Here is a 56,083-nt window from a genome sequence, read left to right as displayed (position 1 = left end):
TGCTTAGGTCGTCACTGCTGGTTTCGGGCGGCTCGGTTCTCGTGCGCGGATTCGGCTGGGCCGCTGCCCCACGCGAGGATGGGCCACATGTGTTTGACGAGTGGGTTGATGCGATGCGCCGAGGACGGCCTGGTGCGGCCGTGTGGCCGTACCGGGGAGGCGACGACACGATGAGTACGCCGCTGTACCAACTGAAGGCCGAGTTCTTCAAGACGCTCGGCCACCCGGCGCGCATCCGGGTCCTGGAGCTGCTGAGCGAGCGCGAGCACGCGGTCGCGGAGATGCTCCCGGAGGTAGGGATCGAAGCAGCGCATCTGTCGCAGCAGCTCGCGGTGCTGCGCCGGGCGAACCTGGTGGTGACCCGCAGGGAGGGGTCGACCGTGTACTACTCGCTGACGAGCCCGCACATCGCCGAGCTGCTCAGGGTCGCCCGCACGATCCTGTCCGGCGTGCTCACCGGACAGGCCGAACTCCTCGCCGATCTGCAGGCCGCCCGGCCCCAGGCGAAACCGCCTTCGTAACGGCGGCCCTCAACCGGCGGCCGCTTCCCGGGACTGACAGCGCTCTGTGGTAGCGGGAGGCGGCCGCTTCACCCCCGAGTGACGTATGTCCGGTCGCAGGTGGCCTGTCGGGCACCTGCCGACAAGTCCTCACTGTGCCAGGGAGGGTTCATGGGCCTGCTGCGCAAGATCCGGGACACCGGGCGGGTGGCCGAGCCGGCTCCGCCGCGCCCGGAGGGCGTCCTGCCGCAGGCGCGGGAGTTCGGCGGCTCGGTGCAGGTGAGGTGCGTCGCCGCCGGTTCCTGCAACGGGTGCGAGATCGAGATCGCGGCGGCCTTCAACCCGGTGTACGACGCGGAGCGGTATGGCGCCCGGCTGGTGGCCTCGCCCCGGCACGCGGACGTGGCGCTGGTGACCGGGCCGGTGACGCGGAACATGGCCGAGCCGCTGCGCCGCACAGTCGCTGCGATGCCCGAGCCGCGGCTGGTGGTGGCGGTCGGTGACTGTGCGATCAACTGCGGGGAGTTCGCGGGCGGGTACGGCGTCGAGGGCGCCGTCTCCGACGTCGTTCCGGTGGATCTTCAAGTGCCCGGGTGCCCGCCGGAGCCAGGTGAGATTGTGGCGGCGCTGAGGAGAGTCACCGGACGGTGAGCCTGATTCCGGCCGCCCTCGCGACGGCCACCGCGTTGGGCGTGGCGGGCGCGCCGGCCGGGCTGGTCCTGCCGCAGCGGGTGCGCGGCTGGGCAGTGGGTGTGCTGACGGCGGGCGTGGGGATGGCCGGTGACGCGTCGGGTGTGGCAGCACTGGGCGGAAGCCGCTGGTCGGCCGAGATCCCCGGGCTGCTCCCGCTGGCCGGGACGCATCTGGCCGTGGACGCGCTGTCCGGACTGTTCATGGCGGTGGCCGGGGCCGTGGTGGCGGCGGTGGCGGTCTACGGCATCGGTTACGTGGCCGGGCATGTGCCGTACGGCCTCGGCTCGCGGGGCGCGCAGGCAGTGCTCCCGCTGTTCGCGCTGACCCTGCTGCTGGTGCCCGCGGCGGCCTCGGTGTCGACGTTCCTCCTGTCCTGGCCGAGCACCGCGCCCGGCCCGCCGTGCGGGAGGCCGCGGTCTGGTACGCGGTGATGACCCGCCGTCATGACGACTTCTCCCTGAGCCCCGGCACACGCTCGGCACCGTCCGGCCACAACACCTCGACGCCGATTCCGTGGCTGCGCGCATAAGCCACCAAGTGAGCGGTGGCGTCATGGCCATTGGACGCGGTGCCGTCCCAGATCGCCACCATCCGGGCACAGGAACGCAACAGCCGCTCGTCCGCGCGGACGCAGGCATCCCGGTCCGCCGGGTCGTACTCCAGCAGCCGCACCTGCTGCGACAGCAGCAGCAACTCCCCGGCCGCCAGCCAATCCCGCTCCCGCAGCAGCGCGGGAACCCGGTTCAGCGTGGGCACCACGGCCACCAGCGCCAGCCCAGCCTTCTTCGCGGCCCGCCCGAACGCCACCGGCAGCCCCTGCCCGACCCGGACCAGGCCCGTTCGGCCGGCCTCGGCACACTGGGCCAGCCGCACGCGAAGCTCCTCCTCCAGCAGCGCCAGGGTCCAGGGCGCGAGATCCGCGTGCCCCACTACAGCGATCAACCTCCGCAGTCCTTTCTCCCCGTCCACCCCGGTCACGGCCACCAGCCAACCGAAGAGGTCTTCAGCTGTGTTTCAGGGCAGTGCGCGGGGTGGGAGACAGGGGTGGCCGCGTGCGAGGAGAACGGCCGCCCGCCGGCTCCTTCGATCCACAGCTTCACTGCTGGACCGGTGTTCCCATAGGGTCGACCGGCCCCAAGGCGAGGCCGGTCGGCCCTGGTCCGTGGGGAACGCGACCTCTCTGCTTCCTGGTTACTTGTGCGCGTGCTCGCCCAGGTAGAAGAGCAGCCACACGAACCCGGCGAACAGATGGGTGCCGAAGATGTAGAAGCCCGCCCGGATCGCGACACCGCGCTCGATCTGCCACTCCCTGTTCTTGGCCTTCCGCTCGCGCCGCTTGCTCTCCGGCCGCTCGGTCGCCTCAGCATCATCACTCACAGTGTCGTCTCCCTGCTTCCCGCGATCTCCACGTTGATACGGCCTACGACGGCATGCGGAACCGGACGAGGACCACCTTGCCGTCATGGTCGGCGGCCGGTTCCGCGCTGACGTCGCCGTCGTACTCGGCGGCCAGCTCGGCCACCAGCTGCAGCCCTGCGCCCGTCGCGCCCGGTTCAAGCTCGGGCAGATGCGGCTCGGCGTCGGCGACACTGACGACCAGCCGCCCCGCCCCGACCGTCATGCCCACGTCCGCGACCGGGGACCGTGGTGCATGGCGCAGCACGTTCACGATCAGCTCACTGACCACCAGCACCACCGCGTCGGCGAACGCGGAGCCCGGTGCGACGCCGACCCCGCCGAAGCGCCCGGTCACCGCCTCACGGGCCTGCCGCACCGCGTCCGGTCCTACCGGTACGGAGACGAAGTGGCGTCGCATCTGCGCCGGCACATGCTCTATTGCTGCTGCGGGCCGGCTTCGGCGCCACGGCCGGAACGAGCGTCCGCCCATCACTGCGCCGACTCCGTGACACGCAGCTCGTCCAGCAGCTCCCGCCGGCTCGCCGCCAGTACGGACAGGATCCGGCGCGCCGCGGCCAGCAGCTCGGCCACGTCCCCGCCCGCCAGCTCGTACATCACGGTGGAGCCGGTACGGGTGGCGGTGACGATCCCGGAGCGGCGCAGCACCGCCAGCTGCTGCGAGAGGTTCGACGGCTCGACCTCGATCGCCGTCAGCAGGTCACGCACCGGCTTCGCCCCGTCCTGCAGCAGCTCCAGCACCCTGATCCGTACCGGATGCCCGAGCATCCGGAAGAACTCCGCCTTCGCCTCGTACAGCGGCACCTGCATGCCCGTCACCCCTCGTCTGCCCCTGCGGCCTCGACGTCGAGCCCGAGCCCGTGGGCCAGCCGCACCGCGTCGTCCAGCTCGTCCTGCGCCACCGCCACGGCGTACACGTCCTCGGCCGCCACGGCATCCGCCAGCTGGGCCCGGGCCGCCCGCACCCGCGCCAACAGCGCCTCGGTGACTGTGTCCACCCCGACCTCCACATCATGCAATTAACGAATTGAAGAACTCTTCAATTGTAGATCCTGCGAAGCACGAAAGTCGCGCCGTCCCGCCCTGGCCCGGTAGCTGGGCCTGGAACGTGTTGAGCGGGAGGGGTGAACGGGCGCAAAACCCTGCATCAGACGACTGCGGTACCGCCGGATCCGGCGGTACCGCAGTGTCTTACCGGGTGGCGTCCCGCCCGGCACGTCTGTGGCGGCCGGTGTCACCCGGTGGGCTGGCCTTCCCCGACTTGGCGCTGTCCGGACCGGTGTCGGCGTCTACGTTCGGTGCACGCGTACATGGGCACACGCTGGGGGAGCGAGATGAGGAACTGGGAGAGGGCACTGTCGGTGCTGGAGGCGCTGCGTGAGCGCGGGCAGGCGCCGACTTCCAGCAGACGGACGGGCCCAAGCTCACCGACGCCGGCGCCAAGTTCGGCACGGCACCGCAGCTGTAGCGCGCGGACTCACTCTGCCGGGCCCGGCCGTGCCGCTATGCGCCGGGCAATACACTTCAATTCCTGCCGCGGAGACCGCCCTTCACCTGCCAGAGAGGCGATCTAGCCCCTACCGTGGGCGATGTGTCCTCCGCACCTGCGCCCCCGCCCGGCGGGCCCCCGCCACCGGGCCGACGGCAGCGGCTGCGAGCACGCTGGGCCGACCGGCATGCCCTGCCCCGGTTCGGCTACTGGCTGCTCAGCCGGGGCGCCGTCGTGCTGACGATGTGCGGTGCCCTGTACGTGCTCAACGGGTTCCTGATCGGCTGGGCAAACGCCTACGACGTGCTGACCGGCATCACCTCGCCCGCGACCGTCCGCCCCCAGTGGTGCGCGTGGCCGCTGTCCCTGATCGGCTGGGCCGCAATCCCTGCCATCATCGGAGCTGCCGCCGGCTACGTCATCACCGAGCAGATCCAGGCCCACCACGCGCGCGAGCTGAGTGACGTCCTCGACGAACTGCGCCGCCTGGCCGACCCCCCCGGCCCGCCCCCGCCATCCGGGAGCGGCTCGTGATCACCCTGCACGAGGTGCACAAACGGGACGGCGAGGACGTCAAGGCCGCGGTCCTGGCCTTCGGCGCCCGCCACCCCTTCGACGGCGCCAGGCCGGACGCCGAACCGGACTGGAAATGGGCAGAGAAGCACTTCACCCGCTTGATCGAGGTGATCATGGGAACGGCGGCACTTGCACAGACCCGCAGCACGGACACCGTCCACCTGGCCGAAGACGAAGCCGTCCAACTCCTGCTCACGCTGAACACAGTTCCGCGCTATCGCTGCCCCATCTGCGTCAAGCAGCAACGGGATGCGCTGTGACTCCCTGGCCTACCCTGGAGACGTGGTGACGGACGCTCAACGCGCCGAGCACGCAGCCCGCCTACGCGGACTGCTCTACCTCGCCTGCCCCGACGCCCCCGCCACCGCCATCACGGCAACCGCGGAGGCCATCGCTGAGAACGCAGAGGAAACGCCCTTCCTGCAAGCCTTTCAGCTCAGTCGCACCAAGCCGCCGCTGGACGAGCTGAACCTGCGCGGCGCGGACCTGCGCGGCGCGGGCCTGGCCAACGCGGACCTGAACGGCGCGGACCTGCGCGGCACGGACCTGGCCAACGCGGACCTGCGCGGCGCGGACCTGAACGGCGCGCACCTGAACGGCGCGGACCTGCGCGGCACGGACCTGAACGGCGCGAGGCTGACCACCGCGCACCTGAACGGCGCGCACCTGACCGACGCGCAGCTGAACCGCGCGATCCTGTACCGCGCGATCCTGAACGGCGCGGACCTGAACGGCGCGGACCTGAACGGCGCGGACCTGACCGACGCGGACCTGAAGGGTGCGCGGCTCACAGGTGTTGTGAACATGCACCTGCCGGTAGGAGCAACTTGGGATTCGCGCACAAGGTGGCCTGCCGACTTGGTATCGGTTGTTATCGAGCGGTCCGACGAGGTGAGTCCAGGCGTCTACAGGGTGCGCGGCGGGCAGAGCCCAGACAGGAGCACCGTCCGGGTCTGACAAGCCCGGCGCCCGCGGCCTTCTTGCTCCCCGCGGTCGCTTGGCTGGGGCTGTCCGCCTTCCCCAGCCTCGGTCTCCCGCTGGTCAGTTGTCCCCTAGGTCGTGTCTTCAAAAGATCTTGAGTGGTGGATCATGGTGGGGTGATACGTCGCCATGAACTGTCGGACGCCGAGTGGGAGTTCGTCCGGCCGCTGCTGCCCGAGCCCTTGCGGGGGCGGAAGCGGTTGGACGACCGCACCGTGCTCAACGGGATCGTGTGGAAGTTCCGGACCGGCACCGCCTGGAGGGATGTGCCCGAGCGGTACGGTCCGTGGGCCACGCTGCACTGCGGGTGCCGATTAATTATCCGGCCTGGTCAAGCAACATGTCGGTACTCGTGAAGGGCTCCGCCGAGGCGGTCTCGGCGGTGGACCTCCAGGTGGCTGATGTGTCCTGGCGCGCTGATCGGCTCGGGTATCGGGCGGAGCGGAGCGGCGTGCTCCAACGTTCTGTGCGGTCGATGCTCGTTGTAAAAGGTCTCGAACTCGCGGAGCGCGTGTAGAAGGTGGCTCTGGTTCCAGATCAGCGTTCGGTCCAGGAGTTCGCGTCGGCAGGTCTGAATCCAGCGCTCCATGATGGAGTTCATCCGCGGCATCCGTATGCCGCTTCTGACGATCCTGAGTCCGGCGTCGGCGAGCACGGCGTCGAAGGCCTGCGTGAACTTGGAGTCGCGGTCGCGGATCAAGAACCTGGATCTGCTGCCCGCGTCCTCGAGATCCATGAGGAGATTGCGTCCGACCTGCACGACCCACTGCGCGGTGGGGTGCGCGGTTACGCCCAGGACCCGGATGCGCCGGGTGGAGTGCTCGATGACGGCAAAGACGTACAGGCGTGCCCCGGTCAGGGTGCGGGTCTCGAAGAAGTCGCACGCGAGCAGTGCGTCGGCCTGGCTGCGAAGGAAGTCGGCCCACGTCGTGCTGTGTCGTTCCGGCGCGGGCGGGATGCCGTGCTCGCGGAGGATCTCCCAGACGGTGGATGCGGCGACCTTGATGCCGAGGGTCGCGAGTTCACCGTGGATCCGGCGATACCCCCATGAGGGGCGCTGTCACGTTGACTGACTGGGTGGGATGATCTTCTGGTTGGTCGTGGTGGAGGGGGATCGTCCGTGGAGAGCGCGTCGCCGTCGTATAGGGGGCACCGTTACCCGGTCGAGGTCATATCCCACTGCGTGTGGCTGTACCACCGATTCCCGCTCAGCTTCCGCGAGGTCGAGGAGCTGCTGCTCCAGCGCGGCGTGATCGTCTCCTACGAGACCATCCGCCGCTGGTGCGCCAAGTTCGGCCAGGCCTACGCGAACGGACTGCGCCGCCGTCGGCCACGGCCCGGCGACAAGTGGCACCTGGACGAGGTCTTCATCAAGATCAACGGGGAGCACAAGTACCTGTGGCGGGCCGTCGACCAGGACGGCAACGTGCTCGACATCCTCGTGCAGAACCGGCGGGACAAGGCCGCCGCCAGGCGCTTCTTCCGCCGCCTGATGAAGAAGACCGGCACGGTGCCGCGGGTGGTCGTCACCGACAAGCTCCGCTCCTACGGCGCCGCCCACCGCGAGGTCATGCCCTCCGTCGAGCACCGCTCACACAAGGGACTGAACAACCGGGCCGAGAACTCCCACCAGCCCACCCGGCAGCGCGAACGCGCGATGAAGGGCTTCCGCAGCATCGGTGGAGCACAGCGGTTCCTGTCCGCGTTCAGCGGCATCTCACCCCACTTCCGACCTCACCGCCACCTGATGACCGCCCCCGACCACCGAGCCGAGATGACCATCCGCTTCGCCATCTGGGACCAGATCACCGACGCTGTCGGCCGACCCACCACGGTCTGACCAAAGGCCCGGAACCCAGCAACACCACACCCTGACACGCCGCCAGATCTCCACACACCCGACAACGTGACAGTGCCCCGAGGAAGGGTGTCTGGTGGGACGGAAGTCTCCATATCCCGTGGAGTTCAGGAACGACGCGGTGGCGTTGTACCGCGCGGGGGGCGGGAAGCGGACGTATGCCGCGGTCGCCGCGGACGTCGGGGTGAGCGGCGAGACGCTGCGCAGTTGGGTCCGGCAGGCCGACGAGGTCGCCGGCCGTGGGCAGGTCCGTGGTGACGAGGCGGCAGAGGATCGGGACGAGGAACTGGCGAGGCTCCGGGCCGAACTCGGCCGGTTGCGCAAGGCCGAGAAGGAGTGGGAACTCGAGCGGGAGATCCTGCGCCGGGCGGCCCAGTATTTCGCCAAGGAGATGAGGGCATGACCGGCCGCTGGGACTTCATCTCCGCCCCAACCGCGCCGACTTCGGCGTGCAGCGGATATGCCGGGTTCTTGAGGTCTCGCGCTCGGGCTACTACCGGTGGCTTGCGGGGGCGGAGGCCCGGCAGGCCCGCCGGGCGGCCGACGACGCCCTGGTCGAGGAGATCCGCGAGATCCACGCCGATCACAAGGGCACGTACGGAGTCCGCCGCATCCACGCCGAACTGCGCGGCTTCGGCCACACCGTCAACCGCAAGCGCGTCGAACGGCTGATGCGCGTCAACGGGGTCGAGGGCCGCCATCTGCGGCGGCGCAAACGCACCACGGCCCCGGACCGGCTCGCGCCGCCGGCCCCGGACCTGGTGAACCGCGTGTTCCATGCCGGGCAGCTCGACGAAAAGTGGTGCGGCGACATCACATACGTGCAGGTCGGTGGCACGTGGCTGTATCTCGCCTGTGTCCTGGACATCTGTTCACGCCGGGTGCTCGGCTGGTCGATGGCCACCTACATGCGGACCGAACTCGTCATCGACGCACTGAAGATGGCGGTGGCGACCCGGGGCGGCAGCGTGGCCGGGGTGATCTTCCACGCCGACAGGGGCTCCCAGTACACCTCGGGCGCGTTCGCCCAGGTCTGCGACCGTTTCGGGATCCGCAGGAGCATGGGCCGCGTCGGGTCGAGTTACGACAACGCCCTCGCCGAGAGCTTCTGGCAGGGGCTGAAGAGAGAGACGATGCACCAGAGGCTCTTCACGACGATCAGCCAGGCCAGGCTGGAACTCTTCCAGTGGCTGACGTACTACAACGGGCGAAGGCGCCACAGCTCGCTCGGCTACCTCTCACCCGTCGAGTTCGAACAGCAGCACCAAACAGAACGTAGACTCACACTCGCGGCATGATCCCCTGTGTCCACACTCCGGGGGGCGCCTCAGTAAGGCCTGCCCCCGGAATCGTCGTCTCAGGACTCGTCGGCGAGGAAGTGCTCGGCGAGGGGGGTGCTGGCGAACTTCTTGTTCATCTCGCGGGAGAAGAGCAGCAGCGTGTTGCGCGGCCGGTGGAGCACCGCGAGTTCCTGGGCCTGTCCGACGGCGTTGCGGGTGACCGTGACGACAACCTTCATGGGCTCGCCGAGGACTGATGCATCGTAGATCTCGAGGAAGCCGTTGTCGCCGAAGTCTCCGGTGAAGCTGAAGTCCTGGAACTCGTACAGTTCGCGGGCCTTGACCACGATGGCGCGGACCGCCTCCGCGCCACGGGCGGTGCCGTTCATGGCGGCGCCTTCCAGGGTGACGTCGTCGGCCAGGTTGTCCAGCCACCATGGGTAGTAGCTGAGTCCCTGGCGGCCGTTATCGCTGTCTTCCGCGTTCGTCATGTCATGCCTACTTCCGAGATCCGGCCCTGGCCGCTTACGCATGGACCGGCTACCAGTGATTCCAGCAGTAGATACGAGCATATGCTCTTATTTTCCTGGTAGCAAGCCTGCCGTCCGGCCGACGTGGCGCCACCAGGGGCAGGCTGGCCTCGTCACGGCCGCAAGCTGTGAGTACATGGGAGCAGAGTCTCCAGGTCGCCGAGGGCGCGGGCGGCCAGGTTGGCCAGGCACCGCTTGATGTGCGCCCACGCGCCCACTCCGGTGTGACGCCGCTCCCCGGATCGGCCCCGTCGGGCGCCGTCCGCAAGGTTCCTCGCTGGCCTGGGCGGCTTGGCCTGGACGAGCTCCTTGACGTCGGCCTTCGCCGGATGGTGGTCCACGCCTGCGAAGGGGCCGGGGCGGCGTTCATTGAGCCCGCAGACCCTGAGGAGCGGGAGGCACCGGTGCCGGTGCCGGCGGCCTCCAGGCCTTGTCCGGCGGTCAGAAGACCTGGGCGAAGCAGCCCAGGGTGACAGCTATCGAGAGCACCGCCAGCGAGACTGCCATGAGGGGCTTGGGTACGTGCATGGGAATCCTCCATTGTTTGGGCTGATGTGGCTTACGGGCAGTACCGAACGAGCCACTTGTCGGCGTTGTGTGTATTCGGCGCCGGGTTCGGCATCGTGGTCGCCCGTTCTTCGATCATCTCCTCGGGGAGGATTCGCTTCGGCAGCTCGCCAAACCGGGCGGGCGGCGGGCGGTGAGGTGGAGCCTCGGGAAGAGTTCGGCCGCTGCGGAGAGTGTCGGCCCACGCACGGGAGCAGATCCGATGGGGGTTTCTGCAAGGCTTTCGGGTGGAGGGGTGCGAGGCTCGCTGGAGGGGTCAGGAGGGGGCATCGCGCCACAGCTATGAGCATATGCTCATATTTGCCTTGATGGCAAGAGCGAGTGGTTCGGGGTGGACCCGCCGGCCCGTCGCCGACCGTTGGCGGCAGGGTGACTGTCGCATTTGAGAGCACCTGCTCGTATCATGGGTGGGTGAAGCTCTGGAGGAGACAATGACCACTGCGCCGACGGATCCCGCCGACTCGTGCAACAACCTGGCCCTGCGCAAGGCGGCCCGGTACCTCGGTGCGACCTACGACAAGGCCCTGGCCCCCGTCGGTCTTCGTGCGACGCAGCTCAGCATCCTGCAGAAGCTGAGTGGGCACGGAGAAATGACGATCACCAGCCTTGCCGACGTGATCGCCATGGACCGCACGACGATGGCCTCAAACCTCAAGCCGCTTGCCCGCGAGGGTCTGGTAACCGTCGAGTCATCGGCAGCCGACCGCCGCGCACGGATCGCCGCCATCACGCCGGACGGCCTCACCCGACTGAAGGCGGCGCTACCACTGTGGAATGCCGTGCAGGCCCAGTTCGAGGAGAACTTCGGCGCCGACGAGGCAGCCCATCTGCGCGCGTACCTCGACGCCGTCCTTCACACCGGATTCGAGCCCTGGGCCGAGTAGGACACGACGCTTCTGGCGCTACTGAGGGCTGGCGTCGGCCGCCCTGACGTCACCGAAGTGCCCGTGAACACGCCGGGCGTGACGGACCCCTTGACGCGGCTGCTTCCAAGGAGCGAGCGCATGGGGGGAGTCGTCGAGGGTGTGTGAGATCGGGCGTCGACGGCAGGGACTCGCTGCGCAGCCTGACAGGCAAGGTCATCACGGAGTCGACTCTGTCGGCCGCGACGCAGGAACTGATGAAGATCCGGGCCGGCCAGATCAACGGCTGAGGGCACGGTGTTCACCGAGGCCGAGCGGGCGCCCTTGGAACTGGCGGAACAGGGCACGCGCATCGTCCGGTGGCGTCACCGACGAGGCCTGGGCGAACGCGGCCAACCGCTACGACGAGGACCAGTTGGCCGGGTTGGTGTCCCTCATCGCCCTGATCAGCGCTTACAACCGCACTGCATGAACGTCATCATCCAGCGGCCGGTCCAGCTTCGACGACGCCTCCACCGTTAGCTTCCCAGTCGGCGGCAGCCACGGCATCACGCCCTGCAGCGCGGCCTTCGCTTCCTTCTTCCCCAACCCCATCCACACTCGATGACGGAGTCGATCTGAACGCCGAGGGCAAGGTCCGCCGTTCCGCAGGTCTCGCGGTCACGCCCTCGGTACCCGGCGCCCCGGAACCGGCGTGTCACTACGAACAAGTGCGCCGTGGCGTTCTACGACCGCTCGCGCAGTAAAGCGGGATCTGGCACGACGTACGCAACTGCGGCAACGCCGTCAATCTGCGGGCCTCCCGGGCTCGTCGCAAGCAACTGCCTTGACCACCGGCGGCGGGCCGCTCCTTGAGAAGGGGCTTGTCAGGGTCGGCTGACGGAGATGTCGAGGGGGGCCGGGGTGAGGTCGATGGGGGATGCCTCGGTGTCCGGGCTTCCGCCTGGCCGGGTGGTGCCGGTGCGCTGCCGGCGGCGATCGTTGTGCCAGGAGATGGCGCACGCCGCCAGGTACAGCAGGCTGATGGGGGTGGCGAGCAGCAGCATGCTGAGCGGGTCGGTGCTGGGGGTGGCGAGCGCCGCGAAGGCGGCGATGGCCATGAACATGCCGCGCCACCAGTCGGCCATCCGGCGTGCGCTGATCACGCCGCCGAGGTTCAGCAGCACGAGAAGGACGGGGAGTTCGAAGGAGAGTCCGAAGACGAGGACCATGCGGGTGGCGAGGTTGAGGAAGTCGTCGACGGGCAGGAGGTTGGTGGCGTTGTCCGGGGTGAAGGAGATAAGTACCCGTGCCGTGGTGGGCAGGGTCCAGTACGCCACGGCGGCACCGGTCAGGAACAGGGGGATGCCGGCCCCGAGGAAGGTCAGGGTGTATTTCTTCTCGTTGCGGTGCAGTCCTGGTGCGACGAAGGCCCACAGCTGATACAGCCACAGCGGGCTCGCGGCGACGACCCCCGCGGTGATGGACACCTTCAGCGCGAGGGTGAAGGGTGACAGAAGGCCGTTGAGGGAGATCACGCCGCAGCGGCCCGCGTCGTCCGTGCCGGCCGGTTGGCCCGGAGCGCAGCCGGGCAGGGGATCGATGAGGAATCCGATCAGCTGCTTGTAGAACAGGGCCGCAACGACGGTGATGAGCAGGATCGCTCCGACGGCCTTGAGTAGGCGGTTGCGCAGCTCGCGCAGGTGCTCCCGCAGGGGCATAGGCGCGGCGTCATGTGCTGGTTGGGTCGGCATGGGCGGTCCCGGTCCCTTCAAGTGCGGCACCGGCCGGGTGCTGGTCGGTGGCTTCGGTGTTTCAGCGCCGGGGGGAGGTGTCTGCCTCGGTCGCCTCCGGGGCCGTGTGCCGGCTCTCGGCCGCGAGCTGGTGGGCTGCGGTGGCGTGAACGGTCGGGGGTTCGTCCGCGTCGTCCTTCTGCATGGCCTTGGTCTCGCTCTTGAGGATCCGCAGCGACTGCCCGAAGGAGCGGGCCATTTCGGGGAGCCGCTTGGCGCCGAACAGGAGCACGACGACGAGGAGGATGAGGATGATCTCGGGTGCTCCGAGCCTGCCGAACATGGGCGTTTCCTTTCCGAGGGTCTGAAAGCGCAGGGGCGGTGCTCCTGCGCGGTGGCCTGGCTGCGGACGGATGCGGCAGCCAGGCCCTGCGTGCCGGTCAGTGCATTGACGGGGCGGGCCGACGGCGAGGCGGCCGTGGTCCTTCCCGGTTACGGGCCGTTCTTGTCGAGGCTGTAGCGCCCCGTGCCGGTGGCTTCCCGAGGCCCGTGGCCGGTGGCCGCGGGAAGCGGGTCGGGTGCGGTGGTCTTGCCGAGGCCCTTTGAGGTGTTGGTTCCGGCGCTGTCAAGCGGTTCGTCCCCTAGGCCGAGGTCGGCGGTCAGGTCGCCCAGGCCCAGGCTCTGGTCACCCAAGAGGTTCTTGGCCACGAAGGTCTTCGGGTTGAGGTCCTCGAGATTCAGGTCCTTGAGCTCGGTGGGGAGTTCGTCTCGAATGCTCGCCTGAGCGCTCTGCGAGAACTCGCGGAGCTTGCGCAGGGTCCGCATGGTGTCGGACACCATCTTGGGGAGCTTGTCGGGCCCGACAAGAATGACGGCCAGCACGATCAGCGTCACAACTTCGAGTGGGCCGATGTCGGAAAACATCCATGCCTCCCGTCGGGGATGGTGAAGGCTCCGCCGCTCCTGGAAGGGGGCGAAGCGTGGCGTGCCAGTCGTCCGAAGGGGCGCCTGCCGAACGCAGGCCAGCCGCACGACGGCGTGCGGCTCCCCGGGGGCTGACCACCCCGGGTACAACTGCGCAAGAGCGTTCGCTCCGGTCCTGCCCGCCGGGACACCCGGCGGGCAGGACGACCTCGGTCGAGGGCCCCTGCGGTGGGATTAGCGCAGGAGCCGGGCGAACATACCGGGCTCTTCGGTGAGGAGCTCCGGCTGCTCGAAAGCGGCGACACTGCCGCCTGGTCGAGCGCGTGCCGTCACGCCCGGGGCATGCCCGGACGTCTGGCCGTCCGCTAGCGGGACGGGCCGGCGGCGCGGCGGTACGGGGCCAGGAAGCGCGTCAGTTCCGACAGCAGCTGCCTGGGGGCCTGCTCAGCGACCCAGTGGCCGGCACCGGGGATGACCACACCTTGTACGTCGTTCGCGAGGGGAATCATCGCCTTTCCGACCAGGTCACCCCAGCTTTCCGATCCGCCGATCGCCAGGACGGGCATCGTCAGCTTGTTCTCGGCGCGCGTCGCGTTCTGCGCGGTGGTGGTGTCCCATGCGCGGTAGAGACCGAAGCTGCCGCGCAGGGTCTCGGGGTCGGAGAGGAGACGGAAGTAGTACTCGCGCGCGTAGTTGGGCAGCTTCTGCCCGCCCTGGATGTCGAACTCGTAGCCGAAGAAGATCTCCTCCCGGCCGCTGACCAGCTTCTCGGTCAGCTTGTGGTTGACCCGGTTGAAGGGGATGTGCCAGAGCCTGTTGTTGTGGTCCTCATCGATGAACAGGGGCGGCGAGGCCTTCAGCGTCGGGGGTCCGGGAACCTCCAGGAGGGCCACGCGGGCGACACGCTGTGGATGGTCCGCCGCCAGCGCGTAGCTGACGATCAGGCCGGTGTCATGGCCGGCCACGGCGAACCGTTGGTGACCGAGGGCGTTCATAAGGGCGACCAGGTCGTTGGCGAGGGTAGCGGTGTCGTACCCGCTCTTGGGCTTCTCGGTCAGACCGATGCCGCGCTGGTCGACGGCGATGACCGTGTAGTGCCGGGCGAGCTCCGGCATCACCATGCGCCAGGCGTACCAGTTCTGCGGCCAGCCGTGTACCAGCAGCAGCGGCGGCCCGTCGCCTCCGATGACCGCGTGCTGGCGCAGTCCGCCGGCCTGGATGAACCGGCTGGTGAACGTCTTGGTGAACCCGGCCGGAAGCCCCGGAGCCGTGGAGACCGAACCCAAACCCCTCGGCCTGCGCACGGCGGGGGAGGCAGCGGCGACGGTGGTCAATCCGCCTACCAGCGAGATACCGGCTGCGGCAGCAGCAGAAGCAGCCGCGCCGCCGACGAAGCCGCGTCGGGACAGCCCGCGCCGGGCACGGTGTGACACCGGCTTTGATCCGGGGCCTTCCTGCGTGGGCGGCTCCATGGGAGACATGGTCATGAAAATTTTCCCTTCGAACGTTGCTCGAGCGTCAGGGCGAAGCCAGGACCTCGAGACTAAGGAGCATATGCTCGTATTTGTGTCGGCTTCGGAATCCGACTGATGGTGCGCCGGGGCTGTGTTCAGGGGCTGATCGGGGCCGGCCGTCCTGCAGGCTGGTCGTCGCCCGTCATTCCCGGGTGGCTGATGAGATGTCAGCGGCCGGGGAACCGCTGCGTGATCTCCTGGAGCACCCAGCCGTTGCCGTCCGGGTCGCTGAAGGTGGCGAAGGAGCCGTAGGAAGCGCGGCCGGGGTGCAGGCCGGCAAGCCGCCCCTGTCCCTCGACCCGGTGGGTGACCTCTCCGGCCTCATGGCCGTGGTAGAGCAGTCCTGCGGCGTCGTGGAAGACTTCGCCCACCTCGATGCCGCGACCGACGAGTTCCGCGCGGGCCTCCTCGATGTCGGAGACGGCGAGGTACAGGCCCTGGGCCGAGCCGGGCGCGGCGGAGGTGATCCCCGTGCCGAACATGATCGAGCACTCGGAACCGGGCGGCGTGAAGTGCACCGCGCGCCAGTTCTCGCTGGCGGCCATGTCGATGTCCAGACGGAATCCCACCTGCTCGTAGAAGGCCTTGGCCCGATCGACATCGGAAACAGCCAGCACGGTGACTTCGAGCTTCATGTACATGTAGGGGTCTTTCTCTCTTGATGTCGGTGAATCTCACACCTGCGAGTCACCGGTCGATGGGGGCCGGGGGCGGCGGAGCAGTACGAGCTGCCCACCGGCTCGGGGATTGCGATCCGGAGGGCGGACGATCGCGTCCCAGGTGGCGCACGCCTGCTCGATGCCGCCGCTCTTGAGGTGCATCTCGGCGCCGGCCACCAGGTCGAGCGCGACGACCCGACCTGCACAGGTGTCAGATGGGCGGGCTGTGGCGGCGAGGGCGTACGACAGCCAACCGTCAGCGCTTCAGGTGGACGGTGAAGTGCCTCTCGGTGTCACCGGCAGGAACGGTGCGAACAAAGCCTCGGGCGTTGCGGTAGTCGCCTGATCCGCCGGTGATGCCGACGTCGACGTAGGACGGGGCGGGCAGGTGGAGCAGCGCCTGCGCGGCGAACTGTCCCTCAGGCAGAGAGAAGGTGCCCAGGCACTGGAGCGCGGCCGGATCGACGTGGGTGTAGGTACAGACGACGCTGTGATCGCCGACCTTCTCGCCGTCGCGGTAGAGGTCTTCGTGGATGACGCGCTGGTCACCCGGGCTGATTCCTGCCCGGCCCAGATCGAGGTCTTCGAGCGAGGTCTGTTTGCCGACCAGCTCGAAAGTTTTCGCGCGCTGGTCAACGACGTGCGCACTGGCAGAAGTTGACGTGCCGGCCGACGCCAGCGGGGCGATGGCGACGCCACCGGCGACGACAGTGGCGATGCCGGCGGCTGCACTCAGGTAACGCAGCTTGTTGATCTTCAATGTAGTCGGCAACTTGCCGCTCCGTTCTGTGGTGTCGATTCGGTGGCGGCAGAACCTCGGCCCGGATGCACGGGGGCCGACGCCTGCTCCGATCGACTTGTGAACAACCTCTGTTGGGGTGGCATTTCGACACTCACACAACCTACGTCACCTGCCATAGGGGTGACGGATAATCAGGTGATGACCGCCCTGGATGCCGAGCCATGCTCTTGCTGGTGCGGACCTTGCGCAGTGTCAGGTTGTTGCATGCGTCGACGAGGTCCACCCGCGTCGGGGCCATGTCGTCGCGACGTGACTTACCGGCAATAGGAGCATATGCGCCTATTATCGAAATGGCAAGGGGCGGGTCTTGGGCGACACCTACCGTGACCCCCGGTCCATCGCCGGATGGTCGAGTCGCCCCCCGGCTGATTTCGGTCGGACGGTGATCCATCCGCGACCCGGACGTCCTCATCGCTGCGGACGCCGGATGCGACGCGCACCCCGCCGCGCCTTCCCTGTTGCCCATTTGGAGGCGGTCGCGGTGGTACCGGTATGTCACCGGCGTCAGGCGTCGCAGATGCGACATGCCGCCAAAGGTGATGGCCGTGTGAGGGGTGGGCGCGGCCACCCCTTCGGGGCGCGGCGATGGGTGCCCGGGCGACTCGGCGTCGCCGAGTCGAAAGGGTTCGGGAGGATCTGCTCCTTGCTGTCGAGCCGATAGGAGCATATGCTCCTATCGGCTCGACAGTCACGTAGCGGAGCTGAAGTTGTCCGCTCGGCCGGGCCCCATCCCTCCCGGACCGCCTTGGCTGCCTTTTTATCGCGTGCCCGTCCGGGCTCGCGCAGCATCGCGAGGTCTTACCGACCGTACATTTGCAAGGAGTATCACCATGACTGTCGTAAAAGCCGCTGCAGTCCAGATCAGTCCCGTGCTTTACAGCCGCGCGGGCACCGTAGAGAAGGTCGTGAAAAAGATCCGCGACCTGGGTGAGCAGGGTGTCCAGTTCGCGGTCTTCCCTGAGACCATCGTTCCCTACTACCCCTACTTCTCCTTCGTGCAGCCGCCCTACACCATGGCCGAGGGGCACCTGCGCCTGCTCGATCAGGCGGTGACCGTACCGTCCGCCGAGACCGAGGCGATCGCCGAAGCCGTCCGGGAAGCCCACATGGTCGTCTCGATCGGCGTCAACGAGCGTGACGGCGGCACCATCTACAACACGCAGCTGCTGTTCGACGCGGACGGCACACTGATCCAGCGCCGCCGCAAGATCACGCCGACCTATCACGAGCGGATGATCTGGGGCCAGGGCGACGGTTCGGGCCTGCGCGCGGTAGATAGCGCCGTCGGCCGCATCGGACAGCTCGCATGCTGGGAGCACTACCTGCCGCTAGCACGCTATGCCTTGATCGCCGACGGCGAGCAGATCCACGCCGCGATGTACCCCGGTTCCTTCGGCGGCCAGCAGTTCGCCGACCAGATCGAGGTCAACATCCGCCAGCATGCGCTGGAATCGGCCTGCTTCGTGGTCAACGCCACCGCCTGGCTCGAGGCCGACCAGCAGGCGCAGATCGCCAAGGACACCGGCGGCCCCGTTGGCGCGATCTCCGGTGGCTTCTTCACCGCCATTATCGATCCCGAGGGCCGCATCATCGGCGAGCCGCTCACATCCGGCGAAGGCGAAGTGATCGCCGACCTGGACTTCGCGCAGATCGACCTGCGCAAGCGCCTGATGGATGCGCGCGGCCACTACAGCCGCCCGGAACTGGTCAGCCTGCAGATCGAACGAACGCCGGCGCCCCACGTCCGTGAGCGCAGCACTCTCCTGCCGGTCCAGACTGGCCGGGCGGCTGAAGAAGGCCGCCCCGTCGAAGCCCAGTGAGCTGTTTGCCGAGCCTGGAGGCCCTCCCGGGGGCTCGAACCGGACAGGAGGAGTTGATGCTCGTAAGTTCGGCGCGCGGTCTCATGTCGCCCATGCGCCTGATGCGTCGTGGCGTCGCGAATCCGCTTCTTGTTTTTCCCACCTCGCCTGGGAAGTGCCCGGGTGAACGGCTGAGCGACAAGTGTCGGATCAAAGCCGAAGGGATATGGCCCCGGTCGACGACGCCGATGCCATCCTCAAGCTCGCCGACTACCAGGACTGCTGGTCTTGTGGAGGAGTTCCACTTTGACCGGATTCCGGAGGCCGACCGAAAGATGCCCCACGCACCGGATGGGACCGGGTACCTGATCGGCGCCAGACGGGAACAAAAGCGCGGCGAGAAGGTTTAAGTCGCAATTCCCATTGCGTATCACCCGCCGCTAGTAACAATGCCACAGATTAGGTGAGGCTGAGGATGCCCCTGCGGGGTGCGTCCGGCCACGCGAAGAGGAGGAACCCATGACTGATTCAGAGACTGAGAAGCAGCGCGTTAACATCGGAAAGCAGCACCCGGCCAATTACAAGGCTCTTATCACCCTGTCCTCGGCAGTGGAAGACACCACCACCGCGGCAGGTCTTGACCCGCTTCTGGTCGAGCTTTTGAAGATCCGCACGTCCCAGATCAACGGCTGCGCGTTCTGTCTCAAAATGCACACCCGCGACGCGCTCAAGAAGGGCGAGAACCCGGACCGGATCGCAGTGTTGCCCGCGTGGGAAGAAACCGATTACTTCTCCGAGACCGACCGCGCGGCCCTACGCCTTACAGAGGCCATCGCGCACGTGTCCGAGGGGCACGTGAGCGACGACGACTACAACGCGGCAGCAGCCGTGCTCTCCGCAGATCAGGTCTCGGCGGTGGCCTGGCTGTCAACGTTGATGAACGCCTTCAACCGCGTCGCGATTACAAGTCGATACCCGGTCACCGGCAACTGAACCAGCTTGTAGTCCGTGCGGGCATGCGAGTGCTGTCGTCCCAGGACGAGTTCTTCGAGGTCGCCCCGATGCGTTGATGGCGTTGGGTATGCAGGACACTCCCAGCACCCATGTATACGGAGGGCCCGCTCCATCCGTGACCGGACCGTGTCGAAGATGTCGATATCGGCGGGATCGCTGTGCCACTTGGCCTCGATCAAATACCAGGTATCCCCGTAGCGGGCCACCAGGTCCGTCTGCCGGGGTTTCGCGATGGACGCGTTGCGGACGACGCGGAAGTGCGCCCGCCTGTACCGCTGCTCCAGCAGCGCCTCCAGCTGGTAGCCACACTTGTGCGCAGACGGCAGCGCGCTGAGCTGTTTGAAGTCCGCCAGCAGCGATAGCCCGCCTGACCTCACACCATTCCTCTCACCGGCCACCATGGAATCCTCTCTCTTCGATGACGGACGCGTCCGGCTCCCACCACAAGGTCAACGGCTGCCCCTCGACAGGAGGGCACGTGGCCTTCGTTCTGTCGAAGGTGATGTCGCAAGCGGTCAGCGCGGTTTTCCACGTGCGACAGGTGACCGGCTGGCTGACCCGGCATCCCACGACCCTGACCGAGGAAGACCGGGCTGGCCTGAAGGATGTCCTGGCACGCTGCCCCGAACTGGAGACGGCCGCCGGGCATGTCCGTGACTTCGGCGAGATACTCACGAGCCGCCTCGGAGCGGTGCTCCCTGCCTGGATCGACGCAGTCGACGCCAGCCAACTGCCCGGCCTCACCGGCTTCGCACTCCACCTGCTCCGGGACCTCGACGCCGTGATAGCTGGCCTCACCTTGGACTGGAGTTCCGGCAGTATCGAAGGCGCCGTGAACCGCATCAAGAAGATCAAAAGGCAGCTCTACGGGCGAGCCGGATTCGAACTCCTACGCAAGATGATCCTGCTTCAGTGACCCTCAGCAGCGACGCCCCGGGATCTTTACAACGTCGGGTCAGGCCAGCTCGACAAATCGGTGGACGCGAAAGGACGTCAGCTGGTCGGGTTCGATGCTTGCCGAGTCCACCCGGTAGCGGCCAGCGGCGAGTTCGAGAGCGGTGCTGTCCGTGAGTGTCCCGACCTCGGTGCCGAAGTAGGCGGCATCGAACATCACGAGCTCGCCAGTGGTGCTCAGTACAGGTCCTTCCTCCCACTCGGCGGTGGGAAGCCCAGCCCGGATGAAGTCGGCGACACCATCCTCGCTCTCCGCATAGCACCAGCGGACGAGGACTCGGTACTCAGGAAGGTAGGCGGTGGAGAGAGGTTCGTCCCCCAGGACCAGCGCCTCAGCTCCGTCAGGCAGTGCGAGGACTCCAACGAAATCCCTCACCTCGCAAGCCCGGTCGTAGTCGCCCTCCGTTCCCGACCAGTGCGCCAGCGCGGTGCGTGGAACCACGATGAACGGGCCGCCCTCCGTCTCCAGCCACGTCAAAGACATGCCGCCTCCACCTTCAGGATCTCAGTTCCGTCGCGACAGCGTATGTGCCAGGTTGGACAGGGCTCATGGTGGTCGAGGTGCGCGGTGACGGGCCCAGGGTCGTGACCATCCCCTGCATTCGAACGCCACCGTCACCCTCCGCGACCGCTCCCCAAGATCTGTGCCAGAACCCAAAAGTCACTGACATTGATCACGCCGCTCCCCGAGAAACGTCATTGATCCGGTGACACCGGCCTCACTACCCTCCTGATCGACGTCAGCGTGGGCGGCGCCCCGTGGTTACCCGCGGAGCAGCTCGGCCAGCACCTCGGCTTCGCTGATCTCGGGCTGCTTGGTCGCGGTGAGGAGCGTCAAAGTCCGGTCTTTGGCGAGGGCGCGCAGGTGAGCCAGCGCGTCTGCATGCTCGGGATCTTCGAGTTCGGCCCGGTAGCGATGGCTGAACTCCGTGAAGCGTTCCGGGTCGTGGCTGTACCACTTGCGCAGTTCCGTGGACGGGGCAACCTGCTTGCACCACTCGTCGAGATGGGCCTTCTCTTTGGTCATTCCCCGTGGCCAGATGCGGTCGACCAGCACTCTGGTGCCGTCGGCCTGCTCCGGAGCCTCGTAGACCCTGCGGACGTGCACGGTCTTCTTGCGTGCCATGGGGAACCTCCTGGTGAGCTGGGTACTCCGCTTCTTTCGGCATCACACGTGGTAGCGGGCGATGATCTCAAGCCGTGCCACCTCGTCCGGCCCCGGATAGGCCACCAGCACCGGCAGACCGCTGGGGTCCATGCCCTCGAGAAGGTGAATCCCTCAGCCTGCCTTGTGTACACATGGCCGGACCGGGCGCTGAGCACGCGCTCGCACCGCTGGAAGTCGTCTGGGCCGTCCGCCGTCCAGATCACGTACTGCGCGCCGACATGGCCCGCCGGGTAGTCCGGGGGCGCCGGCCCAGCAGCGTTCCCGACTCCGCTCAGGCGGCCGCCGGTGCCTGGCCGCGCTGGGCGATCATCATGGCCATGTCGTCGTCGAGTAGACCGCCCGCATAGGCCCGCAGGTCGGCGGTGATCTGCTTCAGGAGCGGCCCGGGGGCGTGGTCGACCCACCTCGCGAGGCGTTCGGCGAGCGGGTAGAAGATGCCCGCGCCGTCGCGGGTCTCGGTGACGCCGTCGGTGTAGAGCAGGATCCTGTCCCCCTCGTGGAAGGGGAAGGTCGCCACCGTATACGTGTCGTCGGACATGGCGCCGAGGCCGAGCGGCGGGGCGGGTTCGCTCACCTGGAGCGCGGTGACGGTCCCGGTCGCCCGGCGCAGCAGCAGGGGCGGCGGATGGCCGCAGCTGATCATGTGCACCACCGGCTCGTCGTCCGGGATGTCGAGCACCACGGCGGTCACGAAACGTTCGGCGGCGTCGGGCTCGCATTCCGAGAACTCCGCGAGGCCCCAGCGGACGGCGTCCTCGAGGTAGGCGACCAGCTCCGTCAGCGGGATCTGCCGATGGGCCGCGGCGCGGAAGGCACCCAGCACGATCGCCGTGTCGCTGATCGAGGCGAGGCCCTTGCCCCGGACGTCGCCCATGATCAGTCGGGTGGAGTCGGAGGTACGGGCCGCGGCGTAGAGGTCGCCGCCTAGGTAGGTGTCGGCCTCGGCGCTGTGGTACTCCGCTGCGAGGGACATCGGCCCGGCCCGCCGGGGGAGCGGGCGCAGGACGACCCGCTGTGCGGTGTCGGAAACGGTGCGCGCTCTGCTCAGTTCCCGTTGATGCCGGTCCCGCAGGTGGGTGAAGGCGAACAGCAGGGCGGAGAGCACGGTGAGCGAAGCGAGTTCGACCAGCACACTCTCGGTGCCCAGGGTCCGACGCTCCGCCCCCGCGGCGATCAGCGCGAGTATCGCGAGGCCACCGATCAGGGCCGTGGGGCGTGGGCCCGCGCCCATGGCGGTCACCGCCGTGGCGACGACCAGGAGGTGGGCGAGGTGGATGTCCGGAGGCAGGAACGCGTCGGCCGCCGGGATGGAGACGATCAGGGCCAGGGGGACGACCAGGAAGAGCGGGTGCAGCGCCGCCCGGCTCCAGACTTTGAGGACCCTGGTCACGGAAGTCGTGGTTGTCGCAACGCTCATCCCTGCTCCCATCATGCCGGCCTGGTGAGTGGCCGCGGTGCGCGAGAGACGCCCTCGCGGGGAGGGGGCCGACCGGCACATCCCTCACCTTTGTGAACAGATCGGTGGTGTGCAGTATGCCGGGCGTCGAACAGCCTGCCGGCGCTCCAGACGGCACCTGCGACTTGCTCAATCAGGGCAGCGACCCTCCGCTGGCGCCCGCCCCAAACACGTCCCCCGCCCCCAGGCCGACCTGACCTTCACTCCCGGCGATACCTTCGTGCTCTACACCGACGGCCTCATCGAACGCCGCGGCGAGGACATCGACGCCGACCTCCAACGCCTCGCTGACGCGCTCGCCCGCTATGCCCGCCACAGCCCCGAACACCTCGCCGACTGCTCCGCGCTGGCGCATGCCGCGCGCTTGCTCGTGCAGCTTCGAGGCGTACAGCGATGCGGTCCGGTGCCATGGCTCCGATGGCGCAGAGGTTGGTGGCCAGGGAGGTCGGGCAGGTCGAGGTCGGCCCGCGGGGCGGGCTCTGGTGAGCAGGCCAGTTCGTACTCGCTGAGCCCGCCTGGGAAGGCTGTGCTGTCGCGGATGTGGTGGACGAACCCGTCGTGGAACAAAACGCACACGGGCAGCGCAACCGTCTGTAACGCGCAGCGACAGCTTCGTCTTACTGCCCCTCGTCGGCTCGGCGCGCCGTGCTGAAGCGTCGCTGATGGGCGGCAGGGCTGAGCGACAATTCCCTCACGAAAACTCTCCGCATGCTCTCGTAATTCGGGAATCCGGCAAGGGATGCCGTCTGCGTTGCGGTATGCCCTTGGTCGAGGAGAGCTTTCGCCATGTCGAACCGGATCATCTCCACGTACCGGGCCGGCGTCGTGGACAGCTCGTCATGGAAGAGCCGAGTGAGATGCCGAGGGCTCACATTGAGGTGCTTGGCGAGTTCGCCGAGTGAGTGGTTTCCCCCGGGATTCGCCGTGATCAAGTCGGTGAGTTTACGGAGGGCCGGAGACCGGGGCGGCGGTCCTTGCAGTGGGGCGGAGAACTGCGACTGGCCGCCCGAACGCTGCAGATAGACCACCAGGGCGCGGGCGACGTCGCGGGTGAGATCAGGGCCGTGATCCTCCTCGACTAGTGCCAGTGCCAGGTCGATGCCGGCGGTCACGCCCGCCGAGGTGTAGATGGTGCCGTCACGGACGTAGATCGCGTCGGGTTCGACGCGGCTGGCCCGGCAGCGGGCGGCGAGCTCGTGCGCGACCTTCCAGTGCGTGGTCGCGCGCTTGCCGTCCAGGAGGCCGGCGGCGCCGAGGATGAATGCTCCGGTGCAGATGGACGCGACCCGGCCGGCCCGGCCCGCCAGCGTTCGCGTGGCCTCGATCAGATCACGGGGGACCGGTGTGCGCGGGTAGATGTCCGCGCCGGCCACCAGGAACGTGTCGGGAGCGGGCTCCGTGGCGGCGGCGTCGACCGCGATCCGGATCCCGATGGACGAGGTGACATCGGCACCGGTCGGCGACACCAGAACGATCTTGTAGTCGGCACCGAGCCGGTTCGCTTCCCCGAACACCTCCGCGGGGCCGACGACGTCCAGGAGTTTGACCCCGTCATAGACGAGGATCGCGACCCGATGCGTGGCGGAGCCCACAACCCCGCTGCCCGCCTGTCCGGATTCGGGTGACTCATGGCCGGACCGAGGGAGCGCCGGACGCCGGGTGGTTGGCAGTGTGGAAGACGGACGCACCGTCCATTCGTAACACACCGATATCGGAAGGAGCAGAGGTCATGAGCGAGATCATCGCGGGGGTAGAGATTCCTGAAACGGCGGCGGTCGCCGAGGCCACCCGCCTCATGCAGGAGATGACCAGCCCCCTCCTCTACCACCACTCCCGGCGCGTTTTCGTCTTCGGCGCCATGCATGCTCACAGGCTCGGCCTGGAGCCCGACCCGGAGCTTCTCTACCTGTCCGCCATGTTTCACGACACGGGCCTCTTGACGCCGTTTTCCGACGTGGAGCAGCGCTTCGAGGTCGATGGAGCCGACCATGCACGTAAGTTCATGCTCGACCGTGGTTTCCCGGCCGGGGCTGCCGACGTGGTGTGGACGGCGATCGCGCTGCACACGACCCCGGGAATTCCCGGGCGGATGGGCCCGGAGATCGCTATCACGAATCTGGGGGTTCTGACCGACGTGCTCGGCCTGGGCCTGAACGAGCTGGATCGCAGCCAGGTGGACGAGATCACCGCCGTCCATCCGCGGGGTGACTTCAAGAACGAGTTTTTGCAGGCTTTCGTCGAGGGACTCAAGCACCGCCCGGAGACCACGAACGGAACCGTGAATTCGGATGTGCTGGAGCATTTCATTCCCGGCTTCCAGCGCACGACCACGGTCGAGCGCATCATGGGCGCTCCGTGGCCGAGCTGATCAAAGGCGCCATAAAACGTGATGAGACGTGTGAGTGGCCCTCCCGACGGGCGTCGTCTCGGGCGAGGTGCGGCCTTCGCCGTGCTGGCCTGCGCCACTGTGGTGATGATGGCCACGGCAAGCGCACCGTCACCGATCTATCCGCTGTACCGGGAGCGTTGGGGCCTGTCGGTCACGATGCTGACAGTGATCTTCGCGGTGTATGTCGTGGGTCTGCTCGGCGCCCTGCTGACGGTCGGATCGCTGAGCGACCAGCTGGGTCGCCGCCCGGTGCTGGTCGCCGCCCTTCTGGTGGCGGCGACCAGCACGGCGGTCTTCTGGACGGCCGACGGCGTCGTCTCCCTCCTGATCGCCCGGGTGGTGCAAGGCATCGCTACGGGGACGGCCACGGGCGCTCTTGCCGCCGGACTGGTCGAGCTCTCACCCAAGAGACATCCGCAACTGGGGCCCACCACGACAGCGGTGGGCACGAGTATCGGCATGGCCGCCGGTGCCGGAGTGGTGGGGCTGCTGGTTCAGTCGACCTCACGCCCCGATGCGTATGTCTTTCCCGTCCTGATGCTGACCTTCGTCGTTCTGGCCGCGGTCGTCCTCACGATCCCAGAGACCCTCGCCCCGCACGCGACGGGACTTGCGTCGTTGCGACCGAGCGTCCGGGTTCCTCGGGAAGCCCGGCCGGAGTTCTTCGCCTCCGTTCCCGCCCTGGTCGCGGGGTGGTCCGTCACGGGTCTGTTCCTCGCGCTCACTCCGTCCCTGGTGAGCAATGTCCTGCATGTGCGGTCCGGCGCTGCGGGCGGGCTCAGCATCGCGGCGCTGTTTCTGGCCAACAGCGTGGGCGGGTTGTGGTCCGTTCGGCATACGGCACGGCTCGCCACCTTGCTGGGGGCGGTTCTCCTGGCTCTGGGTGCGTCCGGACTGGCGGTGGCCATCGCTGTTGCGTCGCCGGCCATATACGTGGGCGGATCGGTCATTGCGGGGCTGGGCGTCGGCCTGACGTTCAACGGCAACCTCCGCGCCATCAGCGCGGTCACCACCGCGAAGTCGCGGTCGGAGGTCTTCTCGGCCGTCTACGTGATCAGCTATGCGGCGTTGAGTCTTCCGGCCCTCGCGGCCGGGCTCGCGGCGCCCTCATGGGGGCTGGAGACCACGGGCTATCTGTACGTCGGCTTCGTCGGGGCGCTGTCCTTGGGTGCAGCCCTGCACGCCGGACGATCACGTGCTCGCAGGCCCAGCGGCGATCCGATACGCACGGGCTGGGAAAGCGGACCTCGCAGCGAACGGTCCCGCTGCTGAGCACGCCGTACGTCCCACGCCGACACCATCCCCGAAGCAGCTTGATCAGGACTTACGGCTGCCGTGTCGGAGCGGGTCGGCTCGCTTCCGCGGAGCTGTCTTCGAAGATCCTGAGATCGAAATAGCTACGCTGCATCCGCAAGCTGGAGGAGGTTGCGATCTGTATGGGTGGCCGAGACGGGCCCGGAGGGTCTGAGCTGGAGGACGAGCTCGGAGCCGAATGGGAGACGCACCGGCCCGCGGTCTTCGGCGTGGCCTACCGGCTGCTGGGGACTGTGGCCGATGCCGAGGATGTCACCCAGGACGTGTGGCTGCGGGCGGCCGGAGCGGATCTGCAGGACATCGGTGATCTGCGGGCCTGGCTGGTGACGGTGGCCGCGCGACGGTCGTACGACATTCTCAAGAGCGCCCGTGTCCGCCGGGAGACCTATGTCGGGCCGTGGCTGCCGGAGCCGCTGCTGACAGGGCCGGACGCGTCGCAGCCGGTACTCGTTGACGAGTCCGTCAGTTCGGCGATGCTCCTGATCATGGAGGAGCTGAGTCCGCCGGAGCGGGTGGCCTTCGTCCTGCACGATGTCTTCGGTCTTGGGTTCGGCCGGATCGCCGAGGTGCTGGACGTCTCCGTGCCGGGTGCCCGGCAGCTCGCCTCGCGGGCACGACGGCGGGTGGCCAAGGCGAAGCACTCCACGCCGCAGGCGTCGAAGGCGGAGCGCGAACGGGTCCTCACGGTCTTCCGCGCCGCCTACGAGGCCGGGGACCTGGTCGGCCTGGTCAGGCTCCTGCATCCGGACGCCGTGTATGTCACCGACGGCGGCGGCAAGATCTTGGCGGCACGCAAGCTCATTCACGGCGGCGAGCGCGTCGCCGAGGTCATGGTGCGTACGGGACGCCAGTGGCACCCGGACCGCATCGACTTCGCCGAGGTCGGCGGCGAGCTGGCCCTCGTGTTCCACCGGGAAGGCCGGGTCTACTCCGTCGACACGGTCCAGATCACAGACGGCCTGATCACCGCGTACCGCAGGGTCATGAACCCCGACAAACTCGTGCGCGTCTGAGCTGTCACACGCGGAGGGGCTATCTCGTCTCCCTGCTGAGAACGCACAACGGGCGACGAAGGAATACGCGCGAGCAGGTGAGATCGATCATGCGGCACGGCATACATCCATCTGCAGCCGCTATGAGCCCTGCGCGTGAGTGCGCTGTGCGCTCGGGTCGCCCCTCCCAGTAAGGATCTGTATGCAAGCCATCACTGTGCGAGACCGTGACGCTGGTCTTGCCGGGATGTCCCTGACGGACATTCCCTACCCTCACGCGGCCGAGAACGACGTCATCGTGAGGGTGCACGCCGCCGGCTTCACCCCTGGCGAGCTGGACTGGCCCGCCACGTGGACCGATCGCGCCGGCCGTGACCGGACGCCGAGCGTGCCCGGGCACGAGCTGTCCGGTGTCGTCGTGGAGCTGGGGTACGGCACCACCGGCCTGAGTGTCGGACAGCGGGTGTTCGGCCTGGCCGACTGGACCCGTGACGGCACTCTCGCCGAGTACACCGCGGTGGAGGCCCGCAACCTCGCCCCGCTGCCGGCGGACGTCGACCACACCGTGGCCGTCGCACTGCCCATTTCGGGGCTGACCGCCTGGCAGGGCCTGTTCGACCACGGCCGCCTCACCACAGGCCAGACCGTTCTGATCCATGGTGCCGCGGGCGGCGTCGGCTCGATCGCGGTACAGCTCGCCCGGGAGGCCGGCGCCCGCGTCATCGGCACCGGCCGCGCCTCAGGCCGGGACAGCGCACTCGCACTCGGCGTCGACACCTTCATCGACCTGCAGGCCGAGAAGCTGGAGGACGCCGGCGAGGCCGACGTCGTGTTCGACGTGATCGGCGGCGACATCCTCGACCGCTCGGCCGCCCTCGTCCGGGCCGGTGGCACGCTCGTCTCCATCGTCATGCCGCCCAAGGTCCAGCCCAAGGACGGGCGGGCGGTCTTCTTCGTCGTCGAACCCGACCGCGCCCGGCTCGCCGACCTCGCCACGCGGCTGAGGGACGGCCGGCTCAAGCCGGTCGTCGGTGCTGTGCGGCCCCTCGCCGAGGCAGCCGCCGCGTTCGCCCCCGGCAAGCGCACCCCGGGCAAGACGATCATCCGCGTCACGGAAGACTGAATCAGGAGACCCATCGTGATCGGAATGCGAATCGCCACCGGCTTCCTGGCCGTCGGCACGCTGACGGCGGCCACGGCCTGCTCGACCTCGGACCAGCCCATCCACGCCACGGGCACGACCGCGGCCATGGCATCGCCTGCGGCCATGGCATCGACACGTCCCACCGAAACCCTCAAGCCGCTGCTCCAGCAGGCCCTTCCGAATGTGAAGGGCAAGACGTTCACCTCGGCGATCGTGGACTTCCCGCCTAACGCAAGCGCGATGCCGCACCGGCACGGCCAGGCGTTCGTCTACGCCTACGTCCTCGAAGGCACCGTGCGCAGCCAGCTCGAAGGCAAGCCCGCGACTACCTACCACCAAGGCGAGAACTGGGTCGAGCAGCCGGGCGCCCACCACCTCCTCACCGAGAACACCAGCCGGACCAAACGGGCCAAGCTCCTGGTCGTCTTCGTCTCCAACACCGGAGACAAGCTCAAGATCGACGATCCGAAGTCGTAGCCCCCGGGGCATGCGCGGGGCGGCATCACCCTGTACCACCCCGCCAAAGCACGCCCACTCTCCACCAACGTGCCCAAAGCGCGGCTTATACCACACGAAGGAATCATAGGAACAATTACCGACCCCCAGCGCGTCCACATCGGCGAGCAGCCCCGGCCGCCTACAAGAGCCTCATCGCCCTGTCCTCGGAGGTGGGAGAGACCACCACCGCCGCGGGCCTCGACCCGCTCCTGGTCGAGCTGCTGAGGATCCGCACCTCCCAGATCAACGGCTGCGTCTTCTGCCTGCGCATGCACACCGGCGACGCCCTCAAGAAGGGCGAGAGCCGACCGGATCGCCGGGCAAGCGGCAGTCGGTCCGAGGGGCGCTGCTGCGGTCTCGGCATCCGCTCCGGCGGCCTGCCGCAGTACCTGCAGTGGTTCTGAAGTGATCAACCACTATAAACGCCTTGGCAGAGATCTAGGTCCTCGTACCCGGCAGCGGCCACAGACGCCAGTCGAACAGCAAGTGAAAGACTCCCTGATGGAATACCAGCACACTCGCCCCCTTCATAACCGCGTCGTCATCGTCACCGGAGCCGGTACCGGGATCGGCCGGGCAACGGCGGTCGCGATGGCCGAGGCGGGGGCGCACGTCCTCGGTGTCGGCCGACGCCAGGTGGCCCTGGACGAGACTGCCGCCATGCACCCAGGCATCGCGACTCTCGCTACTGACATTCGCTTGGAGCATGCCCCTGAGCTGATCATCAGTACGGCGATCGACCGATGGAAGCAGCTTGACGTGGTGGTGAACAACGCTGGCGCGACTGCACGTGTCTCGTTCGACGAGGTGACACGCTCGCGCATCACCGACCTGTTCGACCTCAACGTCATTGCCCCTACCATGCTCGCCCAGGCAGCGTTGCCTCACCTGCGCCGCAGCAAGGGCTCGATCATCAACGTCTCCAGCACCTACGGCCATCGCCCCCACCCGGGCGGTGCCCACTACGGGGCGACCAAGGCCGCCCTGGAACAGCTGACGCGTACCTGGGCGGTCGAGCTGGCCAAGGACGGGATCAGAGTCAATGCCATTGCCCCCGGTCCGACCGAGAGCGAGGCTCTGTCCGTCAGCGGGCTCACGGAGGAGGAAGTGATGGCGGTCAAGAAAGAGCAGGCATCCCGGATCCCTCTGGGAAGGAGGGGACACCCGAAGGAAGTAGCGACCTGGCTCGTCCGCTTCGCAGATCCCACCGCGACGTGGCTGACGGGCCAGATTCTCACAATCGACGGAGGCCTCGAACTCATATGAATACGCTCTTTCGGTGGTCCACCGGGCATCAGGCCTCAACAGATATGGGAAAGCTGCGGCGATCTCGTCCACCTCGCCCGTGAGTGACAGCGTGTGTGCTGGTACGGCCCAGACGGTCGTGTGGCTGACCAGGTTGCCCTCACCGTCCCAGGACCACTCCTCACAGGTGCCGTCGGGCAGTTCCCACCAGGCGGGCTCGCCCTCGACCGTCCAGCCCTGCCGAAGAGTCCCGCCCAGGGCATCGGTGGCCTCGGTGATGCGGCCGAAGGCGTCCCGTACGAAGATCACACGGACACCGTCCGGTGCCGTGAGGGAAACCGGCAGACCGACGGATTTCGTCCCTGTCCCCGTGGCTCCTCCGGCAGCGTCGCGGATAGCCGACACATGACCGTATTCGTCAGTTTCGTACTCGGTGCGGAAGCCGTCGGGTTCGGTGACAGCGGTCAGATTGCCACGCGCGTCGTACTCGTAGCGACGCGTACGACCGCCGCGTGGACTTTCCCGTGCGGTGGGCGGCACGGGAAGCCCGTACGGCCACGACACCCTCACCTACGGCCAGTCCCGTCCCCAGGCCGAGCCCCGCCCGGGGGGAAGCAGACCGGCAGGCGGTGGAGCTGATCCCGTCGCAGATGGCTGCGCCGGCCCCGATCGAGGCGGCCCGTGTCCGTCGTCGCCGCGAATCAGAGGCCGCCCGGGCTCTTGCGGTGCGGCGGGCCCGGCACGTCGGCTGTTGCTGCCGAGCCTGCCCCGCTGCGTACGACGGCGTGAGCACATCGATCATCTGTGAGACCAACGGCCCGGGTGGCAGGATGAGTTGGGACGAAAGGCGGGGTTTCGTGCGTGGTGACAGGCGGCAGATTCAAACGGCGGTCCTGGGCGGAGCGGACTCGGAGGAGCCGCTGATCCTGCTGCTGGAGGCGATCGAGCTGGACGCCTTCCGCCGCCGTCACGAGCTCGACACGTTCTGGTGCGGGCTGCTACTCGGCGGCTGCGGCCTTCAGCTGACCACCAAGCTGTACACCGACCGGGTCTGCCACTTTGCCCACCACCCGGGCCCTGACGGGCACCCTCACCTGTGCGGCCGTCGCGCCCGTGGGGTGAACAGCGCCGACCACCTGTACGTGAAGTCCGCGGCCGCGGCTTGGCTTCACGGCCGGGGCGAGCAGGCCCGTTTCGACTTCGCCCAGCCCGACGGAGCGCCGATCGGCTCCGTGGTGGACATTCAGTTACGACGCGGCGGGCTGCGCGTGCATCTGGACCAGGCGGTGATGCCGGAGTGGGACGCGGACAGCGAGCCGGTGCTGGGCATGCCGGTGCCCGTGGACCGGGACATGCTGATCCGCCGCTGGTACGTCCACCGCATCCGTCTGGACAGCGAGAGCACTGTGATTCCGAGGTTCGTAGTTGGTGTGGTGTGGGTGGCCTGAGCTGTGGTGTTGGGACTTCCTTGAGAAGGGAGCGGGCGCTTGCGGGATGCTCCGGCGGGTGGTGACGAGGCTTCTGACCTGCGGTTGTTGGGGGTCTGTTGATAAGGGTGGTGTGGTGTTGGTGGTGGTTTCTAGTACCTAATGGACCGATGCGTGTTCATGCTGCTCAGGGGCTTGCTGTGTGGTCGGGATGGGCGGGTGGGGCCGTGGAGCAGGTCGGTCAGCGAGGCCGCGAGGACGGGGACGTCGTGCACGAAGCGGAACGACCTTAGGCCCCTGGCGGCCGCGCGCAGGGCACTGATCCGGTTCTCGATGCCGGTGGGGTCGGTGCCGTCCAGCCGGAATCGGGTGGTGGACCTCGCAGATCCAGTTCAGCGGTCGGCACGGGGCGCCGTGGCGGCGGGCATCGGTGAGGAAGGCGAGCGCGGTCTCGGTCACGGCCAGCGTGTGAGCGGCCTGGAGGCGTATGGCGGTCGGATCGGACACCCCCCCGTGAGAGGCCGGCGCCCGCGTATCTCGGGCCATTCGGCAACGAGTTGCACGTCGTACTGGGTGGGGAACCATACCCGGATGCGTCCGGCCTGCAGCAGGGTGATGCGGTTCGACCAGATCTTCTTCCCGCAGCCGGGCCAGTCGTCGGCGGGTCGCTCGATGTGCATCCCCGAGGCGATCATCCAGTGCAACTGCTCCGGTACGGCCATCCGGTACTGCGTCAATTCTGGGTGGCTGTGGAACGATCAGGGTGTAGTCCGGCGTGTCCTTGGGACGGTCAGCTCTCCGGTGGGGGCGCTGGCCTGGGCCGGCCGATAGGGGGGTGGCACCGGTGCCACAGGCGCAGGACCGTGAGGTTCCTCTGGAGCGGTTGTCCGGGCAACACTCCGACCCGGCCGACCTTGACAGGCGGCAGCGGATTTTGAGCCGCCTGCGCCGGTTCGGCCCCGGGCCCGCGGGCTGGTACGCCGATATCTGCACCCTGCTGGATGAGGATCTGCCGCTGCGTTCGACCGGGATGCTGGTCTCGCACCTGTTCCGGGAGCTGGAGAGCGCCCTCCGCGAGGTCCTTCTGCCCGATGCCACCCGGAATGACCCGACCAAGGAGCGACGGCACCTGTTCGAAGTGAAGGGTGTGCTGGACTGGCTGGGCATCCCGACCGACAGCCCCGCGGGCGTCGTCTGGTTGGCAGAGGCGACGAAACTGCACGGTTACGCGCACCGGGTCCGTATGGAACAGACGCCGATGGACTCAGCGGTCCGTGTGCGCCTGGCCGATCTGGAGGACATGCTCGATGTGGTGCTCGACCGCTTCGAGACCCGCTACGTCGCCGTGCTGCAGCGTTTGGAGACCCTGGCTGCCGTCCGCGAGCCGGCCAAGGCCCATGTGAAGCTGCTCCTGAATGCCTTCCCCCAGGACTACTTGACCCAGGAACGCTTTTTCGGACTGCTGGACGCCCCCCGGTGGCTGCCGCACCTGCGCGAGTACGGATTCTTCAGTACGCCGCCGGCACCGGAAACTGACGATGAAGCGCGCACGGTGGTCTTTCCCGCCTGGCCGGCCTCAACGTATCTGGTGCGGATGACCAGTGTTGCCCCAGCAGGCGCGGCAGCAATTGCCGAGCAGATCCCGTCGACGGATAACCCGCGGGTCAACCTCGATCTTGTGGAGGTGGCACTCCTGCTGCCCCCCGCGGACGCGGCGCGTCTGGTGCCGCGGGCGGTGGAAGCGATCCGTGGCCCCTACCTGATCGCCCCGGACCGTTACGCCCAACTCGCAGTCCACTGCGCTCAGGGCGGCCACACCGAGCAGGCTCTGGCGGTGATGGCCGCGCTCCTGCAGGCCGCTCAGCACGGTGGCCGGATCGACGACTACGATCTCCAGGAGATTCTGCGTACGCACAATGTCGCCTTGGCCCGTCACCTGGGGGCGGCTTGGTTGGAGGCGTTGACCGGCAGCCTGGCAAGCACGCTCCTTGCCACCGGAATGGACCCTGACCGCGCCGGCGGGGAGGACCTGTCCAGGGTGTGGTACCCGGTGCTGGACCCGGGCCACGGGGGGATGCGCTCTGATGACCGTGCCCTGTTCACCGAGGCGGTCCGCGACACGGCCGACCATCTTGCGGCCACGGACATCCGCCGGGTCCTTTCCATCCTGGAGTCTCAGCCGTGGCTGGTCTTCCGCAGGCTCCGCCTGCATATTCTCCAGCGTCACGGTGCCAACGCCCCGGACGTGGTGGAGAGCATTCTGACGGATCTTGACCAGATTGCTGCCGCCCGGTCGCAGCGTGAGTGGGCACTCTTGGCGCGCGCCTGCGCCAGCTCGCTGGGCCCGGCCGCGCTCGAAGGGGTACTGGCCGTCATCGACGCCGGGCCGGACACCGAACGGTTCGTAGAGCGGTTCCGCAGCACTTCCGGTGGTGCGGAACCGCCGGAGCAGTACGTCGAGCAGTGGGCGGGCGCCTGGCAGCGAGACCGCTATGCCGCACTGGCCGATGCCCTGCCCGAGCAGCAGCTGCGGCGCTACCGAGAGTTGTGCGACAGCCTCGGTCCGGCACCGTCGCTGGACACGATTCCCCAGCCTCTGGCCTGGTCGGCGGCCGAAGAGGAGGGTTCGCCGGAGAACCTGGCTGCGATGACGGCCACCGGCCTGATCAGCCACGCCCGGAAGTTCCAGCCCACACCGACCCGGTTCGGCACGAACGCCGAGGCCTTCTGCAGTCAGCTGCAAGCTGCCGTGACCAGCCAGGCCCTCGTCTACCAGGAGGACGCCCCGCAGTTCGCCGAGTTGGCTGATGATCACCTCGCCGCCGTCCTCGACGGATTCCGTACGGCTGTTCAGGCTGGCCAGCAACTCAGCTGGGACACCATCCTCCCGCTCGTACAGTCGGCTACCGGCCGCCCTCATACCTCCGACACCGGCGCCCTGCACCTGGCCGTCGCCCGGTTTGTGCTGGCGGGACTGGCGCTGCAGAACACCCAGCAGATCCCCACCCTGCTCGGCGACGCACTGTGGGACGTACTCGAGTCGGTCTGGAGCGCCGCCAGGTCACCACAAGACGACCTTGACGACGACCAGCAGTCTGTTTGGGACGAGAGTTTGGAAACAGCCTTGCGAGCCGCCGTCGCGTGGGCACTGTGGCGTCGCGAACACGGCGCTGCCTTCCAGGTGCTGTTCACCGCCTTGGACACCCTGCTGCTGGACGCGGCTGGCACGCCCGCTGCCCCGGGCGCCAGCTCCGTCGGTCGGACCGTCGGATCCTTGATCACCCGACTCGATGCTCTCGACCCGGCGTGGATGCGACGCCGAATCGAGGTCCTGTTCAACCTCGACACCGCACTGGGCCGTGCCAGCTGGATGGCCCACCTGAGCACCTCATCGCTCACCGAGTCCGTCGTGAGCCTCCTCATGGATATCTACCGCACCGCAGCACGCACACCCGCAGTGGACGGTCAGGATCACCGGGACTTGAACCGGCGGCTGGGTGATCACCTCATGGCCATCTATCTGGCAGGTCTGCTCGGACTGGACGACGAGAGCACCATGGCCGACTACCTGTACTCCTCACCCGTGGTTGCTGTTCAGCTCGCTTCGTTCTTGAGCGAGGTCGTCCATGACCGCGACCTGCCACCAGATACCCGCGACCGCATCATGCAGTGGTGGACCTGGCGCCTGACCGCTCGGGACGACAACGCGCATGGACCTGCACCGCAACCCGACGAGATCCACGCCCTGATCGGCCCGCTGGCCCGCAATGACGCCTTCCCGGTCACCTGGCGCCTGCAGCAGCTGAGCGTTGCCCTCGAGACGACCGGAAGCCTCGGCCGTGACCGACGCGTCTACTCTTTCCTGGCCGAAGCGGCCACCGGCTACCTGGGACCAGTCCTGGACCTGGTGCACAGATGGGTCGCCACGCTGGACATGTACGACTACGCCCCACGGATCAGGGAGAGCGACATCCGCGCCGTTCTGCTGGCCGGACTTGCCTCTCCTGAGTACCAGGAACTGGCCCGCGACATCATCAACCGAGCCACCTACCGCGGGCACTACCAATTCGCACCCCTGCTCACGGACACCGATGACCAGCCCGGCCCGTCCTGAACCAACCCACCAGCAGAGCGGTCCCTGCCGCGCCGAGGGCTTCCGGCGTCTAAAGGACCGGTGCGGGTTTGTGCTGGTCAGCGGCTTGGCGCGGGGTCGGGTCTGCCGGTCCAGTACAGGGCGGTGTCGATGTCGCGTGCGGTCCAGCTGTCGGCGTGTGGTCCGCGGTGTTGGAGGAGGTCGTCGAGGAGTTGCAGGTAGCGGCCGTAGCGTCCCGGCGAGGGGGTGAGGGTGAGACCGAGGGTGTCGAGGGCGTGTTGGACACGGCTGTCGTAGACGGCCATCCGCTGTGGTGCTGCTGCGGTGAGGATGGCTGAGGCGAGGGCGTCGCCGGTGCGGAAGCCGGGCAGTTCCCAGATGATGCCGCGCCCTGTGCGGGCGGCCTCGCTGCGCGGGAGGGTGGTGTCGCGGACTGCGGTGACGGCCCGCTCGGTGACTGCTCGCACGTGGATGTCGGGCAGGGACATCAGTTCTGTCACCCAACGGGTTTGTGCGGAGAGCCGTTTCCAGACCACCAGGGCTGCGATGTCCGTCTTGCCGAGGCTGCCTGCGCGCTCGGTTCGCTGCGCGACGTCGTGGAAGACCTCGTCGTAGTGCGGTGAGACGTCTGCCAGGTAGCTGGCGCGGGCGGGGATCAGGACGTCCCATGCCCGGCTGCGGACAGCAGCGGACTCTTCCTGGGCCGGTGTGCCCGTCGTCTTCTTCACGTCCGCATCATGCCGTTGTCGCTGTTCGTCGGGTGTGGGGTCGGTTTGCTTCTTCGGCGAGGTGGTCGAGCTGGATGGCTTCGAGGGCTTTCTTGGTGATGCGTTCGGTGCCGTCGCAGATGGCGGTGATGGCGGCTTGGCGGATGAGGCGGGCGAGGCTGCCGATGCGGCCGGCGGTGCGCTGGTGGAGGTAGGAGGCGTGGCGGGGGAGTGTGCCGGGTGGGTGCCGGTTCAGGTCGAGGGCGTTCTCCATGTCGGTGATGAGGTCGGTGAAGGGCCGGGTCTGGCCGTGGCGGGCGGGGAGGGGGCCGCAGGTGATGAGGCTGGCGCGGCCGGCGAGTTGGGCGCCGCGGACTCCGGCGAACAGCGGGGTTGAGGCGACGTCAATGCCGGTGTAGACGAAGGTCGCTCTGATGCGTTCGGTGAGGTCTTTGAGCAGGTCGGCGGCTTCCGCGCCGGTGGTCGTGCGCGGGTTGAGGCGGTGGATCTCGTCGATGAGGACCAGGCGGACGCCGGCGGCGGTGTAGGTGTGGCAGACGGCCTCGGTGATCTGGGTCTGGGTCATGCGGGTGGTGACGGGGATGCCGAGGTAGTGGGCGAATTCGGTGGCGAGGGTCTTGGCGGTGGCGCCGGGCGGCACCAGCAGGTATGCGACCGGTATCTGCTGGTGGGTGCGTCCGGGCGGGGCGGGGTGTTTGCGGGTGTGGGCGAGGTGGCAGGTGCGCCCGACTTCGAGGAGGGCGGTCGTTTTTCCGGCCGCGGCGGGGCCGGTGACGATCAGTGAGGGGCGGGCGGTGGTCTGCTGGTGGCGGCCGAGGATCATCAGGGTGCGGACCTGGGTGGCGAGGGTGTCGATGGCGGGGGTGCGGACGGTGACGAACGCGGAGTGGTAGGCGAGGCGTTCTTCCGTGCTGCGGGGCGCATCGCCGGGCTTGGGCGGGGTTTGGGGCGGGGTGCTGGCGAAGTGCTGCCAGCCCTGCCAGGTGGTGATCGGCCACTGCGGTTCGGCCTCGTGGACGTCGGGCCACGGGGCGTCGGCGGTGCGGACAGGCTGGCCTGCCGAGCTGGGGGTGTGGCTGGCGGTGGTGATGTGCGGGCGGGTGGTCACCAGTTGAGGGCTTCCTGGGCGGGGTCGTAGAGGCCGAGTCCGGTGTACGGGACGGGGGTGCCGCCGGGTTCGTCCTCGCCGTCGGCCTGCTCCTGGCCGTCGTCCAGGTCGTCGAGGCTGTCGTCGTCCGAGCCGTCGGCCTGCGGGTCCGGGGCGTAGGGAGGGCGGGGGCCGGCCGTGGGCGGGGGTGTTTTCAGCGGTGCGGTGCGGGTGAGGAGGCGTTGCTCGCCGGGGGTGGCGGTGCCGGTGTGAGCGCGGCGCATGAGCTGGTCGAGGGCGTCGGCGAGGTCGGCTTCGTGGGTGTTGCGGTCGCCGTGGCGGGTGGTGATGGTTTTGATGTGCTGCCAGGTGGCGCTGTTGAACGGCTGGTGGATGTGGTCGCGGTGGATCCACGGGATCTCTGTCAGGTGTCCGTCGGGCAGGCGGATCCATACCTGGCGGGCGTCGTGGGGGTTGGTGTGGATCTCCCATTTGCCGCCGCGCGCCGTGACGGGGGAGGGCTGGCCGCGGTAGGGGGCGAGGACATCGTGGTCGTAGGTGCGGTGGTCGATGCGGATGCCGCGTTCGATGATGGCCTGCCAGCGCACCGGCAGCAGTTCGAGGTAGTCGCTGCCGCTCAGCGGGAGGGGCACGTGGCCGGCGACGGCGATGAGGGCGGCCCACATCTGGTTCGGGGTCAGGGCCTTCTTGGGCAGGGTGGGGTGGCGCAGGCCTTCATGGGGGCGGTGATGGTAGTGGATCAGCCATTCGTCCAGCAGGTCCTGCAACTGGGCGACGCTGAAGCAGGCCTCGGTTTCGGCAGCGGGTCCGCGGCGGGTGACGTCGGAGCCGGTGTAGCCGGGCAGGTGCTGGCAGAGCAGGGCGTTGATGGTGCCGAAGGTGCGCTCGACGATGCCTTTGGCGGCGGGGGCGTGGGGCGGGGTGGGCTGGACGCTGATGCCGAGGGTCTCGCAGGCGGCGGTGAACGCCGTGGACAGGTAGACCTTGCCCCGGTCCACGACGATCGTCTCGGGCACCACGACCGGCCGGGCGGCTGCGCCCTGAAGGCGTTCGTCCAGACTCATCAGCCGCTGGAGCTGGGGGAGTGGGGCGTGGGCGAGGCGCAGGGCGTCGGGCCAGGTGGGGCGGGCCGGGTGCGGGACGGCCATCTCCGCCAGCAGTAGGGCGGCGTCGACGGCCTTGGTGCCGGCGGGGCGCAGGACGGCGGCGAGGATGGCGCGGGTGGCGACGTCGACGGCGATCGTGAGTTCGGGCCGGCCGGTGGTGCCGTCGTCGAAGACGGCCAGGACGTCCAGCCGCGTGGTGTCGACCTGTACCTGCTCGCCCGGCCGCAGCGCCACGGTCGGGGTGAATGCCCGTCTGCCGGCCGGGGCCGGAAGGGCGCGGGCGGGGCGGTGAGGGTGTTCGGCGGGGTGGGCGAGCTGGTGGACGAGCTGGTAGAAGGTGGCCTGGGAGGGCATCGGCACGGCGCCGCAGCCGTACCGGTCCTCCAGGATCTGCGCGACCAGGGGTGTCAGGCCTTTGACGGTGCCTTTGGAACGGCCGCGCTGGCGGCGCAGCGCTTCCTCGATCGCGGCGATGACGCGTTCGTCGGTGCGCCCGGTAGGGCTGGGGCGGCGGGTGGTGCGGTGGTCGACCAGCCCCCAAAGGCCCTGCTTGCGGTAGGCCAGGCGCATGCGCTGCACCGTGGTCCGGGAGACGGGCCCGAAGCCGATCGCGGTCAGCTCCGCCGCCTTGGCCTTCTCGCGCTGCGCGAGTGTGAACCGGTCGGGGTCGTACTCGGCCCGGGGCACCCCGCCGCTGTCCGTCCCGCCGGGCAGGCCGGACTCCACCTCGCGGATGTGCCGCTGCCAGGCCAGCGCCTTGCGCCGCGCGTCCTCGGGTGCGGTTTCGAACAGCCCCCACCGCGTCACGGCCTGCGGCATCTCGGCGCCCACGATGGCGAAGGACGGGTCGGCGAACAGATGCCCGGCCACGACCGTCTCGTCTCCTCCTGTCTCACCGGCCAGGTGGACCTGCTGCCCCGCCAGAGCGACCACCTGCCAGGTGCGGTCTCGGAAGCGGACGTGCGCTCCGACCTGCAGCACCGGCCGTCCGCTACGCCGCACGCTCACCGTCCATCCCTGCTGCCCGGGCCGCCGGTACCGCCGTGGCCGTTCGCACCATCGGCGCCGGGGCTGACGAGGACCCGCTCGTTCAGCGGTACGTCCAGGGGCGCGGCGAGGTGTCCGTGCCACAGGGCGTGGAAGACGGCGGGCAGGACTTCGATCGGGTCGCCCACCGTCTCGGCGCCCTCGATCAGCGGCCGCGGCTGTGCGAACGCCTCATGGACGGCGGCCGCGAGATGGGGACGGCCGGCGTTGCGGGGGTGGCGGTAGCCGGCCAACCATTTCAGGTTTGCCGCCAGCGTTTTCTCCAGCGGCTCAAGGCGCAGATAGCTCCAGCCGGCCTGCGCGCACGCCGCCTCGAGAACCACCGCGGCCCTCTGGGCCCGTTCACCGCCGGCCTCCGGGTGGCTGGGACAGTCGGCCAGCAGAGCGGCGCCGTCGCGGTAGCGGGCGAAGAGCTGCGGCACCCACGAGCGCACCTGGCCGCGGCCCTCCCGCCACAGCAGACGGACCGGCCTCCCGGCGAGGCCGACCACCTCAGGGTCGCGGTCCAGCACCATCAGCTGCGCCCGCATCGCGGCTGACCCGCAGGCCACATGCCGGCCGGTCGTGGCCGACCACCACTGCCCGGGCCCCCACCGCCGCCCCGGCACCACCGGGAACGCCGACACCGGCTCGAGTTCCTCGAAAGCCACCGCGAGAGCTGCGTCCGCCCACCGCTGCTGCACCACCTGCCCGACGGGGTCGACGAAGACCGCCTCCCACCCGGATCCGGTATCCGCCCGCATGTGCTGTGAGCGGCCGCCCGATGCGGCCGCTGCGTCCGTGCCGCCCACGCGCCCCAGTCAAGCCCTTCCTGCCCGGGTGGCGGGCGGCTTCACGGATTTTGATCACGTAGCCGCGGGCGATGAGGTACGGCCGCGGGGATGGCGGGCCGTGCATGCCTGCCGCCTCCTGGATACGTACTCACCGCTGTTTTCCGGGCCGCTCGTTACGGTGGGCCGCGAGCGCTTCGGCCAGGGCCCCGGCTGGCAGACGGGCCCAGCGCGCCAGATCCTCCAGTGCCACCCCGACCGTGAGGGCCGCTGCTGCGGTCTCCCGTATGGCCTGGTCAATCAGCGTGGCGGCATGGCCGAGGTTGCCCAGCAACTGCTGTGCGGCGTCGGCGGTCTTGCCGTACTGGGCGCCGCGCAACTGGGTCAGCTGCTCTTCGGCGTCGTTGACCAGGCTGGTGATCAGTGCCCGCTGCTCGGCCGGCACCGTAGAGCGCCACGTGGTGCCCGAGCCGGGCGAGCTGCGTTTCTTGGACAGGACGCGCAGCTGGGTGGCCATGGACGCGGGCTGGTGCTCCTGCCTCAGCCACCAGGGGTCGTTGCCGTAGCCGGGCGGTCCTCCAGCACCACGGCGCAGGCGGATGACCGCGCCCATCCACGAGGTCAGCGGGCCGCCGTAGTCGGTGGCGGCCAGCGGCCCCAGCCACCCCCGCCCGACCCGCTCGCCCAGCCGACGGCAGAACGCCCCGTCGGCGGGCAGCAGCCGCGGCTGCCCGGCCCCGCTGTCCCTCCACGCCAGCTCGGCCATAGCCGGATCCAGCAGCGCGTCGGCCACGGCCACTATGTCGGGGAAGATGGCCGCGTCCCGGCCCACGATCCGCCACCGCTCCAGATCCGTTCCGGCGTTGCCGTCGGCGACCTGGTGCAGCCGCCGCGGCCAGATCGTCTCCCGCTCCCAGTGCAGGGCCTGCTCCCACCACCGGGCCACCACCGCGTGCGCCAGCGCGAACACCCTCTCCGGCTCCGCCCCGGCCCGTACCGCCCGCCGTGCTACACCCGCCCACCGCCGCTGCGCCACGGCCACTTCCGGCAGATGCCGCACGTCCAGATACTCGTGCGGCTGGTCGGCGTCCGCGTCCAGGAGCCACCGCCCGTGTCGGACACACACCCGGGACCAGAGCGGCGCGTACCGCACCACCCGCACGGCCGTCCCCGTACGCCGGGCCGTGCACAGGCGGCAGCCGAATGCCACCGGCCCGGCGACCGCGCCGCCGATCCGCCATGCTGCAGCCGGAACTCCGTCTTCTTCGGCGGGCAGCTTGGCGTCCTCCCGTTCCCAGGACGGCAACGCCCGCGCCAGCACGTCTTCCTTGACGCCGCACAGGCCCGCCAGGAGCTGCCGTCCGGCTGCGTTCAGCAGTACCTCGGCGTCGGCCCGCGCGCCCCCGCCGTCGTGCCCGGGTTGGTAGTTGCGCCAGTGCCAGCAGGACCGCAACACCTTCGCTTCCATCCCGTAGCGGTTCGCGATGCGGCAGATCAGCGACGAGGTCGTCTCTCCCCGCAGGGGAGCGGTCCGCAGTACGCCAGGGCGATGGATCACTCCACCACGGTCTCGTGCCCGCTGTCCCGGGCGGGCGCTTTTGCAGAGGATGCCCAGGCGCCCCGTCCTCCCCGGGGCCGTCACTCCCACTCGACGGGGCCCTTCAGACCGTTTTTCCTGTCCCCCTGCTACCTCTGTGACCTGCGAAGACGATGCGACAGGCGGGGAATCAGGGGGAGTTGGGAAAAGATCTTGGTCTCCGGCATCCGGATCTGGCCTCCGGCGGCGTGTAAGGGAGTGAAGGCCCTTGGGCCTTCACCAACGAGTTCGTTTCTACTGGGAGGCCTGGTCGATGACTTGGTCGTACTGGGCAGGAGCGGGCGGGGTTCCCCTGCTGCTCCTGCTGTTCTTCGCGATGCGCCGCGCCAAGGGCGTCGTGGAGATGCTTGTGAAGGCGTACATCGAGACCCGGATGGAGCGCGAGGAGCGCGCCACCATGGTCGCGATGGCGCAGTCCCTGCCCGACGGCGGCGCCGCGGCCCGCTTCGAGGAGGGACGGCCGGCTTGGCTGTTCCGCAAGGACGCAGCCGATCCGGCAGGCCATCGGGCCATCGCCACGCGGGAGGCTGCGTGAGCGAGGCCGCCCCGGGAGCGGACTTTGAGTCCTTCGTCCTCGAGACCATTGAGGCGTTCTCCCGACTGGCCCGGGTCGAGGCGGGCGACCTGCACAGCGCAGAAGATGCTGTGCAGGACGTCTACCTGAACATGTACCGGCGGTGGGCGACGATCTCTGCGCAAGAGGGGTCGCTCACCGCATACGGCCGCACCGCGGTGAAACGGGCGGTCATCGACCAGTTCCGTCGGAACAAGCGGATGGTCGCGGTACCGGTTCATGAACTGCCCGAAACGGAATCAGGCATCGGAATCCCCGAGGCCGCCTACGAAATGATTAAGGAAGGTATCGGCGAACTCGTCGCCAGTCTTCCTGAACGGCAGCGCGAGGTCATCACCCTGTGTGTTCTGCAGGACCTCAGCCCTGCAGTGGTTGCGCAGCGCCTCCAGATAAAGGAGGAGTCGGTGAAGCGCTACATCAAAGCCGCCGCCAACAACCTGAAGAAATCCATCAACGAGTACAGCGAGGAGGCCACCGCATGACATACCTGTCCGCTTGGACGCACCAGCCCGAGGAGCGGGGAACCATCCGGCTCCTCGCCCTGTGGCTCCTGCTTGAAGGCTCTGAGCAGGCATTTTCAAAGGGTTCTCGGATCGGCGAGGACCCCGTCCAGGCGGAGGGGGGCCAGCCTTCGGGCTGGCCCCCGGCCCCCGCCCCTGCCTGGAAGACCACGGAAACGGAAACCATCGAATCGGTGCGTTCCGTGAACTACACGGTCTCCTGAAAAAGGAAATCGATGATTCCGCGACACCGCAGGAAACGCGGCGCGTAGCAGAAATCCTTGAGTTCCTGGACAGGGATAATGTGGCGCGAAGCTGGTGGGAAAGAGCAGCTCTCAAGGGTGACGAAGATGCGCGGGACTATCTTCATATCCTCGATGTCGAAAGAGAAGAAGAGCTATCGACATGCTGTGGGCACGGGAAAGAACACGCTGAGGAAGCTTTCAGATCATTCGTGAGTGGCTTTGTATGCCGGTCGGCCGGTATTCGCGTAGCTACAGACAGGGTCGATTGGGCTTTGGGGGAAGCCGGAGTCGGGCTGTCTGAAGCAACGCAAGCTCTCGTGCGTGAGATTGAGGACTTCCTGGTGCACCTGGACCACACCACCGGCGGGCCACGGTGCTGACACGACAGCGCGTCGCGCGCCCACAGATGGGAGAGTCTTTGTAGACCAGCCTCCATGAGGCCTTCACGTGGAAGGCCGGACGACTCGTTGAAGTGGCGGCCCATCCCCGCGCCCGCGGGGATGGGCCGCCACCATTACCCATAGCTCCGTAAGTCGACTCACGGAGTCCTTTCGCCAGCCACGACTGGATCGAGCACTCGCCACTGAATACGGGACCGCCGACCCAGTCCCCGGTTGGTGCGACGTCAGTTGGGGAGACGCTACTGCGGACGCGGTACGACTTACCCCCAGCAGCATCGAAGCGTGCTCGCCGACTGCTCGAGCCTCGCCCACTCCGGTTTCTACGCTGCTGCCAAGCCAGGGGCTCACCAAGCACCAACCACCGCCGGGCTCTTGCCGGGCTATGGGTTCGCTTTGTTGCTGCTTGCGGTCCCGCCCCAGTAGGCGCGGTGAAGATTCTCGGCTCCCGCCTGGGACTGTGCAGTTTGGCTGGCTGATGTGTAAATGGTCTGAGGCGCTGCTGGAGTGGCGGCACGGATGGTCGGGGGCAGTGTCCTTTTTGAGTGCGGGATGTCCGTGCCAGCAGTGATGATGGAGGCTGTTGTGTCACCAGGGTTGTTAGGGGGATCCGTTGTATCTGAGCCGTGTGAAGGTCTCTGGGCTGAGAGCGAGCGCTGAGGGAGAGATCGAGTGCCAGCTGCCGGGACGCTTCAGCGTTCTGATCGGGGCGAACGGAGCCGGTAAGACCACGATCACCGATTCCCTGTACCTGGCGCACACCAGCCGTTTCCCCCTGCTGCCCAGGCAGAGCGCGGCCGTTCTGGGCACAGGCGATGCACCGGGCGTTGAGGTGCAGTACAGCCTGGAGCATGCCGCGGATGCCGAAGGTCCTCTGGGGCAGCAGATTCAGGGCTCTTTGCACCGCTCCGCCAGCGGCGTCGCACAGCAATGGTTCAGCGGATTCCAGCGCAACCTGGGCACGGTCCGTGCTCAGGTCGACCGACACCGAATACTGCAACCGGGTCTGGGGACGGATCCGTTCAAGTTCATCTACCTGCCAGCCTGGCGCCACCCCCTGGATGAGCTGGCTCGTCGGGAGACCCGGATTCTCATCGAGCTGCTGCGCGCTCAGCAGGAACGCCTCGACGGCAGCCGCAGCCTGGTGCCGCTGCGGGTGAAGGCCTCCCGGCTCCTGGAGAACCTCGCCAAGGACGGGCTCATCGAAGCCGTCGAAGAACGCATCAGCAACCATCTCGCCTCTCTCACATCGGGCGTGCAGCGCCAGTGGTCCTACGTGCGAGGACAGGTGATAGACGACTCCTACCTTGCGCGTGTTTTGGAACTGATGCTGGCCGTCATCGAAGGCCGCACAGCGGCCCGTCCGCTGGAGGTCTCGGGTCTGGGCTACGTCAACCTGCTTCACATGGCCGTCACGCTGGCCGCGATACCCGACTCCGCCGCGCGCGCCGCAGCCGCAGCCGCAGGAGAGGCGTCCGAAACCAGCGGCGAACCCGGGGAACTGACGCAAGCGGAGGAGGAGCAACTGGCGCGGGAGCGCCGCACGCAGGCAGTGGCGGAAGCCGAATCCGAGGCGGACTCCTTCTTTCCTCGCACCCCGTTCCACGCCACCGTGGTCATCGAGGAGCCCGAAGCCCACCTCCACCCCCAGCTGCAGCACGCCCTCGTGCGCTACCTGCGCAAGACCGTGCGCGAGCGTCCGGAACTGCAGATCGTGCTCTCCAGTCACGCCACCGACATCATCACCTCCTGCGACCCCGAACAACTGGTCGTGCTGCGGCGCACGCCGGACGGTCAGCGCGTCTGCCGACCGATCACCATGATCCCGATGGTCGAGCGCGACAAGACACTGCGCATGGCCCGCCTGCACATGGACGCCAGCCGCTCGGCCGCACTGTTTGCCGAACGGCTCGTCGTGGTCGAAGGCGTGACCGAAGCCGCCATCCTCCGCGACTTCGGCAGGGCCTGGGCTGGTCCGGACGAGGCGAAGCGGGCCTTCGTCGAGGCACTCAGCATCCTGTACGTCGGGACGAAGGTTGGGCCGTGGACCTCACGGCTCCTGGCGACAAAGGACGCGGAAATATGCGCCCGGCTGGCCGTTCTGCGCGACAGCGACAAGCCCTTCGAAGAAGAGCCCACCTCGCCCGCCTGGCTGGCCGACCACGATCCGGCCGTGGTGCAGGCCTTCATCAGCCATCCGACACTGGAGCCGTCTATTACCCAGGGCAACGAGCAGCTCATCGAGGCCGCGCTGACCGACATCGGCGCAGCACCCATCGGGCCGATCACCCCGCAGACGGTGCACGACCTGTTCAAGAGCGCCCGTAAAGGCAAGAAGGGCGCTCCCGACGTGCCGGCGGGCCCGCACGCCAGGGACAAGGCGGCTTTCGCCGACGCACTGGCCTTTCTCCTGGCCGATGCAGTCGAACACGGCAAACCGGTCCAGGTTCCCAGCCATCTCAGGAACCTGTTCGACTTCCTCTTCCCACACCCCGCAGAGCCCCAGGACGGAGACGGCGCCGAGGAGGAAGCAGAGGAGAGAGACGCCCCGCCCGCTTTGCCGCCCACTGTCCCTGGCCTGTCTCCGGCCGACCCTGGCAGCCCTGCTACGCCGCCGGCGCCCGTGCCCGCCGGAGCTTGGCCCACCGCCCCGGCGCAGCCCGCTGACACCGACCAGTGGGCAGCCAGTACCTGGGGATCTGAGCCGTGGGCAGCGGACCCATGGGGGGACACGGACCGTGACCCCAGCTGACACCGCCAGCACTCTCACCCGTGAACAAGTGACCGCGGCCGGAACACCCCGCCGCCGCCTCTACATCGAAGCGGCCCCGGGATCCGGCAAGACCACCGTGGCGGCTCAACGCTTCGGTATCCAGCGCTTCCACGGCAATGACCAGCGCGCCGTCATCGCGGTCAGTTTCACCCGCTCCGCGACCGCCGAACTCCGCGATCGTGTGCTCAGCCAATGGGGCCCGGACGCTCTCGCCTGGCCGCATCGCATCATCACACTCGACACCATTGTGTGCGACCTGCTCACCCACCTCTTGCACACCGGGCACGTGCGGTGGCCCGCAGGCCACCGCCACCTCACCGTCATCGACCACTGGCGGGTGCTGCTATCCACTCAATGGACCGACAGAGAGCCCACCGTGGTCCTGGAAACAAGCCAGGTCGTCACCCAGGTCGTGCGACGGGCCGGGAAAGCGAACAGACCCAGCACCGTGGACGTTGGCGAGGCCCTGGCCGCGGGGTACTGCACACACCAGGATGCACGCCATCTCCTCGAATCAGCCCTGGGGGCCCACGGCGTTCGCGACGTCCTGCTCGCACGCCTCGCCCAGACTGCCCGGGCGCTGATCGTCGACGAGATCTTCGACGCCAATGCCCTTGACCTGTCTCTGGTCCGCCTCGCCGTCGACGCAGGCTTGGAAGTCACCGTGGTCGGTGATCCGTGGCAGGCGCTGTACGGCTTCCGTGGCGCCCGCCCGGAACAAGTGCCCTGCCTGGTCCAGGACGCTCACTTTGTCCGGCGTGACCTGCGCGCTTCCTTCCGGTGGAAGAGTGCCCAACAAGCCCTACTGGCTGACCGACTGCGCGCAGGACAGGGTGTGGCCCTTCCCGAAGGACAGGCCGAGAACATGGACGTCCTCCTCGCCCTGCGATGGAAACCCCTGTGGGAGGCCGGCCCCCATGTCCTGCCCCTTGCCTACGGATCGACCACAGGCCAAATCCACGAAGCAGCCTGCACCCTGCTGCTCAGCGAAGTCACCCAGCGGACGTTCGGGGAAAACGCCACCTTCCACAGCGACGCCCTCATCACCCTCGGCATCGACCACGAGGCGGCGCAGCGCCTGCGCTCCCCCCTCCAGGCCATCGCCGCTGACCTCGCGGGCACGACTGGCATCGCCGAGATCTGGACCTCCCTCAACACAGTCGTCGCCAGCGAAACCGACCGTCCCCTGCCCAGACGCCGCAACCACACTCACACCGCACGCCTGGAGAACCTGAGAGCCCGCCTCCACACCTCTGCATCCCGAATTATCCCCGGCCTCACCGCCCACCAGGCCAAGGGCCGCGAGTGGGACGCCGTCGGCGTGTGCCTCACCGGCCCGGAGCGCGAAACCCTGCGACAAGGCCTCAGCTCCGACAGCGAAGACCACCGCAAGCTCTACGTGGCCCTCACCCGGGCCAAGCGGATGACCACTGCCGTCTCGGGAGACGTACAGTGACGGTTTCTTTTGTAAGGCAGTGAACGACGGCCTTCCCACGGCCGCGTCCGTCAATGCGTGCGTACAGGCGTGCCAGGCTGCTAGTCGACAGGTCCGGCGTGCTGCTCTCCTGCTTCGAAGCGGACCCCAGCTCGTCCGGACGCACACAATCGCAACGTATGTGCTTGTTTGTCTCAGCCTTCGGAAGGCTGATGTCAGTGGGATGGGGAAGAATCTGTGGCAGTGGAGGGAGGCTTTGATGTCCGCAGCGGACAGTGGTTCTGACCTGCATATACCTTTGCCGAGTGGGTGTCGCTGGTGTGGGGTGGACGAGCGTGAGCACATGCAGCGGTACAAGCCGCCGGTGGGCTGGCACAAGTGGGAGCCACCTACGCTGGAGCAGCGCAAGGACAGGATGCTGGCCCGGCGCCGTCGTGCGTCCGGTAACCGGCTTCTGCGTTTTGCGGCTATGCCGCTAGCTTCCTGAGCTGGCTGAAGACGAGACGCAACTGCTCCGGGACGTCCTGAGGGTCCTCGAGCGCCGAAGCGAGCTGATACATCATGTCGGGCTTGCCTCCGGGGCCACTTTCGCTCTGCTCCCGCAACGTCTGCTTGACCGCGTCACTGAACTTGCCCCCGCGCAGCTGCAAGAAGTCCTCGGGCGCCCAGAGTCCTTCGGTCCTGGGCCAGATCTTGTTGGCGACACGGGCCCAGACCTCGTCGGTGAAGGCCTCCTCGAGCTCGTTGAACTTCTCCCCGCCGGGGAGGCTCAGGTCGGGCTCACCGATGAACTTGACGTAGTCAGCCGCGCGCGGACCGAAGAACTGGGTCAGCTTAGCGGGCTTGAAGATGCTCTTGGGCAGGTTGCGGCTGTCGGCGTCGACCACCAGCATGAAGGACCGCTCGTGTTCGGCGAGGTAGCGGGCCAGATGCAGCGCTCCCTCATTGTTGAAGCATGCCCACAGGGCGATGCCGGCTGCCTGAAGCGACAGCCTCTCGCAGAGCTTGAATAGCAGGGGGAAGGCGCGCTGTTCGGTGTCGCCCTCTACAGCGAGGAAGCAGCGTTCGTGCAGCAGAACGGAGTTCCGCAGGCCGAGCCCGGCGGCGATCTTCCAGAGGTGCTGCTCGAGCTCGTCTCCGACCACCCCGGCCCCGATCCGCTCGATGACGGTGCGGTGGTTCTCCAGCTTGAGGTGGACGACGTCGGAGATCTCGACGCCGTCGATGAGGTTCATCGAGTGGGTGGCGACGATGACGCCGACGTGTGACAGCGCGCTCTGGTCCTGGATGAGCTGCATGACGCGTCGCTGGTGGTGATAGTCCAGGTGCGTGTCAGGCTCGTCGTAGATGACGATCGTCTGCACCGCGGGAGGCTTGGCGTCCTCTTCTTCGGCCGGGACCGCAGGCTGGTCCTCTTCCTCCTCGGCCAGCAACTCGCTGGTCCACTCCCACACGGCCAAGGCGACTCGTCTGCTGCGGCCGAGCCCCGAGCCCTCCAGCCCGACGGACTCCCCGGCAGCACGGGCCACCCGCAGCGGGGCGCCGCGAAAGCCATGCTCGAAGGAGACGTCCGGATCCACGTATACGTCAGCCAGGTCCGGGCAGCGCAGCTGAATGTGATCACAGAGGGACTTGGCTTCGGTCCGAAGACGATCCTTGACCTCGTCTTCCAGCTCACTCAGCTTGCCCCTGAGCTGCGGATCCTCCATGTACTGCTTGAACCGGCCGCTCAGGGCACTTTTGATCTCCGCATCAGGGTGAGCGGTCTTGCCGTCAAAGGGCAACAGTCGTGGCATCCGCTTATCCAGCAACGAGGGCGCGGGGAGCCATGTCTCGCCGCTGGAGTGCTCGCGCGCGTAGGCGCGCAGTGCCTTCTGCAGGTCTTCCTTCTTGCCGCTCGCCGAGTCGAGCCCGTACTCCTTGACCAATGCCTTCAGCGCCGGGACCAGAAGCGACGACAAATCACGCAGTCGCTCGTCATCCGGAAACGAGCTCCAGTACTCAAGGTGCCCTACACGGTCTTGACCGGCCCGGCGGCGAATCCGTACCAGTGCGGGCAACTCAAGCTCCGCCTGCTCCCACTCGTCGAGCTGAAACTCCCCGACCACCACGGTCTCTTCGCACCGCTGAGGGGGAGAGCCAGCCGCCAGCTCCTGTCCGCCGGGCTGCGCCACGAACGTACGGTCGTCTTCCTTGAGCTTCTGCGATCCGGTGAGAAAGTGCAGCGAGTCGAGCACAGCGCTCTTGCCGCCGTCGTTGTGACCGGCCAAGATCGTCGGTTTGCGGACCGGGATCTCACGGACATCGGTCAGCGAACGGAACCCGCTGACGGAGAAGCTGTTGAGGTACAACGCGCCTGCTCACTTTCCTGACGTACACGCCACCGCAGGTAGCCCGCCAGCAAATGACTGCGGTATGCCGCCCGGCGCCCCTCACGCCATCCTAGAACGAAGACCCCAACCGCCACGTCCGTCCCATTCAATTCAGACAACTCAGCACCACTCCAGGGCTGTCGGCTCTGATTCGCATCTTCTGCACCTGCTCTCCTCCTACTGAGTGGGACACCGAACGATTTACAGTCCCAGCTCGACTTCAGGTATCCCGTTGGCAGCAGGCCTGAGACCCTGCTGGGCGAAGGCGAGAAGTGTGACGGTCCGTGCTTGGGGGGCGTGGTGGGTGTTGCGGCGTTGGTGGTGTCGGTGGTGGCGCTGGGGGTGTCCGGGTGGGCGTCGCTGCGGCAGTTGAGGTTGGCGCAGCATGCCAACACCCTGCCGGTGCTGGTGGATCTCTTCCGTGAGCATCGCAGCGCCCGTCTGGCGGGTGCGCGGCAGTTCGTGCATGAGCGGCTGCCGGGCTGTGATCTGTCGGCAGGTCTGGACGGGGTACCGGAAGCCCAGCGGGAGTTGGTGCGCGAGCTGGCCTGGTTCTACGACAACTTGGGTGCTCTGGTCGCGCATGGTGTGGTGGACATCGAGCCTGTCTCCGGATATCTGGGCGGGTCGGTGGTCTCGGTGTGGGAAGGGATGCGGCCGCTGGTGGAAGCAGAGCGGGCCAAGCGGGCCAGGAACGCCATGCCGGATCCGAACCGCTGGCAGGAGTACTTCGAGAACCTCTACCACCTGGTCCGTGAGATCCCCGCGGACCAGGCCCGTGCGCGGACCGAGCTGTGGCGGCTTCCGCGCCCATGATGCCCGACGCGGAGTGACGGCCAGCAGATCTGGTACCTGATCCCTGACGCGGTCGACTGGAACACCGTGATCGACTGGATCGTCCAGCGGGCCCTGCCCGCGCACGTCCCTGCCGCCCTGCGCCGAGTCCGCTCCCCGCACAGCATAGACGCCGACCTGGAGACACCCGCAGAGACGCAAGCCCGCGTCGCCCTCGAGGACCTGGAGCGGCGCTACATCGACGACAAGGCCCGCTTCCAGACCGACCTCGCACGGACGCGGCAGGAAGCCGAACCCGTACGGTCCGGACTCCTGTACGGCAGCGGCGGCGAACTTGCCGACGCGGTCGACGTCGTGCTGCGCGCCGCCGGATTCACCGTCACCGACCTGGATGCGGAACTGTGCACCACCAAGTTGGCCGACCTGCTCGCCGTGCTGGACGGCGACGCGTGCTTGATCGAGGTGAAATCCACATCCGGCGCAGCACCAGAGAAACTGGTCTCCCACCTTCAACGGCACCTGGAAACCTGGCCACAGCTACGCCCCAACCAGCCGGTCACCTGCGCCGCCTTGATCGTCAACCATCAGCACCGGCTCGACCCAGCCCAGCGCCCACCCGAGGCGTACCAGCGCAAAGAGTTCGTCGACGCCCTCAACTCTCCGGTGCTCACCACCGGCCAGCTCTTCGACTGGTGGCGCGCTCAAGACTGGTCGGCAGTGCGGACGTCCGCGCTCGGACGTCCCCACTCCGGCCGGACAAGCAAGCCAAGCACGGCACAGAGCACGGCGAGCTCCCCCCGGCAGCGCAGGTTCTGGTCCCGCTCAGGTGGTGCCAACCCCGCGTAGCGGAGGATCCGCCGACGATCCCGACGCCGTCCCGCTTGGGCTGAGTCCTCATCTAAGGGGTGAGGCGGGGGAGTCCCGCAGGGATGGAGGTACTGCTGTGATCGTCCGACTCCTGGGCGGCCCGCTCACCGGTCGCGTGCTTGAGACCACCGATGTTCCGTGGGCCGGGGAATGGCTCATGGCCGGTGACGCCGACTGGGGCCTGTACGTCGCCGTGCACCGCGACCCGGTGTGCGACCGCCCCACGCGGCGGTCTCAAGCCCATTCGATGCCGAGCTCCCGGAGTGCGTCGCGCTGTTCCTGGGTGAGTTTGTCGCGTCTCGTTTTGGTGTTCGAGATCCACACGCCCAGCCGGACTGTTACGGGCTCCGGTTCGCCGTCGACCGCGATCTCCTCAGCGTGTCCGCGCGGCGTGGGCCGGTCCGCGCCTTCCCGTTCGACCCATTGTGCGAGGGCTGTCAGGCCCCGCTGGAACGCCTGTTGTGCCTTGCTCGGGCCCTTCGTCGACCGCGGGGCCGCCGGGGCGGGGGACGGGGCTTCAAGGGGTTGTACGCCCAGCGCGGTCAGCCTCTCCTGCTGCTCGGTGGACAGCTGCGCCCAGGTGCTCGCTTCCCGTTGCCGTGCGAGCCATTTGCCGAGGTCGTCGCCTTCGAAGGTCACGCCGGGCTGGATGTCGGGGAGGATGCCGCCGGCCTCGGTGTCTGCGAGGTCGGCGAGGACGCGGTAGTGGCGTTGCCAGTCGAGGGGCCACGGGCAGTCCCAGTCGGGGTCGATGGCGGTCAGCTGCGCGGCCCGTGCCGCGGCTCGTTCGGGGTCCTTCCCGGGGCCGCCTTTGCGGCGGAGGTTGGCGAGGTGCTGGCCGATGGGTACGAGGCCTTCGGTGTCGCTTTCGCCCCATACGGCGTCCTGCCGTGGGGCGAGGTGGCCGTGGGCGCGCCGGTACGAGCGCAGGGCGGCGAGCTTGTTTTCCCAGGCTTCGTCGCCGGGTTCCCACACCATCCCGGCTTCTTCGGCGTCGAGGAGCTCCTTGCGGTGGTCGTCGAGTTCGCCCGCGCGCAGGGCTTTTCGTTGCTGGTGGACCCACCGGCCGAGGGGGAACGCCTGGGTGACGCCGACTTCGGTCTCGGTGTCGTAGGGCACGGCGTGCAGGCCGGTGATGTGGTGTTTCTTCCGCCAGCGGAGCAGGGCTTGGTAGCCCTCGAGCCAGACCAGTGATTCGGGCCGGTACACCCTTGTGCGCAGGAAGGCGGCGATGGTGGCGGCGTCGCGGGGGGTGGAGAAGTGCAGCAGCGCGGATTCGACCGCGCCCTGTGTGTCGTCCTGCTCCTGGTCCTCGCCACGCGTCCCGTCGGCGCCGGTGATCTGTCCGTCCTGGTCGCGGACGAGGTGGTGCAGCTTGGTCTGCGGCTGCCTCGACAGTGCCCGCGAGGCGAGCTGCTCGACGAGTCGTTCCGAGTGTGAGCGCAGGCCTTGGAGTACGGCTACGAGGGGGCGGAACGAGGCGGAGGCGACCATGTCGGCCGGGTCCTCGTTGGGCTCCAGGAAGACGGGCACGATGATGCGCGCGACCTTGGTCGTGCCGTCCGGGTTCGGGCGGAGGGCGCGGCCGATGTTCTGCACGATCTCGACCTGGGAGCCGCGGGTGTCGGCGAAGCAGATGGCTTCGACTCCCCGCTCTCCGACGATGTCCACGCCCTCGCCCAGGACCCGCACCGAGGCGAGGAAGGCGCGGTGTACCCGTCGGCCCGCCGCGTCGATGCCGTTGGCGAACTGCCGGAGGACTTTGCGCCGTTCGGCGACGAGGTGGTCGCCGCACAGCCACGCCGACCACACGCGGTCCGGGGGTACGTGGCGGCCGGCCTCGAGCTCGTAGAGCTCCGCGTCGATCGACGACTTCGGCAGCGCGTCCGCGTCGGCCAGGGCCTCGTCGGATGCCTCGGTCACGTACAGCTCCGCGGCCGTCTGCGGCATCTTCTCCGCGAACGCGGCGGCTTCCTCGACCCGCTGGTGGAACGTCATGACCGTACGCAGGTTGTGGCGCGCGGCGTGCTCGAGGAGGGCGGTTTGCAGCAGCGCGAGCCGCCGGCCCCGCAGCGCTTCCTCCGACAGCCCGAGGACGGGGGAGGGGTCGCGGATCTCCAGCACGTCGATCTCGAACCCTGCGAGGATGTTCCGCTCGATCGCCTCGGACAGCCCGAGCTCGTAGATCCACTCGCCGTACGTCCCGTCCGGGTCGCTGGTCATGGAGGCGATCTCCAGTTCCTGGCCGTCCGCGCCTTTCTGCGGGCGGGGGGAGGCGAGGATGCGCGGTGTGGCGGTGAGGTAGAGCCGGAAGTTGGCGGGGATGCGGGTGTTGTCGTGGATGGCTGCCCAGGGCCGGGCGGTGTCCCCGGCGAGTCCGTGGGCTTCGTCCAGGATGGCGAGGTCGAAGCCGTCCATCGACTGTCCGTACAACCGTTCCCCGCCCGCCAGGGCGGCCTCCAGCGGCCCGCGGACCTTCCGCTGGCCCATCGGTGCGTCGATGTCCTCGCGGTCCACGAGGGAGGCGTACGTGGCGAACACGACCACGGGCCCCTGCCCGGCCCACAGGGCGAGCTGGATCGCGTTCGTGGTCGTACGGACCCCGAGCTGCTCCAGGACGTCGTCCTTCTCCAGCGAGCACACGGCGACCATGGGGGAGTTGTGGCCGACCCGGCGCCACGCCTGCGCGGTCTGCACCAGAAGATCCAGGGTGGGGACCATGACGAGGACCCGCCCGCCCCGGAAGCATTCCAGCGCGGCCGTAGCGGCCGTGATCGTCTTCCCGGAGCCGGTGGCGGACACGACTGTGGCGCGCGCTCCCAGCGAGGGCACAGGTGATCTTGCAGGGAATCCCACCCATTTGTGGATACGCGTATTCGCGTCCATCTGGTGTTCTCGAAGCTGGATCACAGCAATTCTCCGGGTTGGGGAAGGACCTGCTCGACCGAGGCAATCCGGTATGCGCCCTGCTGATAGAGACCGCCTGGCCGCCCGTAGACGGTCCAGGCCCGGTGGGCGGCTTCACTGAGGGAGGAGGCCATCATGTGGACGGTGAGCCGTGGTTCGCCTCCGCCCGGAGGGCCGGCCCGCTGGGCGACGATCCGGTAGACCCGATGACGCAGCATCTCGGCCGGTGCCCCGCCGTGCCGCTCTGCAGCGGCTACGTCAAGGGCTACACGCTGCATCCGCTGCTCCTCACGACGGCCTACACGCGGATCCTGCCCCGGTACGTAGACAGGCATCTGCTGCTCCGTCATCACGTAGGCGATCCGCTCCCATTCAGCGCACTCCCACATGGCGATCATCAGCTCACTCAAGTTGAGGATCTCTGCTGGTCCTTGGCGTGCACGTTCCTCGCGCTCCCGGGAGTGCCGTGCATGCGCGTGTACCTGGCCGAGGACGAGCCCGGCGGCCTTTCTCGTCACACCGAGCCGGGCTATTTCAGCCGGAAGATATTCGTAGACCGACATGAACCCGGCTCCCTCGCTGCCAGAGTGTGTCTCCTGTTTCCACCAACTCTACATGCTGCATCAAATCGACGATGCGTTACACGGAAACCAGAACACGAACGAGCGACCCACCACCCCGGCAGCCAGCCCAGCCCGCGGCAGCGGGCTAACGGCCCGTAAGGCGCAGCCTGAAGGGCCGTCAGGGCGGGGAGCGCAGCGGACCCGCCCCAGGAGTGCGAAGCACTCCCCAACTCCCTTGCTAAAAACGCAAATAGCCGCACCTGACACACCGTCAACCCCGGGCAGCGCGCGGCGCGGCCACCGGCCGCGAAGCGGCGGCCTCCCTCAACTCCCGAAGCGAAGCGGAGGGAGTTACCCGGCGAAGCCGGGCGCGGTGAGCGAAGCGAACCGCCGGCACCGCGAAGCGGGTGCCTTCGCTTGCACATCGCGCAGCGATGTGGT

At 68.1% G+C, this 56,083-nt stretch carries 56 protein-coding genes and 3 pseudogenes; 31 read left to right on the top strand and 28 right to left on the bottom strand.

Annotated elements, in window-relative coordinates; translation table 11 throughout:
• Positions 1–170: 170 nt before the first annotated feature.
• From OG798_RS00300 to OG798_RS00290, 3 genes are all read left to right on the top strand, one after another.
• Positions 171–521, top strand: coding sequence for an ArsR/SmtB family transcription factor (locus OG798_RS00300; protein ID WP_267059792.1), 351 nt, complete (start codon positions 171–173; stop codon positions 519–521).
• A 150-nt stretch (positions 522–671) separates the two neighbouring features.
• A complete protein-coding gene (locus tag OG798_RS00295) occupies positions 672–1,151 on the top strand; it encodes an NADH-quinone oxidoreductase subunit B family protein (RefSeq protein ID WP_267059790.1) in 480 nt (159 codons plus the stop codon).
• Positions 1,148–1,624: a hypothetical protein gene (locus OG798_RS00290; protein ID WP_267059788.1), complete on the top strand. Its 477-nt coding sequence runs from the start codon at positions 1,148–1,150 to the stop codon at positions 1,622–1,624. Before OG798_RS00295 ends, OG798_RS00290 begins: the two co-directional genes overlap by 4 nt.
• A 10-nt stretch (positions 1,625–1,634) precedes the next feature.
• Here OG798_RS00290 and OG798_RS00285 read toward each other — a convergent pair whose 3' ends face one another.
• From OG798_RS00285 to OG798_RS00265, 5 genes are all read right to left on the bottom strand, one after another.
• The gene (locus OG798_RS00285) at positions 1,635–2,135 is read right to left on the bottom strand and encodes a DUF834 domain-containing protein (protein ID WP_267059786.1); all 501 of its coding nucleotides are present in this window, start codon (positions 2,133–2,135) and stop codon (positions 1,635–1,637) included.
• A gap of 249 nt (positions 2,136–2,384) precedes the next feature.
• The gene (locus OG798_RS00280) at positions 2,385–2,570 is read right to left on the bottom strand and encodes a DUF6126 family protein (RefSeq protein ID WP_267059784.1); all 186 of its coding nucleotides are present in this window, start codon (positions 2,568–2,570) and stop codon (positions 2,385–2,387) included.
• Positions 2,571–2,613: 43 nt separating this feature from the next.
• On the bottom strand, positions 2,614–3,009 hold the full coding sequence (locus OG798_RS00275) for an ATP-binding protein (RefSeq protein WP_267059782.1): 396 nt from the start codon (positions 3,007–3,009) through the stop codon (positions 2,614–2,616).
• Positions 3,010–3,080: 71 nt separating this feature from the next.
• Complete coding sequence (locus OG798_RS00270) at positions 3,081–3,419, bottom strand: ArsR/SmtB family transcription factor (RefSeq protein WP_267059780.1); 339 nt, start codon at positions 3,417–3,419, stop codon at positions 3,081–3,083.
• A 5-nt stretch (positions 3,420–3,424) separates the two neighbouring features.
• The gene (locus tag OG798_RS00265) at positions 3,425–3,607 is read right to left on the bottom strand and encodes a hypothetical protein (RefSeq protein WP_267059779.1); all 183 of its coding nucleotides are present in this window, start codon (positions 3,605–3,607) and stop codon (positions 3,425–3,427) included.
• Positions 3,608–4,200: 593 nt separating this feature from the next.
• Between OG798_RS00265 and OG798_RS00260 the strand changes: the two genes are divergently transcribed.
• The 4 genes from OG798_RS00260 (at position 4,201) to OG798_RS00245 (ending at position 6,011) form a co-directional block, all read left to right on the top strand.
• Positions 4,201–4,632, top strand: coding sequence for a DUF6313 family protein (locus OG798_RS00260; RefSeq protein ID WP_267059777.1), 432 nt, complete (start codon positions 4,201–4,203; stop codon positions 4,630–4,632).
• Positions 4,629–4,934 carry a hypothetical protein gene (locus OG798_RS00255; protein ID WP_267059775.1) on the top strand — a complete coding sequence of 102 codons (306 nt, stop codon included), beginning with the start codon at positions 4,629–4,631 and terminating at the stop codon, positions 4,932–4,934. The genes OG798_RS00260 and OG798_RS00255 overlap by 4 nt, the downstream gene beginning before the upstream one ends.
• Before the next feature lie 22 nt (positions 4,935–4,956).
• Entirely contained in the window at positions 4,957–5,631 is a 675-nt protein-coding gene (locus tag OG798_RS00250) for a pentapeptide repeat-containing protein (protein ID WP_267059773.1), read from the top strand.
• 122 nt (positions 5,632–5,753) lie between these two features.
• Positions 5,754–6,011, top strand: a complete 258-nt coding sequence (locus OG798_RS00245; protein ID WP_443053685.1) for a transposase — start codon at positions 5,754–5,756, stop codon at positions 6,009–6,011.
• Here the strand turns inward: OG798_RS00245 and OG798_RS00240 are convergent.
• A pseudogene (locus tag OG798_RS00240) lies at positions 5,987–6,715 on the bottom strand (integrase core domain-containing protein); the annotation flags it as partial. The gene OG798_RS00245 and the pseudogene OG798_RS00240 sit on opposite strands and share 25 nt — an antisense overlap.
• A gap of 60 nt (positions 6,716–6,775) precedes the next feature.
• Between OG798_RS00240 and OG798_RS00235 the strand changes: the two are divergent.
• Positions 6,776–7,495 carry an IS6 family transposase gene (locus OG798_RS00235; RefSeq protein WP_266637504.1) on the top strand — a complete coding sequence of 240 codons (720 nt, stop codon included), beginning with the start codon at positions 6,776–6,778 and terminating at the stop codon, positions 7,493–7,495.
• Positions 7,496–7,589: 94 nt separating this feature from the next.
• Positions 7,590–8,811, top strand: a pseudogene (locus OG798_RS00230) (IS3 family transposase).
• 59 nt (positions 8,812–8,870) lie between these two features.
• Here the strand turns inward: OG798_RS00230 and OG798_RS00225 are convergent.
• Positions 8,871–9,284 (bottom strand): hypothetical protein, encoded by a 414-nt coding sequence (locus OG798_RS00225; protein WP_267059734.1) that lies wholly within the window; start codon positions 9,282–9,284, stop codon positions 8,871–8,873.
• A 1,037-nt stretch (positions 9,285–10,321) separates the two neighbouring features.
• On the opposite strand from OG798_RS00225, the gene OG798_RS00220 reads away from it, so the two are divergent.
• On the top strand, positions 10,322–10,774 hold the full coding sequence (locus OG798_RS00220) for a MarR family winged helix-turn-helix transcriptional regulator (protein ID WP_075033844.1): 453 nt from the start codon (positions 10,322–10,324) through the stop codon (positions 10,772–10,774).
• Positions 10,775–10,917: 143 nt separating this feature from the next.
• Positions 10,918–11,225, top strand: a pseudogene (locus OG798_RS00215) (carboxymuconolactone decarboxylase family protein).
• Between the two features lie 394 nt (positions 11,226–11,619).
• Here the strand turns inward: OG798_RS00215 and tatC are convergent.
• The 7 genes from tatC to OG798_RS00180 form a co-directional block, all read right to left on the bottom strand.
• Positions 11,620–12,453 carry a twin-arginine translocase subunit TatC gene (tatC, locus tag OG798_RS00210; protein ID WP_328755789.1) on the bottom strand — a complete coding sequence of 278 codons (834 nt, stop codon included), beginning with the start codon at positions 12,451–12,453 and terminating at the stop codon, positions 11,620–11,622.
• Positions 12,454–12,547: 94 nt separating this feature from the next.
• A complete protein-coding gene (gene tatA / locus OG798_RS00205; protein ID WP_267059732.1) occupies positions 12,548–12,808 on the bottom strand; it encodes a Sec-independent protein translocase subunit TatA in 261 nt (86 codons plus the stop codon).
• 149 nt (positions 12,809–12,957) lie between these two features.
• Positions 12,958–13,389, bottom strand: coding sequence for a Sec-independent protein translocase subunit TatB (locus OG798_RS00200; RefSeq protein WP_328755788.1), 432 nt, complete (start codon positions 13,387–13,389; stop codon positions 12,958–12,960).
• 365 nt (positions 13,390–13,754) lie between these two features.
• Positions 13,755–14,876, bottom strand: coding sequence for an alpha/beta fold hydrolase (locus OG798_RS00195; RefSeq protein WP_267059730.1), 1,122 nt, complete (start codon positions 14,874–14,876; stop codon positions 13,755–13,757).
• 194 nt (positions 14,877–15,070) lie between these two features.
• The gene (locus OG798_RS00190) at positions 15,071–15,544 is read right to left on the bottom strand and encodes a VOC family protein (protein ID WP_267059729.1); all 474 of its coding nucleotides are present in this window, start codon (positions 15,542–15,544) and stop codon (positions 15,071–15,073) included.
• 33 nt (positions 15,545–15,577) lie between these two features.
• On the bottom strand, positions 15,578–15,739 hold the full coding sequence (locus tag OG798_RS00185; protein WP_267059728.1) for a hypothetical protein: 162 nt from the start codon (positions 15,737–15,739) through the stop codon (positions 15,578–15,580).
• A 79-nt stretch (positions 15,740–15,818) separates the two neighbouring features.
• Entirely contained in the window at positions 15,819–16,322 is a 504-nt protein-coding gene (locus tag OG798_RS00180; RefSeq protein ID WP_267059727.1) for an allene oxide cyclase barrel-like domain-containing protein, read from the bottom strand.
• 872 nt (positions 16,323–17,194) lie between these two features.
• On the opposite strand from OG798_RS00180, the gene OG798_RS00175 reads away from it, so the two are divergent.
• Both OG798_RS00175 and OG798_RS00170 read left to right on the top strand, forming a co-directional pair.
• A complete protein-coding gene (locus OG798_RS00175) occupies positions 17,195–18,184 on the top strand; it encodes a nitrilase-related carbon-nitrogen hydrolase (protein ID WP_319753445.1) in 990 nt (329 codons plus the stop codon).
• A gap of 498 nt (positions 18,185–18,682) precedes the next feature.
• Positions 18,683–19,156: a carboxymuconolactone decarboxylase family protein gene (locus OG798_RS00170; RefSeq protein WP_267059725.1), complete on the top strand. Its 474-nt coding sequence runs from the start codon at positions 18,683–18,685 to the stop codon at positions 19,154–19,156.
• Here the strand turns inward: OG798_RS00170 and OG798_RS00165 are convergent.
• The gene (locus OG798_RS00165) at positions 19,066–19,578 is read right to left on the bottom strand and encodes a hypothetical protein (protein WP_328755787.1); all 513 of its coding nucleotides are present in this window, start codon (positions 19,576–19,578) and stop codon (positions 19,066–19,068) included. The two genes, OG798_RS00170 and OG798_RS00165, sit on opposite strands and share 91 nt — an antisense overlap.
• A 17-nt stretch (positions 19,579–19,595) precedes the next feature.
• On the opposite strand from OG798_RS00165, the gene OG798_RS00160 reads away from it, so the two are divergent.
• Complete coding sequence (locus tag OG798_RS00160) at positions 19,596–20,093, top strand: ISL3 family transposase (protein WP_435864231.1); 498 nt, start codon at positions 19,596–19,598, stop codon at positions 20,091–20,093.
• A 39-nt stretch (positions 20,094–20,132) separates the two neighbouring features.
• On the opposite strand, the gene OG798_RS00155 is transcribed toward OG798_RS00160, so the two are convergent.
• From OG798_RS00155 to OG798_RS00145, 3 genes are all read right to left on the bottom strand, one after another.
• On the bottom strand, positions 20,133–20,615 hold the full coding sequence (locus tag OG798_RS00155) for an Imm21 family immunity protein (RefSeq protein WP_328755786.1): 483 nt from the start codon (positions 20,613–20,615) through the stop codon (positions 20,133–20,135).
• 279 nt (positions 20,616–20,894) lie between these two features.
• Complete coding sequence (locus tag OG798_RS00150) at positions 20,895–21,257, bottom strand: DUF488 domain-containing protein (RefSeq protein ID WP_267059680.1); 363 nt, start codon at positions 21,255–21,257, stop codon at positions 20,895–20,897.
• A 313-nt stretch (positions 21,258–21,570) separates the two neighbouring features.
• On the bottom strand, positions 21,571–22,716 hold the full coding sequence (locus OG798_RS00145; protein ID WP_267059678.1) for a PP2C family protein-serine/threonine phosphatase: 1,146 nt from the start codon (positions 22,714–22,716) through the stop codon (positions 21,571–21,573).
• 28 nt (positions 22,717–22,744) lie between these two features.
• Between OG798_RS00145 and OG798_RS56315 the strand changes: the two genes are divergently transcribed.
• A complete protein-coding gene (locus OG798_RS56315; protein WP_413253493.1) occupies positions 22,745–23,407 on the top strand; it encodes a SpoIIE family protein phosphatase in 663 nt (220 codons plus the stop codon).
• Here the strand turns inward: OG798_RS56315 and OG798_RS00135 are convergent.
• Positions 23,373–24,347, bottom strand: coding sequence for a GlxA family transcriptional regulator (locus tag OG798_RS00135; RefSeq protein WP_267059676.1), 975 nt, complete (start codon positions 24,345–24,347; stop codon positions 23,373–23,375). The two genes, OG798_RS56315 and OG798_RS00135, sit on opposite strands and share 35 nt — an antisense overlap.
• 137 nt (positions 24,348–24,484) lie before the next feature.
• On the opposite strand from OG798_RS00135, the gene OG798_RS00130 reads away from it, so the two are divergent.
• The 8 genes from OG798_RS00130 to OG798_RS00090 all read left to right on the top strand — a co-directional run bounded on the left by OG798_RS00130 (position 24,485) and on the right by OG798_RS00090 (position 31,785).
• On the top strand, positions 24,485–25,123 hold the full coding sequence (locus OG798_RS00130; RefSeq protein WP_267059674.1) for an HD domain-containing protein: 639 nt from the start codon (positions 24,485–24,487) through the stop codon (positions 25,121–25,123).
• A gap of 30 nt (positions 25,124–25,153) precedes the next feature.
• Entirely contained in the window at positions 25,154–26,416 is a 1,263-nt protein-coding gene (locus OG798_RS00125) for an MFS transporter (RefSeq protein WP_267059672.1), read from the top strand.
• Between the two features lie 164 nt (positions 26,417–26,580).
• Entirely contained in the window at positions 26,581–27,471 is an 891-nt protein-coding gene (sigJ, locus tag OG798_RS00120) for an RNA polymerase sigma factor SigJ (protein WP_328755785.1), read from the top strand.
• Between the two features lie 181 nt (positions 27,472–27,652).
• Positions 27,653–28,573, top strand: a complete 921-nt coding sequence (locus OG798_RS00115) for an NADP-dependent oxidoreductase (protein ID WP_328755784.1) — start codon at positions 27,653–27,655, stop codon at positions 28,571–28,573.
• 24 nt (positions 28,574–28,597) lie between these two features.
• Positions 28,598–29,071 (top strand): cupin domain-containing protein, encoded by a 474-nt coding sequence (locus tag OG798_RS00110; RefSeq protein ID WP_319753020.1) that lies wholly within the window; start codon positions 28,598–28,600, stop codon positions 29,069–29,071.
• Positions 29,072–29,262: 191 nt separating this feature from the next.
• Complete coding sequence (locus OG798_RS00105; RefSeq protein ID WP_328755783.1) at positions 29,263–29,496, top strand: carboxymuconolactone decarboxylase family protein; 234 nt, start codon at positions 29,263–29,265, stop codon at positions 29,494–29,496.
• Between the two features lie 97 nt (positions 29,497–29,593).
• Complete coding sequence (locus OG798_RS00100; RefSeq protein ID WP_328755782.1) at positions 29,594–30,358, top strand: SDR family NAD(P)-dependent oxidoreductase; 765 nt, start codon at positions 29,594–29,596, stop codon at positions 30,356–30,358.
• 836 nt (positions 30,359–31,194) lie between these two features.
• Positions 31,195–31,785, top strand: coding sequence for a hypothetical protein (locus OG798_RS00090; protein WP_328755781.1), 591 nt, complete (start codon positions 31,195–31,197; stop codon positions 31,783–31,785).
• 138 nt (positions 31,786–31,923) lie between these two features.
• On the opposite strand, the gene OG798_RS56310 is transcribed toward OG798_RS00090, so the two are convergent.
• On the bottom strand, positions 31,924–32,394 hold the full coding sequence (locus OG798_RS56310; protein ID WP_443054175.1) for a hypothetical protein: 471 nt from the start codon (positions 32,392–32,394) through the stop codon (positions 31,924–31,926).
• A gap of 214 nt (positions 32,395–32,608) precedes the next feature.
• Between OG798_RS56310 and OG798_RS00080 the strand changes: the two genes are divergently transcribed.
• On the top strand, positions 32,609–35,878 hold the full coding sequence (locus tag OG798_RS00080) for a hypothetical protein (RefSeq protein WP_328755779.1): 3,270 nt from the start codon (positions 32,609–32,611) through the stop codon (positions 35,876–35,878).
• Between the two features lie 77 nt (positions 35,879–35,955).
• Here the strand turns inward: OG798_RS00080 and OG798_RS00075 are convergent, their stop codons facing one another.
• The 5 genes from OG798_RS00075 to OG798_RS00055 form a co-directional block, all read right to left on the bottom strand.
• On the bottom strand, positions 35,956–36,585 hold the full coding sequence (locus OG798_RS00075; protein WP_328755778.1) for a hypothetical protein: 630 nt from the start codon (positions 36,583–36,585) through the stop codon (positions 35,956–35,958).
• Between the two features lie 7 nt (positions 36,586–36,592).
• Positions 36,593–37,576 (bottom strand): TniB family NTP-binding protein, encoded by a 984-nt coding sequence (locus OG798_RS00070; protein WP_328759957.1) that lies wholly within the window; start codon positions 37,574–37,576, stop codon positions 36,593–36,595.
• A gap of 113 nt (positions 37,577–37,689) precedes the next feature.
• Positions 37,690–39,807, bottom strand: coding sequence for a transposase (locus tag OG798_RS00065; RefSeq protein WP_328755777.1), 2,118 nt, complete (start codon positions 39,805–39,807; stop codon positions 37,690–37,692).
• Complete coding sequence (locus OG798_RS00060) at positions 39,804–40,589, bottom strand: TnsA-like heteromeric transposase endonuclease subunit (protein ID WP_328759956.1); 786 nt, start codon at positions 40,587–40,589, stop codon at positions 39,804–39,806. Before OG798_RS00060 ends, OG798_RS00065 begins: the two co-directional genes overlap by 4 nt.
• Before the next feature lie 178 nt (positions 40,590–40,767).
• On the bottom strand, positions 40,768–42,174 hold the full coding sequence (locus OG798_RS00055; protein WP_328755776.1) for a DNA-binding protein: 1,407 nt from the start codon (positions 42,172–42,174) through the stop codon (positions 40,768–40,770).
• Between the two features lie 292 nt (positions 42,175–42,466).
• On the opposite strand from OG798_RS00055, the gene OG798_RS00050 reads away from it, so the two are divergent.
• The 5 genes from OG798_RS00050 (at position 42,467) to OG798_RS00030 (ending at position 48,159) form a co-directional block, all read left to right on the top strand.
• Positions 42,467–42,748, top strand: coding sequence for a hypothetical protein (locus tag OG798_RS00050; protein ID WP_328755775.1), 282 nt, complete (start codon positions 42,467–42,469; stop codon positions 42,746–42,748).
• The gene (locus tag OG798_RS00045) at positions 42,745–43,269 is read left to right on the top strand and encodes an RNA polymerase sigma factor (protein WP_328755774.1); all 525 of its coding nucleotides are present in this window, start codon (positions 42,745–42,747) and stop codon (positions 43,267–43,269) included. The genes OG798_RS00050 and OG798_RS00045 overlap by 4 nt, the downstream gene beginning before the upstream one ends.
• On the top strand, positions 43,266–43,511 hold the full coding sequence (locus tag OG798_RS00040; protein ID WP_328755772.1) for a hypothetical protein: 246 nt from the start codon (positions 43,266–43,268) through the stop codon (positions 43,509–43,511). Before OG798_RS00045 ends, OG798_RS00040 begins: the two co-directional genes overlap by 4 nt.
• 1,047 nt (positions 43,512–44,558) lie before the next feature.
• On the top strand, positions 44,559–46,682 hold the full coding sequence (locus OG798_RS00035; RefSeq protein WP_328755771.1) for an ATP-dependent nuclease: 2,124 nt from the start codon (positions 44,559–44,561) through the stop codon (positions 46,680–46,682).
• The gene (locus OG798_RS00030) at positions 46,669–48,159 is read left to right on the top strand and encodes a UvrD-helicase domain-containing protein (protein WP_328755770.1); all 1,491 of its coding nucleotides are present in this window, start codon (positions 46,669–46,671) and stop codon (positions 48,157–48,159) included. Before OG798_RS00035 ends, OG798_RS00030 begins: the two co-directional genes overlap by 14 nt.
• A 446-nt stretch (positions 48,160–48,605) precedes the next feature.
• Here OG798_RS00030 and OG798_RS00025 read toward each other — a convergent pair whose 3' ends face one another.
• Positions 48,606–50,489 carry an ATP-dependent nuclease gene (locus OG798_RS00025; protein WP_328755769.1) on the bottom strand — a complete coding sequence of 628 codons (1,884 nt, stop codon included), beginning with the start codon at positions 50,487–50,489 and terminating at the stop codon, positions 48,606–48,608.
• 318 nt (positions 50,490–50,807) lie between these two features.
• Here OG798_RS00025 and OG798_RS00020 point away from each other — a divergent pair, with 318 nt between their 5' ends.
• Positions 50,808–51,326: a DUF4760 domain-containing protein gene (locus tag OG798_RS00020; protein ID WP_443054174.1), complete on the top strand. Its 519-nt coding sequence runs from the start codon at positions 50,808–50,810 to the stop codon at positions 51,324–51,326.
• Positions 51,327–51,392: 66 nt separating this feature from the next.
• Entirely contained in the window at positions 51,393–52,151 is a 759-nt protein-coding gene (locus OG798_RS00015) for a hypothetical protein (protein WP_328755767.1), read from the top strand.
• A gap of 255 nt (positions 52,152–52,406) precedes the next feature.
• Here the strand turns inward: OG798_RS00015 and OG798_RS00010 are convergent, their stop codons facing one another.
• Both OG798_RS00010 and OG798_RS00005 read right to left on the bottom strand, forming a co-directional pair.
• On the bottom strand, positions 52,407–55,082 hold the full coding sequence (locus OG798_RS00010; protein ID WP_328755766.1) for a DEAD/DEAH box helicase: 2,676 nt from the start codon (positions 55,080–55,082) through the stop codon (positions 52,407–52,409).
• Entirely contained in the window at positions 55,079–55,642 is a 564-nt protein-coding gene (locus OG798_RS00005; protein ID WP_328755765.1) for a hypothetical protein, read from the bottom strand. The genes OG798_RS00010 and OG798_RS00005 overlap by 4 nt, the downstream gene beginning before the upstream one ends.
• Positions 55,643–56,083: the final 441 nt, after the last annotated feature.

It is taken from the genome of Streptomyces sp. NBC_00271 (genome assembly GCF_036178845.1).
In the GTDB taxonomy this organism is placed as follows: Bacteria; Actinomycetota; Actinomycetes; order Streptomycetales; family Streptomycetaceae; genus Streptomyces.
The sequence above is the reverse complement of the archived record's forward strand: the minus strand, read 5'-3'. Positions and strand labels throughout refer to the sequence as shown.

Coding starts and splice junctions, on each gene's coding strand:
- OG798_RS00005 (WP_328755765.1), bottom strand. CDS start 55,642: ATGTCGGTCTACGAATATCTTCCGGCTGAAATAGCCCGGCTCGGTGTG.
- OG798_RS00175 (WP_319753445.1), top strand. CDS start 17,195: ATGACTGTCGTAAAAGCCGCTGCAGTCCAGATCAGTCCCGTGCTTTAC.
- OG798_RS00060 (WP_328759956.1), bottom strand. CDS start 40,589: ATGCGGGCGGATACCGGATCCGGGTGGGAGGCGGTCTTCGTCGACCCC.
- OG798_RS00110 (WP_319753020.1), top strand. CDS start 28,598: ATGCGAATCGCCACCGGCTTCCTGGCCGTCGGCACGCTGACGGCGGCC.
- OG798_RS00160 (WP_435864231.1), top strand. CDS start 19,596: ATGACGGACGCGTCCGGCTCCCACCACAAGGTCAACGGCTGCCCCTCG.
- OG798_RS00190 (WP_267059729.1), bottom strand. CDS start 15,544: ATGTACATGAAGCTCGAAGTCACCGTGCTGGCTGTTTCCGATGTCGAT.
- OG798_RS00225 (WP_267059734.1), bottom strand. CDS start 9,284: ATGACGAACGCGGAAGACAGCGATAACGGCCGCCAGGGACTCAGCTAC.
- OG798_RS00300 (WP_267059792.1), top strand. CDS start 171: ATGAGTACGCCGCTGTACCAACTGAAGGCCGAGTTCTTCAAGACGCTC.
- tatC (WP_328755789.1), bottom strand. CDS start 12,453: ATGCCCCTGCGGGAGCACCTGCGCGAGCTGCGCAACCGCCTACTCAAG.
- OG798_RS00270 (WP_267059780.1), bottom strand. CDS start 3,419: ATGCAGGTGCCGCTGTACGAGGCGAAGGCGGAGTTCTTCCGGATGCTC.
- OG798_RS00100 (WP_328755782.1), top strand. CDS start 29,594: ATGGAATACCAGCACACTCGCCCCCTTCATAACCGCGTCGTCATCGTC.
- OG798_RS00155 (WP_328755786.1), bottom strand. CDS start 20,615: ATGTCTTTGACGTGGCTGGAGACGGAGGGCGGCCCGTTCATCGTGGTT.
- OG798_RS00295 (WP_267059790.1), top strand. CDS start 672: ATGGGCCTGCTGCGCAAGATCCGGGACACCGGGCGGGTGGCCGAGCCG.
- OG798_RS00115 (WP_328755784.1), top strand. CDS start 27,653: ATGCAAGCCATCACTGTGCGAGACCGTGACGCTGGTCTTGCCGGGATG.
- OG798_RS00170 (WP_267059725.1), top strand. CDS start 18,683: ATGACTGATTCAGAGACTGAGAAGCAGCGCGTTAACATCGGAAAGCAG.
- OG798_RS00165 (WP_328755787.1), bottom strand. CDS start 19,578: ATGGTGGCCGGTGAGAGGAATGGTGTGAGGTCAGGCGGGCTATCGCTG.
- OG798_RS00130 (WP_267059674.1), top strand. CDS start 24,485: ATGAGCGAGATCATCGCGGGGGTAGAGATTCCTGAAACGGCGGCGGTC.
- OG798_RS00150 (WP_267059680.1), bottom strand. CDS start 21,257: ATGGCACGCAAGAAGACCGTGCACGTCCGCAGGGTCTACGAGGCTCCG.
- sigJ (WP_328755785.1), top strand. CDS start 26,581: ATGGGTGGCCGAGACGGGCCCGGAGGGTCTGAGCTGGAGGACGAGCTC.
- OG798_RS00200 (WP_328755788.1), bottom strand. CDS start 13,389: ATGTTTTCCGACATCGGCCCACTCGAAGTTGTGACGCTGATCGTGCTG.
- OG798_RS00050 (WP_328755775.1), top strand. CDS start 42,467: ATGACTTGGTCGTACTGGGCAGGAGCGGGCGGGGTTCCCCTGCTGCTC.
- tatA (WP_267059732.1), bottom strand. CDS start 12,808: ATGTTCGGCAGGCTCGGAGCACCCGAGATCATCCTCATCCTCCTCGTC.
- OG798_RS00275 (WP_267059782.1), bottom strand. CDS start 3,009: ATGCGACGCCACTTCGTCTCCGTACCGGTAGGACCGGACGCGGTGCGG.
- OG798_RS00145 (WP_267059678.1), bottom strand. CDS start 22,716: ATGAGCGTTGCGACAACCACGACTTCCGTGACCAGGGTCCTCAAAGTC.
- OG798_RS00040 (WP_328755772.1), top strand. CDS start 43,266: ATGACATACCTGTCCGCTTGGACGCACCAGCCCGAGGAGCGGGGAACC.
- OG798_RS00220 (WP_075033844.1), top strand. CDS start 10,322: ATGACCACTGCGCCGACGGATCCCGCCGACTCGTGCAACAACCTGGCC.
- OG798_RS00195 (WP_267059730.1), bottom strand. CDS start 14,876: ATGACCATGTCTCCCATGGAGCCGCCCACGCAGGAAGGCCCCGGATCA.